37 protein-coding genes and 14 pseudogenes (1 of these 51 running past the window's edge) are annotated in these 57,671 nt (G+C 55.5%); 23 read left to right on the forward strand and 28 right to left on the reverse strand.

Going from position 1 to position 57,671, the window contains the following annotated elements; all coding sequences use genetic code 11:
* A partial coding sequence (locus F3H58_RS27405; RefSeq protein WP_210246927.1) for a hypothetical protein occupies positions 1 to 774 on the forward strand: 774 nt, incomplete at its 5' end.
* A 702-nt stretch (positions 775 to 1,476) separates the two neighbouring features.
* Here F3H58_RS27405 and F3H58_RS23415 read toward each other — a convergent pair.
* Positions 1,477 to 1,635 (reverse strand): annotated as a pseudogene (locus tag F3H58_RS23415) (transposase); the annotation flags it as partial.
* 644 nt (positions 1,636 to 2,279) lie between these two features.
* On the opposite strand from F3H58_RS23415, the pseudogene F3H58_RS23420 reads away from it, so the two are divergent.
* A pseudogene (locus F3H58_RS23420) lies at positions 2,280 to 2,861 on the forward strand (saccharopine dehydrogenase family protein); the annotation flags it as partial.
* A gap of 6 nt (positions 2,862 to 2,867) precedes the next feature.
* Here F3H58_RS23420 and F3H58_RS23425 read toward each other — a convergent pair.
* The 8 genes and pseudogenes from F3H58_RS23425 to F3H58_RS23460 all read right to left on the reverse strand — a co-directional run bounded on the left by F3H58_RS23425 (position 2,868) and on the right by F3H58_RS23460 (position 12,007).
* Positions 2,868 to 3,203: a hypothetical protein gene (locus F3H58_RS23425; protein ID WP_149743954.1), complete on the reverse strand. Its 336-nt coding sequence runs from the start codon at positions 3,201 to 3,203 to the stop codon at positions 2,868 to 2,870.
* Positions 3,204 to 3,721: 518 nt separating this feature from the next.
* Positions 3,722 to 4,482 (reverse strand): annotated as a pseudogene (locus F3H58_RS23430) (IS5 family transposase).
* Between the two features lie 62 nt (positions 4,483 to 4,544).
* On the reverse strand, positions 4,545 to 4,979 hold the full coding sequence (locus F3H58_RS23435; protein WP_286170018.1) for a hypothetical protein: 435 nt from the start codon (positions 4,977 to 4,979) through the stop codon (positions 4,545 to 4,547).
* A gap of 496 nt (positions 4,980 to 5,475) precedes the next feature.
* Positions 5,476 to 6,432 (reverse strand): LysR family transcriptional regulator, encoded by a 957-nt coding sequence (locus F3H58_RS23440; protein ID WP_149743955.1) that lies wholly within the window; start codon positions 6,430 to 6,432, stop codon positions 5,476 to 5,478.
* A 5-nt stretch (positions 6,433 to 6,437) separates the two neighbouring features.
* Entirely contained in the window at positions 6,438 to 7,457 is a 1,020-nt protein-coding gene (locus F3H58_RS23445; protein ID WP_149743956.1) for a LysR family transcriptional regulator, read from the reverse strand.
* A 1,602-nt stretch (positions 7,458 to 9,059) separates the two neighbouring features.
* Positions 9,060 to 9,293, reverse strand: a pseudogene (locus F3H58_RS27605) (IS3 family transposase); the annotation flags it as partial.
* Positions 9,294 to 9,833: 540 nt separating this feature from the next.
* On the reverse strand, positions 9,834 to 10,472 hold the full coding sequence (locus tag F3H58_RS23455) for an outer membrane protein (RefSeq protein ID WP_188129045.1): 639 nt from the start codon (positions 10,470 to 10,472) through the stop codon (positions 9,834 to 9,836).
* 318 nt (positions 10,473 to 10,790) lie between these two features.
* A pseudogene (locus F3H58_RS23460) lies at positions 10,791 to 12,007 on the reverse strand (IS3 family transposase).
* 144 nt (positions 12,008 to 12,151) lie between these two features.
* Here F3H58_RS23460 and F3H58_RS23465 point away from each other — a divergent pair.
* Positions 12,152 to 13,342 (forward strand): annotated as a pseudogene (locus F3H58_RS23465) (IS3 family transposase).
* A 383-nt stretch (positions 13,343 to 13,725) separates the two neighbouring features.
* On the opposite strand, the gene F3H58_RS23470 reads toward F3H58_RS23465, so the two are convergent.
* The 3 genes and pseudogenes from F3H58_RS23470 to F3H58_RS23480 form a co-directional block, all read right to left on the reverse strand.
* Positions 13,726 to 14,115 (reverse strand): transposase, encoded by a 390-nt coding sequence (locus F3H58_RS23470; RefSeq protein WP_149743958.1) that lies wholly within the window; start codon positions 14,113 to 14,115, stop codon positions 13,726 to 13,728.
* A gap of 301 nt (positions 14,116 to 14,416) precedes the next feature.
* Positions 14,417 to 15,017, reverse strand: a pseudogene (locus F3H58_RS27610) (transposase); the annotation flags it as partial.
* 925 nt (positions 15,018 to 15,942) lie between these two features.
* Positions 15,943 to 16,602 carry an HAD hydrolase family protein gene (locus F3H58_RS23480; protein ID WP_149743959.1) on the reverse strand — a complete coding sequence of 220 codons (660 nt, stop codon included), beginning with the start codon at positions 16,600 to 16,602 and terminating at the stop codon, positions 15,943 to 15,945.
* A gap of 1,162 nt (positions 16,603 to 17,764) precedes the next feature.
* On the opposite strand from F3H58_RS23480, the gene F3H58_RS23485 reads away from it, so the two are divergent.
* Positions 17,765 to 18,259 (forward strand): hypothetical protein, encoded by a 495-nt coding sequence (locus F3H58_RS23485; RefSeq protein WP_149743960.1) that lies wholly within the window; start codon positions 17,765 to 17,767, stop codon positions 18,257 to 18,259.
* Positions 18,260 to 18,780: 521 nt separating this feature from the next.
* Here F3H58_RS23485 and fba read toward each other — a convergent pair.
* From fba to F3H58_RS23530, 10 genes and pseudogenes are all read right to left on the reverse strand, one after another.
* Positions 18,781 to 19,806: pseudogene (fba, locus tag F3H58_RS23490) on the reverse strand (class II fructose-bisphosphate aldolase).
* A 143-nt stretch (positions 19,807 to 19,949) separates the two neighbouring features.
* The gene (locus F3H58_RS27750) at positions 19,950 to 20,240 is read right to left on the reverse strand and encodes a hypothetical protein (RefSeq protein ID WP_353619449.1); all 291 of its coding nucleotides are present in this window, start codon (positions 20,238 to 20,240) and stop codon (positions 19,950 to 19,952) included.
* 66 nt (positions 20,241 to 20,306) lie between these two features.
* A pseudogene (locus F3H58_RS27415) lies at positions 20,307 to 20,803 on the reverse strand (hypothetical protein); the annotation flags it as partial.
* Between the two features lie 21 nt (positions 20,804 to 20,824).
* Entirely contained in the window at positions 20,825 to 22,492 is a 1,668-nt protein-coding gene (locus F3H58_RS23500; protein WP_149743961.1) for a dihydroxyacetone kinase subunit DhaK, read from the reverse strand.
* Positions 22,493 to 22,503: 11 nt separating this feature from the next.
* On the reverse strand, positions 22,504 to 23,499 hold the full coding sequence (locus F3H58_RS23505; RefSeq protein ID WP_149743962.1) for an ABC transporter ATP-binding protein: 996 nt from the start codon (positions 23,497 to 23,499) through the stop codon (positions 22,504 to 22,506).
* Complete coding sequence (locus F3H58_RS23510; protein ID WP_149743963.1) at positions 23,492 to 24,589, reverse strand: ABC transporter ATP-binding protein; 1,098 nt, start codon at positions 24,587 to 24,589, stop codon at positions 23,492 to 23,494. Before F3H58_RS23510 ends, F3H58_RS23505 begins: the two co-directional genes overlap by 8 nt.
* Before the next feature lie 4 nt (positions 24,590 to 24,593).
* Positions 24,594 to 24,782 (reverse strand): hypothetical protein, encoded by a 189-nt coding sequence (locus tag F3H58_RS23515; RefSeq protein WP_149743964.1) that lies wholly within the window; start codon positions 24,780 to 24,782, stop codon positions 24,594 to 24,596.
* Complete coding sequence (locus F3H58_RS23520) at positions 24,779 to 25,720, reverse strand: carbohydrate ABC transporter permease (RefSeq protein WP_149743965.1); 942 nt, start codon at positions 25,718 to 25,720, stop codon at positions 24,779 to 24,781. The genes F3H58_RS23515 and F3H58_RS23520 overlap by 4 nt, the downstream gene beginning before the upstream one ends.
* Positions 25,717 to 26,664: a carbohydrate ABC transporter permease gene (locus F3H58_RS23525; RefSeq protein WP_149743966.1), complete on the reverse strand. Its 948-nt coding sequence runs from the start codon at positions 26,662 to 26,664 to the stop codon at positions 25,717 to 25,719. The genes F3H58_RS23520 and F3H58_RS23525 overlap by 4 nt, the downstream gene beginning before the upstream one ends.
* 102 nt (positions 26,665 to 26,766) lie before the next feature.
* Positions 26,767 to 28,101 (reverse strand): ABC transporter substrate-binding protein, encoded by a 1,335-nt coding sequence (locus F3H58_RS23530; protein ID WP_149743967.1) that lies wholly within the window; start codon positions 28,099 to 28,101, stop codon positions 26,767 to 26,769.
* 252 nt (positions 28,102 to 28,353) lie between these two features.
* On the opposite strand from F3H58_RS23530, the gene F3H58_RS23535 reads away from it, so the two are divergent.
* The 14 genes from F3H58_RS23535 to pdxR all read left to right on the forward strand — a co-directional run bounded on the left by F3H58_RS23535 (position 28,354) and on the right by pdxR (position 45,337).
* Positions 28,354 to 29,376 carry a LacI family DNA-binding transcriptional regulator gene (locus F3H58_RS23535; RefSeq protein ID WP_149743968.1) on the forward strand — a complete coding sequence of 341 codons (1,023 nt, stop codon included), beginning with the start codon at positions 28,354 to 28,356 and terminating at the stop codon, positions 29,374 to 29,376.
* 287 nt (positions 29,377 to 29,663) lie between these two features.
* Positions 29,664 to 29,843: a hypothetical protein gene (locus F3H58_RS23540; protein WP_149743969.1), complete on the forward strand. Its 180-nt coding sequence runs from the start codon at positions 29,664 to 29,666 to the stop codon at positions 29,841 to 29,843.
* A 530-nt stretch (positions 29,844 to 30,373) separates the two neighbouring features.
* Complete coding sequence (locus F3H58_RS23545; protein ID WP_149743970.1) at positions 30,374 to 31,864, forward strand: aldehyde dehydrogenase family protein; 1,491 nt, start codon at positions 30,374 to 30,376, stop codon at positions 31,862 to 31,864.
* Between the two features lie 222 nt (positions 31,865 to 32,086).
* Positions 32,087 to 32,422 (forward strand): cupin domain-containing protein, encoded by a 336-nt coding sequence (locus F3H58_RS23550; RefSeq protein WP_188129046.1) that lies wholly within the window; start codon positions 32,087 to 32,089, stop codon positions 32,420 to 32,422.
* Between the two features lie 86 nt (positions 32,423 to 32,508).
* Complete coding sequence (locus tag F3H58_RS23555) at positions 32,509 to 33,912, forward strand: FAD-dependent oxidoreductase (protein ID WP_149743972.1); 1,404 nt, start codon at positions 32,509 to 32,511, stop codon at positions 33,910 to 33,912.
* Positions 33,913 to 34,094: 182 nt separating this feature from the next.
* Complete coding sequence (locus F3H58_RS23560) at positions 34,095 to 35,723, forward strand: extracellular solute-binding protein (RefSeq protein WP_149743973.1); 1,629 nt, start codon at positions 34,095 to 34,097, stop codon at positions 35,721 to 35,723.
* A 72-nt stretch (positions 35,724 to 35,795) separates the two neighbouring features.
* On the forward strand, positions 35,796 to 36,650 hold the full coding sequence (locus tag F3H58_RS23565) for a carbohydrate ABC transporter permease (RefSeq protein ID WP_149743974.1): 855 nt from the start codon (positions 35,796 to 35,798) through the stop codon (positions 36,648 to 36,650).
* Positions 36,647 to 37,600, forward strand: coding sequence for a carbohydrate ABC transporter permease (locus F3H58_RS23570; RefSeq protein WP_210246930.1), 954 nt, complete (start codon positions 36,647 to 36,649; stop codon positions 37,598 to 37,600). The genes F3H58_RS23565 and F3H58_RS23570 overlap by 4 nt, the downstream gene beginning before the upstream one ends.
* Before the next feature lie 4 nt (positions 37,601 to 37,604).
* Positions 37,605 to 38,714 (forward strand): ABC transporter ATP-binding protein, encoded by a 1,110-nt coding sequence (locus tag F3H58_RS23575; protein WP_188129047.1) that lies wholly within the window; start codon positions 37,605 to 37,607, stop codon positions 38,712 to 38,714.
* The gene (locus tag F3H58_RS23580; protein WP_149743975.1) at positions 38,711 to 39,772 is read left to right on the forward strand and encodes an ABC transporter ATP-binding protein; all 1,062 of its coding nucleotides are present in this window, start codon (positions 38,711 to 38,713) and stop codon (positions 39,770 to 39,772) included. The genes F3H58_RS23575 and F3H58_RS23580 overlap by 4 nt, the downstream gene beginning before the upstream one ends.
* 117 nt (positions 39,773 to 39,889) lie before the next feature.
* Entirely contained in the window at positions 39,890 to 42,022 is a 2,133-nt protein-coding gene (locus F3H58_RS23585) for a molybdopterin-containing oxidoreductase family protein (protein ID WP_149743976.1), read from the forward strand.
* 11 nt (positions 42,023 to 42,033) lie between these two features.
* Positions 42,034 to 42,339: a ferredoxin family protein gene (locus F3H58_RS23590; RefSeq protein WP_149743977.1), complete on the forward strand. Its 306-nt coding sequence runs from the start codon at positions 42,034 to 42,036 to the stop codon at positions 42,337 to 42,339.
* A 45-nt stretch (positions 42,340 to 42,384) separates the two neighbouring features.
* Entirely contained in the window at positions 42,385 to 43,677 is a 1,293-nt protein-coding gene (locus F3H58_RS23595) for a molybdopterin molybdotransferase MoeA (RefSeq protein WP_188129048.1), read from the forward strand.
* A gap of 64 nt (positions 43,678 to 43,741) precedes the next feature.
* Complete coding sequence (pdxR, locus tag F3H58_RS23600; RefSeq protein ID WP_149743979.1) at positions 43,742 to 45,337, forward strand: MocR-like pyridoxine biosynthesis transcription factor PdxR; 1,596 nt, start codon at positions 43,742 to 43,744, stop codon at positions 45,335 to 45,337.
* Between the two features lie 957 nt (positions 45,338 to 46,294).
* Here the strand turns inward: pdxR and F3H58_RS23605 are convergent.
* Both F3H58_RS23605 and F3H58_RS23610 read right to left on the reverse strand, forming a co-directional pair.
* Positions 46,295 to 46,870 (reverse strand): hypothetical protein, encoded by a 576-nt coding sequence (locus tag F3H58_RS23605; RefSeq protein WP_149743980.1) that lies wholly within the window; start codon positions 46,868 to 46,870, stop codon positions 46,295 to 46,297.
* Positions 46,871 to 48,542: 1,672 nt separating this feature from the next.
* Positions 48,543 to 49,946 (reverse strand): toprim domain-containing protein, encoded by a 1,404-nt coding sequence (locus F3H58_RS23610; RefSeq protein WP_188129049.1) that lies wholly within the window; start codon positions 49,944 to 49,946, stop codon positions 48,543 to 48,545.
* Positions 49,947 to 50,886: 940 nt separating this feature from the next.
* On the opposite strand from F3H58_RS23610, the pseudogene F3H58_RS23615 reads away from it, so the two are divergent.
* Positions 50,887 to 51,150, forward strand: a pseudogene (locus F3H58_RS23615) (transposase); the annotation flags it as partial.
* Between the two features lie 238 nt (positions 51,151 to 51,388).
* On the opposite strand, the pseudogene F3H58_RS23620 reads toward F3H58_RS23615, so the two are convergent.
* Positions 51,389 to 52,438, reverse strand: a pseudogene (locus F3H58_RS23620) (IS110 family RNA-guided transposase).
* A gap of 72 nt (positions 52,439 to 52,510) precedes the next feature.
* Here F3H58_RS23620 and F3H58_RS23625 point away from each other — a divergent pair.
* Positions 52,511 to 53,377 (forward strand): annotated as a pseudogene (locus tag F3H58_RS23625) (IS3 family transposase); the annotation flags it as partial.
* Between the two features lie 362 nt (positions 53,378 to 53,739).
* Here F3H58_RS23625 and F3H58_RS23630 read toward each other — a convergent pair.
* Positions 53,740 to 53,988 carry a hypothetical protein gene (locus F3H58_RS23630; RefSeq protein WP_149743982.1) on the reverse strand — a complete coding sequence of 83 codons (249 nt, stop codon included), beginning with the start codon at positions 53,986 to 53,988 and terminating at the stop codon, positions 53,740 to 53,742.
* Positions 53,989 to 54,304: 316 nt separating this feature from the next.
* Here F3H58_RS23630 and F3H58_RS23635 point away from each other — a divergent pair, with 316 nt between their 5' ends.
* Positions 54,305 to 54,649, forward strand: a complete 345-nt coding sequence (locus F3H58_RS23635) for a hypothetical protein (RefSeq protein ID WP_149743983.1) — start codon at positions 54,305 to 54,307, stop codon at positions 54,647 to 54,649.
* A gap of 37 nt (positions 54,650 to 54,686) precedes the next feature.
* Here F3H58_RS23635 and F3H58_RS23640 read toward each other — a convergent pair.
* A pseudogene (locus tag F3H58_RS23640) lies at positions 54,687 to 55,555 on the reverse strand (lactate dehydrogenase); the annotation flags it as partial.
* 394 nt (positions 55,556 to 55,949) lie between these two features.
* Here F3H58_RS23640 and F3H58_RS23645 point away from each other — a divergent pair.
* A pseudogene (locus F3H58_RS23645) lies at positions 55,950 to 56,833 on the forward strand (ArdC family protein).
* 33 nt (positions 56,834 to 56,866) lie between these two features.
* Here the strand turns inward: F3H58_RS23645 and F3H58_RS27335 are convergent.
* The gene (locus F3H58_RS27335) at positions 56,867 to 57,040 is read right to left on the reverse strand and encodes a hypothetical protein (protein WP_188129050.1); all 174 of its coding nucleotides are present in this window, start codon (positions 57,038 to 57,040) and stop codon (positions 56,867 to 56,869) included.
* Between the two features lie 461 nt (positions 57,041 to 57,501).
* On the opposite strand from F3H58_RS27335, the gene F3H58_RS23650 reads away from it, so the two are divergent.
* On the forward strand, positions 57,502 to 57,671 hold the 5' portion of the coding sequence (locus F3H58_RS23650; RefSeq protein WP_149743984.1) for a DUF736 domain-containing protein. It continues 139 nt past the right edge of the window; the window shows 170 of its 309 coding nt (coding positions 1–170); its start codon is at positions 57,502 to 57,504; its stop codon lies off the right edge, out of view.

Genomic DNA, 57,671 nt, shown 5'->3' on the forward strand with positions numbered 1-57,671 from the left:
TTGCAAGGCACCAGCAGGCAAAACCAAGCTTTTAGTCCGGACCGCCCCGCCGTATTTTTGGACACGGCCGATGCGAACGTACTGCCGAACGTTTGGCCGGTCACTCCGCAAGAATACGTCCACTCTGTCGAAATGTTTGATCCGAGCCATGCTCCATTGAACTTGAGCGACGTCGGTTTGACGTCATCAAAGCAGTTTTACCCGTCGGCTAGCATCAACGATGCGTCCTTGCCGCCCCTAGACGATGTAGGGCACTCGCAACCAATTCAATCAGTTTATTCGCGAGACGCAAGAAGCATAAACGATCAGTTGGATGCCCACCCCTCGTTCAATTATTTGCACTACGGCGTTGATGGTAGCCATAACACGAATGCGCCAGAACAACTGCCCAGCGAAATCTCTCTTGCAAAACCGGGCACCAGTGGTAGCACGATGGGTGTGCCGAAGCATGATAAAGATACGCTCAAGCGTATCGTTGGCAACGGCAGAGTTAACCCCGACGATTCGCCAGCACCTAAGATGCAGAAAAGAGGAGCCAGCGTTATCGCACAGACCCCTCCTCCTATCGGTGCACAACCCAGACTAAGGCGTGTAATGGTTCAGCCGCAGCGAACAATCATTGCGAAGCCCTCACAGACGTTGGACCGAGTGGCCATACAGCCTGCCACAAACATTCAGGCGTCCGAAGAGACCGCCAGTCGAAACTTTTCCCAAGGATCCTTGAGCCGAACGTTTGATGAAGTTGCGCGGGCTAACGGTCGTTCTACCCGCTGATCTGAATGTTTGCGTCACCTGGAACTGTGCGGCCTTTTGTTTTTTGAGTTTGCATAAAGGATCTTCAATCCGTCACTCCGGCGTCAGTAGTTATTTGATCAGCGATAACAGCGCTTTTAGATGTAGCGTTGTTCAACCCCCACGGTAAGTTTAAGGTAAACCCACGGCTTAGGCTGTCTTGCGACGGCGGATATTGGCTACCAGCTACAGCGTGTTCGCTTTATCCGGGTCATACCTGTAAGATATGAGTAGTTGGCGCATTCTTGTAGCTGGACATGGTGACGACTTGGTCGACCGCTTTCCAAAGTGCATCGACGGTCAACTGGGGCCTTGCGCGCGAGACCGTTTTGCGACTACTTTTCCGATCGGATTGAAATCCGGGCTTGTTGGTTTCCAGAGAGCCGGCCGACTTCACAACGGGTCGGCATTTTGCGGCTTGGCTTTCAAAGGTGCAGGATCGTCTCCCGGCGAATGTCGCGCCGGTCGCCCTTGCAAATAAGACGGCTCGCATTTTTGGGCGCTGCTGATGTTCGACGAAACTTATGGGCATCCTGGGAAAGGCACGCAACAATGAGGGCCTACCCGGGATCGCAGTGGCTTGCGCGCAAACTGCAAACGATGGCCATTCCGGCCGCATTGTCCCTCCACGATTCGCCAAGCCCTATGGGAAGTCGAACAAGAATGACATCATCGATTTAATCGGCGCTTCACGTCGAGCGGAAGACCCGCATACTTCTTGCGCCAATTGAAAATGTCGCCTGGCTGATCCCTGCCCTCCGGGAAATCTGCTACCGGCACTCCTTCATCGCCCCGTTTCGAAATGAACGCCTTCTGTGTGCCCAAAAACTTCGATGCCTTCATGCTTCCGCTTCTTTTCCTAGCCAGGAAAACGCACCGGAAAACTCTAACTAAAAACGGTCCAGTTTAGGTTCAGATCATCTCACTTTATGGCCTTGCGGCGAATATTTGTTGCCTCTCAGTTGCAGATGTAATTATAAATGGGTTGCATATTTGTGGAGAGATAGTATTTTATTTTCATATTAATATAGATATATTTCTCATAATACTAAAAGTTATTAAATGTGTACAATTTTTGCGTTTTTGACCATTTAAATAGCTAAATAATTGCCTAATACCCGTGTGCTGGCGGAAAATGATGAGATGTCCCCTGTTGTCCCGTCACCCTGCCAGCCGCCAGCACACTGGTTTCAGTAGTCAAAACGGGGATTATAATGGAGGCGCGGCGTGAATTAGGTAAGAACGCCCCGAGGGCGCGGCTTTACGTTTTTCCGATGGCCGTCATGAGAATGGCCGTGCCGACTTAGGAAATGATGAAATCGAGCGGGTCATCGTTCATGCAGACAAGGTGATTCTTGACCGAGCAGCCAAATAAAAAGCTGCCCTGGTGATTCGCGCTACGAGCTCAATACAGCGCGGAACTAGTTCAGGCCACTTTGCGATAGCGCGATCCCACACAACCGCTTTTCGCACTCCACCGGCTTATGATCCCTGTGGTCGGCAATCGTAAGACCTACCTCTGCAGCCATGACGAAGCTCATTCGCTGTCCCAGCACTTCAAAGGTGCCAACGTAAGATTTTGGATGGGTTTTAGCGACCACTATATGAAAGTTTTTGGCGTGCTTAAAAGTCTCGGCATGCCGTCTGAGCTTCCGGTGGTAACCGCCGATGGGCAGGAAGTTGTGCCGCTCAAGGTCGCAAATGCCTGCTTACCTAACCCGGCGTCGCTCGCGCCCGACTATCGGGGTAACACGTGCATTGGCAGTTATGTCAAGGGGATCAGGAACAATCAAGAAAAGTCTGTCCTAATCTACAATGTCTCTGACCATCAAAAGGCTTATGTTGAAGTTGGATCCCAGGCAATTTCACATACGGCCGGCGTTCCTCCAGTTGCTGCAGCCTTGTTGATCGCGAACGACATCTGGGATGTCAAGAAGATGGTCAATGTTGAGGAGCTGCCGCCGCGTCCTTTCATTGATGTTCTTGAAGCACTTGGTTTACAAACCCTCGTCCAGACCGAATTTAGAGGAAATTTGTTCTCGACCAGCAATGTGCATGCGGCTGGATAACATAATTTAAAATTCGATATCCTTTTTAAATCTCATAAGAAAAGCAGGAGACGTATGGCCATGGGAATGCATGACGCCCGGAGTCTGTTTGTCACGCGGGGGCGAGAGAACCATGGACGATTTCTTGTAGGCCAGGATGGCCGCGGCTGCTGGGTCCTCAGAGATCGTTTGGAGCAAGTCGGAGGTATCTTCGTTTCGAGGTCTGCTGCGTATCAGTTCGCTCTCCGCCAGGCTGGGGACGAGCAAGCCCTGATAAGGTTTGCGGATAATGACGAAGTGATCGAGCCCTGGTAATTGAATTTCCGCTATCTGATCGTCGTCAGCGATGGAGGGCAGGGACATTGGGCGACAACCCGCTTAGGCGGGTTGTGGCTGCGGCGAAAAGGGGCATGCCAGCGTGGGTGAGGGCAGTACCGGGGATGTTCACGCGATACGCTGGTTGCACAGGCGGATCAAGGTCGTTTGACTGCAGCCACGCGAGGCCGGCGCAGGGGTTCAACATGTATACACTCAGGTAGATTTAAGTCCTGAGGCACAGAAAGATGTCGCGCTAATGAATTGCTCTGGGCACCCGATGCGAGGGTTGCCAATCGGCTGTCCTGCACGAGTACTGGAAAAACAGGGACCTTCACCGGTGCACCGAGGTTTCGAGCGGGACCGCATGATTTGCTCGTGATGGAACGATGAACTGTGTCGCTTAAGCCTATGTCGAGCAATTTCTTGTCCCCACGCTTACCTTCAGCGACATCCTCATCATGGCAATCTATCTGCCTTGCCATCGAAGCCGCCGGACGCCGGGTGGTGTTCTTCCGGCCCTATGGTCGCCTATTGAAAACGCGTTTTCCAAGTTGAAGGCAACACTAGGCCGTGGACTCATTATGGCGAGGAGTAAGACGAATACACGCCAGCTTGGTCACCGCGAGAAGTTCGTGCCTAGCTTGTCGTAGCGCGTCGCAATCCGTCGGTAACATTTCAGTTTGCTGAAGAAGCGCTCGATGAGGTTCCTCTTTTTGTACAGCCAGGGCTGAAGACGAGCGATATCTTCCGGTTGGATTTGGGCGGGATGTTTGTCCAAGACCGCTTTGTTTTCACCTTTGCGCGGAGCCAATCGGCGTCGTAGGCTTTGTCTGCCAGAAGCATGGCACCTACGGGAAGACTATCGAGTAATTCGTCCGCCGCGCTCAGATCATGGGCATTACCAGGTGTGATGGTGATGTTGATCGGCAGTCCGTTTCCATTAGTCACGGCACGGATTTTGGTGGTAAGTCCACCACGACTTCGGCCAAGGCAGCGATCCTGATGGTCAGCCCTGAGCGTTGCCGCAAAATGATGCACGCGAACCGAGGTGCCATCGATCATCGTGACGACGTCGTCAGACGGGCGCGTGATTGCCTCCATCAGCCTGTCCCAGATCCCAATGGTCCAACGCCTGAATCGATTATAGCACGTTGTGTACGAGCCATATCTTTCTGGCAAATCACGCCATGGGGCATCTGATCGTAGAACCCGAAGATGCCCTTGAGTACCGTCGGTCATCGACGCGAGGCACGCCTCGCGGCTTATTAGATAGGAGTGGCGAAATCATGCGCCATTCAAAGTTGGTCAGATCATATCGGCTCATCCCTGAATCAGGTGATACGACTACAGGAAAGGCACGAAACTGAAGTGGGAGCGCCGATCTAGTCAATCAACTTGGGAAAAAAGACCAATCCTCGGCCATGAATTCGAGCGTTTCATCGCGGAAATAGTATAGAAAATGCCGAGAACTGACGGTGTCTGTACCGATCTTTTCCCAAGGCACGTCTCGCGGTCGGGATCAGGACCGATTAACTCATAGAACTCGCCCCAACGAGGAGCAACGCCGCTGTAGCGGCCATGGCCGTCCGCCTTATACCAATCATGATCGTTGGCGCTGTCCCAGCGCCAGCGGCTGCAACCAGCAAATCTCAAAGTACCCAGTGTCTCTTCAAATTTCGAACTAGGCTTGGAAAACAGGGCCAAAGCTCTGCGAATACCCGTCGGCTTTTTTTCGTCCACGACCCTGCACGAGCGGAAGCGGACGTTGGCGGAGGAGGCATCAACTGAAACCTGCGGCTCTGGGGCATTTGGATCGGCCACCCGACCCTGGCCGAGTTGCTATTTGACAAACTTTAACATGCATTACGATTAGCAAACTTGCATAGCCTATACCACTCAATTTATGAGTTCACGGCCGAGTCCGAGGCCCGTATTCCAACGGGGACCGATGGACATTGTTGCCGAAACCTTAAAGTCTTGACGCCGGAGGAATATGCCAATTGCGCCCAACTTGAGTATGTCGCGATAATAATGGACATCCGTTCGCGACGAGGAGATAACAGGGCGGTTGCCATGCAGTAGATGTTCTTTAGGAATCCCAGTCGAATTCTGCTCCCTCTCCGCAAGCATTTGCGCAACCTCAACAGCTATTTTATTGTACGGCCAGATCACATTAAGCCACGTCTACAAGAATCTCAGGCAGAGCGTCCTTACCGCCTTGCAAGCTTCCTTCGGCCTTGAAGGTCGACGGAGTTTCATTTGTCTCATTCACAATGACAGCGTGTTTTCCGGGTCCGAAGCGGGTGGTGCCCGACCCTCACGAGCGGGATGCTTTGGCAGGCTCCACAATGCCGGACGCAATCATGCTGCGGACACCAGCATGTATGCTGTTCCGGTGCCATCTCTCGTGCCAGATCATCGAGATCTGATAGGTCGGCATAATCCCTTTGTTAGGAACAAAGGTTTCAAGGCCATAGCGCTCGGCGAGATATTGCGCGGATGCTGCAGGCAAGACCAGAACGGCATCGGTTTCCTGTACAAGCCTTGTTGCGGTGTGGATGTCTGGTACTGTCAGCGTCTCGCGACCCCGTGGCCGAAGCGCTTCCAGGCTGTCGTAAGCCTCACCAAAACCCGTGTTGTACGTGCTGCCGATGCGCAGCGAGAGGAAACGCCCGAGTTCGGAGTAGGCTGTCTTCCCATTCGCTGCCACATGCCCCTTACGTCCCATGCACACCGTCTGGACAGGCGGTAAGGCCCGACAGTAGAAGCCCGCGGGGGTATCGTCAGTATTCCCCAAGGCGAGATCCGCCCCGCCAGTCTCAAGTTGCGTTATGACATTTGCGAGACCTATCATCGGCATGAAGACGGTCGTTGGCGAAACTTCACGAAAATATCCATTGAGATTGCTGACCAAGAGCAGCGCGAGATGATCCGGCATAGCGACTGCGAACCTTTCAGGAGCTTGGATACGCCCCCCGAAGATATTGGAAATGTTGCCCAGAACAGCTTCAACTTTCGGCGCTAAAACCTGAGCCAATGGCGAGAGTTCGAATGTCCTATTGGTACGGATCAGCAGATCGTCGCCGAACATTTCGCGGAGACGTGTCAGCGCCCTGCTCGTTGCCGGTTGACTCAAGCGAAGTTCGTTTGCAGCATGTGTCAAGTTTCGAAAGCGCAACAGTGCATTCAAGGTAAGAAGCAGGTTTAGGTCAAACCCTCCTAGATCAAAATTCTGATCTGGATTCTCGAGTTCGAGGGCAAGACTTGCCGCCATTGTCGTTACTCTTCCGCTCTGAGCGGCTTAAATAACCTAATGTGGGCCTGGTCGTGCTCGACAACTGATCGAGCCACTGCGCTTATATCGCCGATCACGCGACGTCGGGACAAGGCAGCTCTTTCCGCTAACCAATACATGGATACCTCATGCTGTGAGATCGCGAAAGGCGGCAGGAGCGCCGTAAGATGCAATGTTCGCGTCAGCCAACCGGCAATCGAGCGCGGCACAGTAAGCGCAAGTTTGCTTTCAGAAACCATCAGGGCCGCTGACGTGATGTCCTGCACTTCGAAGAACTGGGTTCGGCGGCGCCCGTATCGCATCAGCGCGTCCGCAACCTGAGGATATGTCTCTGTTCCATTCTCAACTAAATGAATATGCGTTAGATCGAGGAACGCCTCTTCGCTAGGCCTAATTCCGCCTACGCTGTGACGTTCGAATGCGACAAGGGTCACAAACTCCTCCGTAAATACTGGTTCGTGTTCTAGATCGTCGCACGGTTCGTTCAGGGTACCTAGCATGTATTCGACAGCGTGCGCGCGCAGCTGTCCAAGGCCCTCTAACGGAGTCTTGTGGGTATTAACCTTCAAGGGACTGCTTTCACAGGCAGGCGATTTCAGAAGAAGTGGCAGCATTGCAGGTGTTAAACCTGCGTTGATGCTCAATCGTGTGGCCCGATTTGTCTGCCTAGAGGCTATCACTTCCCGTATGTGCGCCATTGCGACAGGAACGGTTTCCGCGAGCTGCTCACCCCGGCTAGTCAACTTGGAGCCGGTCGAGCTGCGAACAAGCAGATCATCGCCGAGAACTTCGCGCAGCCGAGCCAAGGCTCGGCTGACTGCCGGTTGAGCCTGGCCTAGCCTCCGCGCAGCATGGGTAACGTTCCGCGATAAAAGAAGCGCTTCCAAAACAATGAGAAGATTGAGGTCGACACCCCTTAAATTAGTTTCCGCTGAAGGTTCAACAGCATCCGCTGACGTTGAACTACTGACGCTTTCGAATTGCCTTGTATCTCCACCAAACATTCACCTTCTCACACTCTCAGTTGATGACTATGAAAAACGACCCAGCAGAACTTCATTTGATTTCGTCATTAATTCCGTAATGCTCAAATTATTTTTTCTCTTGGGTTCGACAAATGGGATTTCCTCACTGCCCGGCAAAAAAAGAGCGGCATCTCCGACTATATCAACGGGCTGGAACCCCCGAGCACAACAGAGCCTAGTCCTCTGAGAAATGACGTCACAGAGCGGGTCCTGCCGCATTATTCGAAGAGAACTCGGCAAGCGACATGCAATATGTTCAACAAATTATTTCCTTGGAGCACACTCCCGAATGCCTAAAATCGCAAATTTTTTGCCTAATCCTACAAATGTTGGGATCGTGAGATGATTGGTGGCATTCGTAGAGCCGTGGATCCGCGCAATGTACGCGCTCCGGCCAGGAGTCCTTATCGATGAGCAGCGTGGGTCGCTCTGATCGAGCTGCCCCGTTATTGCGAGACTGGATTGCCCTCCGTGGTTCCCCGGAAATCTGGTTGTTTTTTTAAGGAGATTACTGCCACGTACAGTTGCTAATTCGGTCAGGCGCCGCCTCAAGCTTCAGGCGGGGGTCCGCCGCCTGACTCGCCACTCGGCTCGACGCGATGGCATCTTGGACGAGGTGATCCGAAATGGCATCAGCATAGGTGAGGTATTTAATGACACGAAGCCAAGCCCGACTTTGGGGACTTGCACGGCCTGATGCCGACCCCCAGTAGTTGTCCTCGTACTTCCAGAAGATCACATTGCGCCTGTTCGTTGAACGACCCGAGAGCCAATCACCTAAGATCGGAACCTGAAGAGGGGCGCCACTGCGTTGCAGCCGGATATAAGTGCCCGCACGACCAAGCAGTTTCATGAAGAGCGGCGGATTGAGAACGCGCTGTAATAGCCTCTTCCACCGTACAGGAGGAAAGTAACCGCAGTCTGCTCATGACCGATAACTCCAAAAAATGCGGCATCGCTGAGAATAAGGAGGCGATATGATCTCGGATCCGGGGGTGGAATTTGCAGGCTAGGTTGATTTCTCGATTCCGTGGAATTGGATCGAGTAAGCAGGGTGGTTGATCACTTTGACCACGCATCCCTACTGAAAAGAACGTTGTCGAAGTGGCTGCGATGCACACAAGTTGAGGGCCGACGACAGTGATCGATCGGGCTGAGTCACACCCCTTTAGCTTGATGACAACCGTAACGCACTATCGCTGGAAAAAGCCCGCACCGCATTGCAGACTGGCCCTGCGGTCCGTGTCAACCGGACGTGATGGAGATGGTGGATGCAGCGGTTTTTCCGGTTTCACGCTGTGGCTTAACGAATTGGCACTCGAGCACCCGACCTGTCCGGCCGCGTCGTTTTCTAAATACAAGGGCATAGATCATTGACCCCGCCCTTCGGATAGCACCCAGTCGATGGCATTCTTCTCGTCGAATGAGACGCGGAATTGCGGCCGGCGCGCAATGTTAAGAGAACGCTATGGTCGGCCGTGTCCGTTCACATTAGGAATGATCTGAGACCCATCGGCTTCGGTTTCGAAAGCTGTCTCGGTTGAATTTGGCTTCATGCGGTCCGGTGTTCCATCGTTATTTTCATTGACGGCGAATAGCCCCGACTTTCGTAGACACCTTCGGGTTAGATTTCCGCAACCTTTCGAACTCGACGGGTGAGAGCATCCCGTTCCTGACGGGCTTGCGCCTCGGATTCTAGAACATCTCGACGTAATGGAACACGTCTTGGCGAGCTTCAGTGCGCGAAGGATAGAGCTTGCGGTGTGTCCGCTCTCGTTTCAGAAGATTGAAGAAGCCCTCACCCACCGCATTATCACGGCGGTCTTTGGGGCTGTCTATCGGCGCGGAAAATTGGCTCTGGTGCAGTTTTGGTGGTGGCGGATTTTATCCCGCACCGATGACGCGGGTCTAAAGTAGATCCAGCTTTCCGCGACCAACATCTGCGTTTCGCAAGTTTGAGCAAGGTGATCTGCCCTTCGCGAAACTCCGCATACACCAGAGCAACAAACGCCAAAGCGAGAAATATTTCCAATGGCAGGGTGAAGTACACTTTTAGTCTACTTTGTGGCAAGGAATTGTCCAGCGGCAGATCCGCCAGCCAGTGTTCTCGGCTCAGTCATCTTCAGCGGTGCCAGGGCAAATAGCGCTAAGAGCCGACTACCCTCTGGCCTGATCCAGTCCGGAAACCGCACCGGCCTGATCCAGTCCGGAAACCGCACCGGCCTGCTTCGAAACCCTCACCGGTGACAATAGTCGATGTAATGATTCATTTTGGTTACACTGCCAAGGATAAAGGCTTTTCCGAGAACCTGCTCGACAGCTTTGTTTCCCGCTTTAGAATGTAGTTAAGCGTCCTTAAAAACGCCTGGCGATGCCCACAGTAATGATGTCCTGGTCGAAATTTACATCAACACCAGACAATTCCGCTGTGTTGTAATTGGTGTACCTATATTCCGCACGTACGAACGTGGCCTCGCTAATTGACCAATCAATACCAAAGCCTGCAGTCCAGCCGAGGAGAAGCTCGCTATCATCCGGATTTTCTACAAATCCGTTTCCAAGTGCAAATCCTGCGGTAGTAAAAATAAATGCCCTCCCAAATTGTTCTCCGATCCTGGCTCTTATTGAACCAGACAGGTCCGTGCCGACTTCTGCTTCATTGAAACTGATGTCTCGCCAATTATAATATAGATCGCCCTCAATCCCAAGCCACGTATTATCAAGGACATTCCAGTTTTTGCCGGCGAATACGCCTGCGCGACGGCTTTTTGCCTCGGTGGAAGCCTCACAACCGCAATCACTCGTGAGTTCTGCGTTTAAAGTTCCCAATCCAAAACCGAACCCGACATATGGCTCTCCTAGGAACTGGGCCGGACGATTTTCAGTCTCGCTGTAAATTGGTACATCTATCTCAGGAGGGAGTAAATCTGCGGAAGTCCCCAAGTTGGGCTGAAAGGTAATTAGTAAAATCGCCAAAAAAACTGACTTTTGCAATTTGCACCTAATATAATGTTCGATTGATTTAAGCTAAATTGCCATAAGCCAGTGGCCAATCAACTTCATAATAGTTTTATTTGTAATAATCTCTATTTTTCAATGGAGCTATTAACATAGTGCGTTTGGCTCCTGTAAAACGCCGCGCGACCTATCGAGCCCGGATTCTGATAGTGAATTTTAGATTAATCTCCTCTTTGTCGGCAACGCGAACGCGACAGCCTCTTTAACCAATACGCTCGACAACATCCTCGTCGGAATCATCGAAACGATGTGGTTAGCGGCAAGATGGAGTTGCCCCTTAAAAACCGGACAGGATCAGGTTTCGGTTTCGCGGTTTAAGAACTCACGAGGCGAGCGATACCCCAATGCCTTGTGTGGGGGAAGGGCATTGTAGTGTTCGAACCATGAAGGCAGTTGCGCGATGACGGTTATGGCGTCCGGCAATGGGTTGACCGAGACATAATCGCGTTTGAAGGTTTTGACGAAGGCTTCGGCCATTCCGTTGGACTGGGCTTCGGTCGGGCGTTGAACACGGCCCCATCCCGATATCCATGAGCAGCGATCTGGTGTCTTTTGCAATGAAGCAGGAGCCGTTGTCCGTCAACCATTCGATTGGCTTGGAAGGGTGTTGACGAGACCGAAGCGGTTCTCAACAGCCGTGATGACAAGGTCCTGGACGTCCTCGCTCTTGATGCCCTCGGTGGTCGCGACATGGGCGATGGCCTCGCGATCACAGCAATCGAGAGCAAAGGCAACGCGCACCTTCTCCTTGTTGTCGCAGCCAATTTCGAAGCCATCTGAACACCATCGCAGGTTCGATTGCTCCACAGCCACGCGACCATCGTGACGGCGGGTATCGATTGCACCGGTGTGGCGCTGAAGGAGCATGCCGTGAACCTTCATCACGCGGTAGACGCGCTTGGCATTCGGCCATAGGCGGTTTCCGTTGCGGGCTTTACGGCGCAGGATCGCGTGAACCCGGCGATACCCGTAGGTCGGCATGTCGTCGATGATCGTCTTGATCTCATCCACCAGTTCCTGATCGGCGAGCGGCGGCCGCCCTCGGGTTTTGGAAGGACGTTGCTTCACACGTTCCGCGATGTTGGATCGGGCGACACCCAAGGTCTCGCACACAGCCGTCATCGCGAACCGTCCTTCGGCAACGAGAGCGAGCGCAACAGGTGTTTTTTTGACCCTGATGCTATCTCAAGCGCTTCTTTGAGGATTTCGCCTTCCATCGTCTTTTTGCCGAGGAGGCGCTGAAGCTCTTTCACCTGGTTCTGAAGTGCCCCCTATTCGGATGCCGGGACGACCTCTTCCTGCGATGCCGTCGCCGTAAGCGCACCTTGTGCCGCTAATTTGCGCCAGGCGAACAACTGGTTCGGCTGAATGCCATGCCGTCGCGCAACGATGCTGACCGTGACGTCAGGCTCGTAGGTCTCCTGGACTATCGCGAGCTTCTCCGCTGTCGACCAGCGACGGCGGCGCTCAGGGCTGGACAGCACTTCTATCTTAGGTATGTGACTGGTCATAATGGGCGCATTACCCCTAACACTTAACAGGTGGGAGATCGTGTCCGGGGATTTAGAGGGCCACTACAGTGTGAACTGCCCCCCATTTCGACCGGACAGTCGGCATAAGCAGAAAGGCTCAAGCACAGGCTTGGGTATAGGCTTATGTCTAACGAGTACCGACACGTTGAATTGCTGACGGGTGATGTTCGCCGCAGGCGGTGGACAACCGAGCAAAAGCTGACGATCATTGAGCAGAGTTTCGAACCAGGCGAGACGGTATCGTCCACCGCTCGCCGCCATGGCGTCGCGCCCAATCTGCTTTATCGGTGGCGCAGGCTCTTGAGCGAGGGAGGTGCTGCAGCTGTGGATTCTGACGAGCCGGTGGTCGGCAATTCGGAAGTGAAGAAGCTGGAAGATCGCGTCCGCGAGCTGGAGCGCATGCTCGGCCGCAAGACGATGGAGGTCGAAATCCTTCGGGAAGCCTTGTCCAAAGCAGACTCAAAAAAACGGATATCGCGGCCGATCTTGTTGCCGAAGGACGGTTCGCGATGAAGGCCGTCGCAGATACGCTGGGCGTATCCCGTTCCAACCTCATCGAGCGGCTGAAAGGCAGATCGAAGCCGCGCGGCTCCTATCACAAGGCCGAGGATGCAGAGCTTTTGCCCATCATTCGCAGGCTGGTAGATCAAAGGCCAACCTATGGCTATCGGCGGATCGCCGCGCTCCTCAATCGCGAAAGGCGAGCCGCCGATAAGCCTGTCGTCAACGCCAAACGGGTCCATCGCATCATGGGCAACCACGCCATGCTGCTGGAGAAGCACACAGCCGTTCGCAAGGGCCGCCTCCACGACGGCAAAGTCATGGTCATGCGCTCGAACCTGCGCTGGTGCTCGGACGGTCTGGGGTTCACCTGCTGGAACGGCGAGGTCGTCCGTCTCGCCTTCATCATCGACGCCTTCGACCGGGAGATCATCGCCTGGACGGCAGTCGCCAACGCGGGCATCTCCGGCTCTGACGTGCGCGACATGATGCTGGAGGCGGTCGAGAAGCGCTTCGCAGCAACGAGAGCACCGCACGCAATCGCATCTCTCCGACAATGGTTCTGCTTACACCGCGAGGGACACGAGGCTGTTTGCGCAAGCACTCAATCTGACGCCTTGCTTCACACCGGTTGCCAGTCCGCAGTCGAACGGCATGTCGGAAGCCTTCGTCAAAACCCTGAAGCGGGATTATATCCGCATCGCAGCACTACCGGACGCCCAAACAGCGCTCCGGCTCGTCGACGGATGGATCGAGGACTTGTATGAAGGCGGTTCTGTCAAGCAGTCATTGGCGTATCCTTTGAACTTGTGACTGGGCTGCATTATTGGCTTACTGGCGCACTCGGCGCATCGACTTGTATTCGGCGAGGGTTCGACCTCAACCACGATCCCATTCATGGGGGCCAAGCAGTACTGAAGAGCGGCGTCACGCTACAACACGGCGGACGTTATCCGGACCAACTTCAATCTCGACAGCCGCTCTTCTTTCCAGTCGCCCCGTCGGCGCTTGGAACTGTTATGGGGCGTCCGCTTTCAGCGACAGCCCCTGTGGGACAAGGCCGTCTTCAGCAAAATGCCAGATGGCGACCACGAGCTTTCGAGCGAGCGCGATGATGCCAATCTTGCGAGATCGGCCCGAACCCGCCCCGAAAGTGCTACGGTACCACTGGGATAAAGCGCTTGCCGGCTGATACGTCAGCCAACACCACGCGAGTTCAACGAGCAGCCGTCTGGCGAAGCGGTTACCGGCTTTGCTGATCCCTGATCATGCTTCACAGCACCACTCGCATACGGACACGGTGCCGAGCCTAGAAAGCTCGCCAAACACTTTCGATTGGCAAATTGGCGGTGGAACACCTCGGACACCAGCAATACTGCGCTCATTCTGCCAATACCCTCAAGCGTGGCGATGCGGTGAACCTTGTCGACGTTGGGAATGCCACGAGTACAGTCCTTCAAACCTTCTTCGAGATCGCGGTCGAGATCGCGAATATGGGCGTGGACCAGTTCGAGGCGTTTGAACTCCCTCGTTAGTTCTGCTGCAAGGAATTTGCCGAGTGGTTGGTCATCGGCTGTTCTGACCACTTGTAGCCACTTACGCCAGCCGCCTCGCGAGCTGATCCTGCGGCCCTACGGTCGCAACTCGCACCCTCGTATGGATGGCTCCTGCGAGTCAAGGATACGATAAGTTCAGGTCAACGGGTCGGTTGCAGCCATGTATACGGCGTCTGATATGCCGCATTACTGTTCCGCGCTCTGATGAATATCCGCTTGGAGAACAGGCCCCGCTCAACCGAGCGCGCGCGAAGAACTTCGGATTGATCGGAGTGCCCTGGTTCTTCGTCTCCGCTTGTTCGCCATCACCCCACATTACCCGACCATTCCGAGAGCCGTTAGCCTGTGGTTGGTATCGAGACCTGTCCCGCAGGACAGCAAAAATCATTCGTGCCATTCGCTACGCCATCGCGACAATCTTCGTCTTCTTGCGCATGAGTAATCCTGATAAGCAGTCCGATCCTTCCTCCCGCTTCAGCCGATGTCGGAGCATGATCCATGCCACGGCGCTAAGATACAGCAGCCGCGGATGTACCCATCTTCGATATCGCGCCAACTTTCTGCTTACCGCCGCAGAGGGAGGTTTGGGCATAAGGCCGAGCCATGCAGCATAGTCCCGCGCAGTCGAAATTGTCGACATCAGGAGTCGTTGCCGCGATAATTGTCGCTGCCAACATCCCCAACATTGGGGATCGACGCCAGACGTTGACTTGTCTCACTTTGCTGGTGGGCCTTCGATCTCGTCGGCCAGCCGCTCGATCCGCGTGTTCGTCTCGGAAAGTCAGTCGAAGAGTAAGATCGAGGGCATGCAAGTCGCTTGCGCCAACTAATCCACTTGTCCTTTCAGTCGATCGACATTCTGCGCCCTTCGCCGCTATGATTCCCAATTCTGTCATATGCGCTCGGATCGCGTTGCCGATCTTCGTGCGTTTCACTGAGCCGCTCTGCCGCTGTCCGATGTTTTTCGGGCTCGAAAGCGTATCCCGCGTTTTTCCGACAGTGATGGGCAACCATGGCATGTCACGGCAGGATATATATGAATGTAAACATCCTTACCCTAACGCTTTCGATAACGGTTTGGCGTGAAAAGATAGAAGCTCGCGTGACCGCGACGAATATCGGAAACGTATGCTTGCTAGCGACCCGAAAGAGAGGAGATGAAAATAAACTTTCTAGAGCTTGTCAGGCTGGAGTTGGCGATGAGAGCAGTTTTTACAACGAATAGCCCACTAAGAGACTGCCGACCGTGCAATTTAATCTTCCATGAGCCGCTGCCTTGAGCTCCCTCATCCGTCCTGAAACGGCAATATCAAATCGCTCTACATCCGCGATTTTTGGTAAGGTCGTGGTCATCAAAAGGTTGAGCTCCCTGTATCATCTCTCTTAAAAGTTACAAGTCCTCGATAATTGATCAGCGCGCGTTTTTTTTGTTGCGAGGCATGGGCAGCCGGAGGCGCGTCCCGAAACTGGTTCGCAACTGAACTGCTATACGACTGTGTTAATGCCTCAGCGGTTGTGGTTCCCCCTACCATAAAGGCCGTACGGGGAAAAGCAGAACGAGCAGCGCCGAGACAAAGCTTGCTGCAACTCATCCGTAACTATTCTGCTTGCTAGCATGCCGAGCATTATATGTCACTTGGTAGGGATATTGTATTGGGCCAGCCAAATTTTTTTTTATTTTTAGATGCGCACCAGGCGCGGAAACGGATCACAAAAAAACAATAAGCAATAAGCAGGGAAAATCAAAGCAGTTCCGCAGAAAAATCCCCACCCTGAACGCAATTCTTAATCGACAAAACTCAAACCAATCCACCACTTTCATTCGCCACCTCCAGAGCGATATCGATGCCTCGGTGTTCAGAAAAGGCTTGCAAACCAAGCAAGTAGGGCGATCATGTCGTCGGGTCCGGGGACGGTCGGGAACGGCGCAAGTGTGTTGGTGACCATGACGCCATGGGCGGCCTCCTTGAGCATAGGCCCATCGGTGTTAGGGCTGTCGCCAGCGGCAATGGCGGAGTAGCCAGGAAAGTTTTCCATAACGGCCTTCAGAGCGGTGGCTTTGCTTAGATTGCGCAGAGTGAGATCGACAAAGCCGGCTGTCTCCTCGACCACGAAATGGGGCTCGTGTCGCTCGCTCTGCTCCCTCATCAAAGCAACGACCTTGTCAAAGATTTCGGGGCGAGCGCCGCGGGGATATCCAACAGCGTAACCGGCTCGCTTCCTGTTGATGAATAGACCTCCGCCAAGATCGGAAATAAGTTCCTCCATCTCCATCACGAGGCCGGGAACCTCAGGAGGGGCCGGACGAGTGCGGTCAATGCCTTTGATGCGAATAGTGAAACCCTTTTCGGTAGCGAGGTTGGGGAAGCCGCCAGCGTTGATCTGACGGCAGTAATCCAATGACTGCGCCGTGATGAGCGTAACATTGGCAGAGATGCCCATGAGAAAGTTGACAACGGCAGGCGGAAGGTGCTCGCCGGCGGCTGTCAAAGTGCCGTCAATGTCGAGGCCCCACATGATCTAAAAAATGTTAGCTGTGGCGTGGAATGAGGTGGGCGATTTGCCTTCTTGTGCTTAGCTTCGATGGAGGAGGTGAGCTCCTCGCCGAGCCAGGCAACGACCTGGGAACGGGACGCGGGAATGATGGCAGCCATTTCGAAAAAGATGGTATTGTTTGTTGGTTTGGAAAGTACTGATTTGGAGAGAAGATGAAAGGTAGGGGAGCGGGAACAACGAGGCGGCGAGGGCTTATATAAATCTTTACTTCAAGCAAACTGCCGCCAATCCGCCGACAAGTACGACAATCGGAACAAATTTCGCCCGATGCTTACACCTGCTATGCCTATCTAAGTCCAAAGCGTCAGCAAAACGACGATCACCCGGTCAAGGACGTCAGAAACGCGCTCACCTGAAGATTGCGCTGATCGGCGTCTCGTCGGATACCGTCATTACGCGTGCGGCGCAGTCCTCGGGGATCTACAGCGAGTTGGACAGCTGAGGCCACGTCATCGTTTAAGCCTAACGCAGGAAATTGAAGCGATAGCTGCGTGTCGCAATCTGCGCTATGTATTTGCCCTAGCAAGGTGACAAGATGTGTTTACGGTGTTCGACGTTCGGAATGTTCAAAGCTCTAGCTTTCCGCACACCGATTTTCAGTTGACCTGCTATCCAGATGCTACCCGAAATTTATCGCACTTCAAGCCCTTCCTCCCCGCAACGAACAGCCCTTCCTTTGTTGCGTTGATCCCAGGCGGCTGAGCTACCATGGTAACGCAGCTGACAAGTTTCCAAGAGTAGGTGGCATGTCGATCTGTAAGCGCGCGGTGTTTCCAATTTAGTCTGATCGGTTCGCCCTCGGGCAGCTGCGTGCTCTCTGTAAGCTGTGCATGTTGATGACGTGTCAATCACTGTGAAGCTGCATTGCTGCCTGCACGGTATGCAACCATCATTTCTCGTATATGCGGGTGGCCTCTCAGCTGACCCAAATCAAATGCCAGGATGTAGCGGCTGACGCGTCTGCCTGATTGAAAAACCCTTGGCTGCTGCCTTGCTTATTCCGTGTTGTCCGAACCCCCGTTGGGCGGCCCAGACTTAAAAACATGGCTACCTGCTGTTTCCGCCACCCCATCGATTTCTTTACTTTCCCACCAAGCTCTCAGCACACTGAACTTTCATCGCAATGACTTCCCTTCCACAAGCGCCGGCCTCCAAGCGACGACGTGGCGATCTCGAAGATACCTCCACCGAAGACGAAGAATGCGAGCCTCCATGCCTCCGGCCAGGCCGCTGTGGCGTTGATGGGCAGGCTACTTGTTCGCAATGTGATCTCTTTGGTTTTGACCCGATCTCCGACAAAGAGGCAACCGATAGTTCCTCGTCCTCCTCTTCTTCTTTGCCTCCGAAACGCAAGAAGTTGAAAACGATCGGCCCGCAAGTCGGTGACAGCAGCGATGATCAGGTTGAAAGGATTCGTAATGCGGTTGAGGCTATCGGCAAGAAAAAAAACGGTTACACTGCGGTCCTTCAAAATCTGACCAGGGAGCAATGCAAGATTATGCGACGTTTCGGAGTGAGGATGAGTCCCTGGGGCGACATCGCATTCCAGTGCGATATTGGCTTAGTCGACCGGGTTTTGGACGCAGGCATTCCCGTAACGCTTGTGCCCATTAGATGATGATTGAGCGGAGGAAATTATCGATTAGGACTAGTGTATTTAATGCAGAATTTGCAATTATTTTATCTCTTATATCTTTCCCAGGATATATTGGGAAGTAGTGTTTGTAAATTCGTCCATTCGTCCATTCCTGATTTAGTTCAAACAAACGTTGATTTTTTGCAGCGGGTTTAATGAGGCTTAGTGAATAACTTACTGTTCGACAGGGCCTATGATCGTGCTTGGAAAGATGCCACCTCAATCACCGTGACAATAGCGATCGTCCAAGCGGAAACGCCACCGTTGTACGCGCCGATTGCCGTCGCACCGCAGTCCTGGTCACCAAGCAGCAATTGTAGCCCGGCCTTAGTCTTCGCAGCTGCGTGTAACAGCATTGCGGGCTGCCAAATCGTTGAGTTTGGACAGGGTCGTGGAGCTTACGCGCGACATGTTCTATTTTTGCAAAGGCTGTAGCGATTCCGTTGGTTTCCAATTGCAATGACCATTGGGCGAGTAAACGCCAGGACAGATATTCCCTCTTTTTAGGATTGGTACCGCTTTGCCATATCGGGAGGGAAACGGCCTTGATCGCGGATGCATGGCCTGCGGCGCCGAACTGTTGGTAGCGATCGCTGCAGACGGCCGCCATCGCTTCGATCCCCGGTGCCAAATACTTGCGCGGATCGAACTCGCCGGGATGTAGGGCAAACACACGCCGAATGGCTCCGGTGAAAGCCATCCTGAGATCTGTGTCGACATTCACCTCGCGGACGCCGTGACGAATGCCTTCCTGGATTTCCTCGACTGGGACACCCCAGGTCGGTTTGACCTCACCGCCATGGGCGTTGATGACTCCTGAAGTTCCTGCGGGACCGACGAGGAGCCGTGCATGCTAGATGGGTGTTTGGCAGGCGCGTGTGGATCTCCTTCAGGCGCTTGATCGAGAGAATGTCGCCGTCCGGCTTGCGGGAAAATTTGTAAGCGCCGTGGGATGTGCCGATGGCGATACCTTGGTCAGGCGCACGAACTCGGCCGCCTCCTCGGAATCTGTCAGCAGCATGTCGCGGCTCAACTCACCGTCGAAACTGTGACAATCCTCCACTTCGCCGCGGCCGGCTTCCAGCGAACCGAGATGGCCGAGTTTCTCCTTCGACGGACACGCCGATAAGGTGCGCCATCTCCACAACCTGGGCCGTCACCGCGACATTGTCTTCGAAGCTCAAAGGCGTCCGCCCATCAGCGGACAGAGACCCGTCCATCATCACCGAGAAGAAGCCGGCCAGAATGGCCGACAAACAGGTCGAGGGGGAATTGCCGTGGTCATGATGCATGCAGACCGGGATATGAGGATACTTTTCGACAGCCGCATGGATGAGATGAGAAAGCGTCTCGTCCCCTGCAAAAGCACGAGCACCTCGGCTGGCCTGCATGATGACCGGACTATCCGTGCGATCTGCCGCCTTCATGATGGCGAGCATCTGCTCCGTGTTATTAACGTTAAACGCGGGAATGGCGTAGCCATTTTCGGCGGCATGATCGAGCAACTGACGAAGGGTAACGATAGCCATTATGAAGAAATCTTCATTTGAGCCTGATAAAACCGTAAAAGGCGTCGGACCTCGTCGCTTGAGCCTAGCAGTACAGAGATGCGTTGATGGTGGCTTTGAGGCTGAACACAAAGGATATCTTCATAACCGGTCGCCGCGACACCTCAGGCGGCGTTGACTAGGAAAGCCATTGGATTGGCCTCATACATAAGGCGGAGTTTGCCTCCCACACTGCGGTTTGCTTTGTCCGCGGGATACAGGGAGATCCCGCCTTTTGTGAGAATGCGATGAACGTCAGCGACCATCGACGCGGTCCATCGCATGTTGAAGTTCCGCCCGCGCTTCCCCGAGGCACCTGCCAGGCACTCATCAACATAGCGACGGATCGGCTCATCCCAGAAGCGCTGGCGCGATACGTTGACCGCAAACTCCCCTGTCTCCGGGGGCATTTGCATGCGCGCATTGGTCAGCCTGAAAGAGCCATCGGAAGGATCGAGTGTGAAGCCGACTACGCCGGCGCCAAAGGTGATCACGAAAAGCGTCGACGGCCCGTATATGGCATATCCGGCGCAGAGATATTCTTGCCCTTGCAGGAGCACGTTGTGATCACCGTCGGCCTGGACCTGAGCCACAGCGAATATCGATCCGACCGACAGGTTCACTTCGAGGTTCGACGAACCGTCAAGGGGTCCCCATAAAGAATGAGATCCTCAGCGGAGGGCTCCTTCAGCCACAAGACATCTTCTACCTCCTCTGAAACATATGCCGCAAGCGACGCCGCTTCCGAACATGTTTCCCGAAACATCTGGTCGGCTAGGACGTCGAGCAGTTTTTGATCTTCGCCCTGGATGTTCGTCGTGCCGGCGCTGCCGATCTGGTTGTGAAACGCTGCTTCCTTTAGATGGCCAGCAACTGCGCCTGAAGAGGCCGCAATTCTTTCAATCAGCAATCCAAGAGCAGGGACGACTTTTTTCTGACGCAGATAGGCACCAAGCTCCATGTGAGGTGTAATGTTCATCGGCGCCAGTCAGCCTCTCTCTCACACCGCGGCCGATCGTCTACCGGTCGGCTGGTCTTCGAATTCTGGCCGCACAGCCAAGTATTCGAACAGCCGGGCAACGGCCTCTGCGCCGGGATCGACATGGCCTTCGAGTTGCTTGGCATTAACGTATGCGGCACGCCCTGCCTTTGCATGGAGAAGCGTCGCGGTGAGGTCGGCCCCTTTGCGGGCCGCTTCTGCCGCGGGTGCGAAGCCATTCTCGAGTGCATCCAGTGCCGGGGAGAGAGCATCGACCATCGTACGGTCGCCAAGCCGAGCGCCGCCGATCTCCTGCATTCGGTAGAGGCCGGCCTTTAGTGCTTCGCGAATGGTCAGCCCGCTCGATGCGCCGTCGCCGGCAGCGGCAAAAAAGATCGCGAGCAAAACACCGGACGAGCCCCCCATCGTCTGACTCAGTTCCTGGCCCATGGCGCGGAACAACTGCGTGTGATCGGAAAGCGGAAGACGATCTAGCGCACCGATGAGCGCGCGGGCAGCACCTGCCAGGGTTGAGCCGGTGTCGCCGTCGCCTGACTTTGCGTCCAAGACGTTCAGATCCTTTTCCGCTTCGATAAGAAGCGAGCAGCAATCATGGAGGAACTGACGGGTTGCTTTGTGCTGGGACGGAACTGGAGCGATCGGCGTCAAGCCATCAGGCAGAGCAATGAGGGAGATGGGTTTGACGGCTGCCAACCCTGGCCACGCCGGAAGGGCCACGGGCGCGGACAGGAGCTCGAGTTCCACCTTTTCGACGGGAAATACCGTGATCGAAAATCCCTGCATGTCGAGCGATGTCATCATTGGCGCCGGACCAATGATGTGTGATAGCTTTATGCCGATCTTTGATTGGATGAGCTCGTGAACCACCACTGACATTTCCAGAACCGACGTGCCGCCAAGATTGTTCACGAGGGCCACGTGAGGTTTATCGGACATCGAAGCAGCGAGACGCTCGACCATTGCGGCAACAGCACCCTTGGCACCGGAAAAACCGATCTGCTCGACACCGGCTTCGCCGTGAATGCCGAGACCAAGCTCGGCATGGCCCTCAGGGATCCGGTTCTCCTTCGGCGAGCCGGGGACGGTGCAGGTGTCGAGCGACATGCCGATCGAGCTGGTGTTTTCGATCACTCGGCGTGCGGCTTTCGTCACCGCTTCGAGGTCGGCGCCGCGTTCCGCCAGCGCACCTGCAATTTTGTGAACAAGCAGCGTTCCTGCGACGCCGCGCGCCTGCGGCAGTTTCGGCAGCGCTATGTCGTCGTCGACAATGACCATGCTGACATTCAAGCCGTAAGCACGGGCACGTTCGGCGGCGAGACCAAAATTGAGCCGGTCGCCGGTATAATTCTTCACGATGAGGAGGCAACCCGCCTCTCCTGTGACTGCCAGGATACCGGCGAGGATCGCATCGACGCTGGGCGACGCGAAAACATCACCGCAAACGGCTGCGGTCAGCATGCCTTTGCCGACGAAACCGGCATGGGCCGGCTCATGTCCCGATCCGCCGCCAGACACGAGCGCCACTTTGCTCTTGTCCCAATCGGTACGGACGATGACACGGATATGGGGGTAGCCGTCCAGACGGGCAAGTTCACCGCCAGACGCAGCAAGCACACCCTCCAGCGCTTCCGTGACTGCATTTTCCTTGCTATTGAGGAACTGTGACATTCTTGCCTCCCTTAAACTAAACGCATGCCGGCCGCGTCGAAATAAAGCGGTTTGTTCGGCTGGATCTTGATGGTTTCGCCGCCCTTGAGTTCGGTATGGGCGTCTGTGACAGTGATTAGATTGTGTGTCTTGAACATGAGATGCAGCCGCGTCTGATCGCCAAGATGTTCGACGCGGGTCACCATTGCTTCCTGACCATTTCCTTGGTCGATATGTTCCGGTCGCAGTCCAATGGACTTGGCCTTTGCCGGCGCGCCGGGAAAAAGTTCTGCGGGAACGACATTGATGCGGGGCTGCCCGAGCCGGGTCGCGGCGTAGACGCTGACCGGCTCTTCGTAAATCTCGCGGGGGGAGCCGAATTGGATGAGCCTGCCTTCGTGGAGAACGCCGACGTGGGTAGCCATTGTCATCGCTTCGACCTGATCGTGGGTGACATAGAGTAGGGTCGCGCCGGATTTGGTCTGGATGCTCTTGAGTTCAATGCGAAGATCGGATCGGAGCTTGGCATCGAGCGAGCTCAGGGGCTCATCCATCAGGTAAATCTGCGGGTTTCTGACCAACGCGCGTCCGATGGACACGCGCTGCATCTCGCCGCCCGAAAGGGCCGTCGCCCTATTATTGAGCTTGTGCGAGATCTGCAGGATTTCGGCGATCGCGTTGACCTTTTCGTTGATGATGTTTTGCGGCGTCTTCAAAAGCGGCGACTTCAACGGGAATTCCAGGTTCTGCCGCACCGACAGATGAGGGTAGAGCGAATATTGTTGGAAGACCATCGCGACATTGCGCTGTGCGGGGGTCAGGCCGCGCATGGATCGGCCACCGATAATAACATCACCGCTATCCGGCGTATCCAGTCCCGAAACCATTCGCAATGTCGTCGTCTTGCCAGCGCCTGTGGGACCGAGAAGAACTACAAACGATCCATCCGGGACCACCATCGAAACGTCATTGAGGGCGCGGTGTCCGGCAAAGGACTTGTTGATGTTTTTCAGGATGACTTCAGCCACGACGCAGCACTCCCTCATTTGCCTCGGAGACAAGGGCATTTCCGCTAACCGAATCAAAGATCGTCAGTCTTCTTGGATCGAATTTCAGGCCGATCAGTTCGTCCAGTTTTGCGGATTGATTGGATGGCGTGCGGGCTTTGATATCGCCGTTCGGCGTATTGATCGTAACGATCTGCGTCGTTCCAAGGTATTCCACTGCTACGACCCGTCCACGATAGATGGAATCGTCGTCGAACGTGACATGCTCGGGGCGCACGCCGACGGCCAACCTGCCCGTTCTGCCTTCGCGAACGACCGGCATCTTGACGCGAAGGCCTGAGAGGCTCACGTCATCGGCCCCAGCGGCGACCGCCCCCTCGAACTCCAGAAAATTCATCGGTGGTGAACCGATGAATTTTGCGACGAATTTTGTTGCAGGCCAGTCATAGATCTGTTGCGGCTTGCCGAATTGCTCAACGACCCCGTGGTTCATCACAACGATCTTGTCGCCCATCTGCATTGCTTCCAACTGATCGTGGGTCACGTACACGGTGGTCGCGCCCATTCGATCATGCAGAGCCCGCAATTCTTCAGCCATGTGCTCACGGAACTCAGCATCGAGTGCGCCAAGCGGTTCGTCCATGAAGAAGGCTTTCGGATTGCGCACGATGGCACGGCCAAGGGCGACGCGTTGCCGGTCGCCACCGGAGAGACCTCCGACGGGTTTGTCGAGTATGCTCTCGATCTGCAGGATCTTTGCCACCTCGGTGACGCGCTCGGTGACTTTGGCTCTGCGCATCCCTTGGCTGACCAAAGGATAGGAAATGTTCTTGCGGACGTTCATATGGGGATAAAGAGCGAACATCTGGAAGACGAAGGCGATGTCGCGTTCGCTTGCCTTCTTCATCCCGACCTCTTCGCCGCCGATGTAGATTTCGCCGCTGGTCGGAAGTTCGAGGCCGGCCATCATCCTTAGAGTTGTCGTCTTGCCGCAGCCGGAAGGGCCGAGAAGCATAAAGAACTCGCCGTCCTCCACTGTGAAGGTGGAAGATTTGACCGCGTTGAATGCCCCAAAATCCTTGCGCACATTCTGAATTCTGATCTGTGCCATGGGTTTACTCCGGGAAATGGCTGACGACGATGAACATAACTGCGCCCACAAGCGTCACGATGAACGAGTAGGAGTAGAGCGACAGCGAGAGGGGTTGCATCAACATGACCACGCCGAGCGCAATCAGGATGGATGCGACCATTTCCCATGCATCGCGCCGCAGACGAAACAGGCGATTGAGAAAGATCGTCATTTGCGTACCGCTCCGAAGGTAATGCCGCGCAACAGATGTTTACGAAGCAGGATGGTGAAGAGCATGACGGGGACGAGGAAGATCGTTGCGCCCGCTGCGACGGCTGGCCAGTCCTGGCCGCTGACGCCGATGATCGTCGGGATGAAGGGCGGCGCCGTCTGGGCGTTGCCCGATGTGAGCAGCACAGCAAAGGCGTATTCGTTCCAGGCGAAGATCAAGCAGAAGATCGCAGTCGACGCTATGCCGGTGACGGCTTGGGGCAATACGACTTTGTAGAAGGCCTGGAAGCGCGTGTAGCCGTCAATGAGGGCAGCTTCTTCATATTCGATCGGGATCTCGTCGATGAAACCCTTGAGCAGCCACACGGACAGGGACAGATTGACCGCAGTGTACAGCAGGATCATACCGGCATGCGTGTCGCTCAGCCCCATGGAGCGGAACATCAGGAAGATGGGGATGGCGACCGCGATCGGCGGCATCATTCGTGTCGAAAGAATGAAGAAGAGCAGGTCGTCCTTCAACGGCACCTTGAACCGCGAGAAGGCATAGGCAGCAGCCGTGCCAAGTGCGATACAAAGGACGGTCGAACTAAACGCGATGATGACGGAGTTCGTGAACCGCTCAGCAAAACGGGACGCACCCGTAATGACCACACCTTCCTTACGAACCAGTTTATCATACCAGGTCGTCGGTTCTCCCAGTGCCTTAAGCTGATCCTCCGGCACGCGTGTGCGGGTGGTGAAGAGATTGACATACCCTTCGACGGTCGGCTCGAAGATCATCTTTGGCGGATAGGAGATCGCGTCCTCAGGCGATTTGAATCCGGTCCCTATGATCCACAGCAATGGAAGAAGGGTGACTGCGGCATAGAGGACAACCAGAATACCGGCAAACCATTTCTGACGCCCTGAGGGCTCGGTTACAGAAAAACTGCTCATCTCTGTTTCACCTTGTTCAATGCTTTGACGTAGATCGACGCAAGGCCGAAAACGGTGACGAAAAGAATGACGGCATAGGCTGATGCGTAGCCGGTCCGCCATTGCTCGAAGGCGGCGCGCTTCAGGTTGATCGAGGTCAGCTCGGTGATCGAGCCCGGTCCGCCTCCTGTCAGTTGGACCACCAGGTCGAACATCTTAAAGTTCTCGATGCCGCGGAAGAGAACGGCCAGCATCAGGAACGGCAGCACCATTGGAATGGTGATGGTCCAGAACTGGCGCCACTTGCTCGCTCGGTCGCATTCGGCCGCCTCGTAGATACTGCTCGGAATGGAGCGCAGTCCCGCAAGACAAATCAGCATCACGAAGGGCGTCCACATCCAAGTGTCGACAATGACGATGGCCCATGGTGCCAGCGAAGTGCTGGCGATCATCGAGAAGCTTGAGGGATCGTTCCCTGTGAGGAAACCGACCACGTAATTGAATAGGCCGATTTGCGGCTGATACAGAAAGGTCCAGAAGTTGCCGACAACCGCGGGGCTCAGCATCATCGGCAGCACGATGATCGTCGTCCAGAGATTGTTGCCGCGGAATTTCTTATTGATCAGGTATGCAAGCGAGAAGCCGATCAGCACCTGCAGGACGATTGTCCAGATCAGGAAGTGCGCGGTCCCCTGCATGCTTTGCCAGATATCGTTATCCGTCAGAATGCTGATGTAGTTGCGCAAACCGACGAACTCGACGGACGCATTAGGTCGGTTGACCCTGATATTCGTGAAACTTAGCCTAATCGTCCAGATCAGCGGGAAGATATTGATGGCGAGTAGCAACACGATCGAGGGCGCTACGAAAAGCCAGGCTATAGCGCGATCAGAAAGGCCTCTGACGCGAGCCGCGATTGCGGGCGGAGTCGCGCTGGCGACCCGGTCGATCGGTGAGTGGAGCATGTCCGTCTCCTTGGCGTAGATATGGAAGGTAAGCAGGGCCGGCGCGGTCCGCGTTGCCGGCCCTGCGTGACGCTCACTGCTGGGAGGGGGCGTGTGTAAGCGTCAGTATTTGCCTTCGTCCTCGAAGACAGCCTTCCAATCCTTGGCCAGGCCATCCAAGGCGTCCTTAGCGGTACCCTGGTTTGCAATCACATAGTCGTGCAAGCGCTTCTGCGACGCCTGGAGAAGAGAGGCGTAAGACGGCTCGGCCCAGAAATCCTTCACGATCGCCATGGATTCCAGGAACGGCTGCGCATAGGGCTGGCTGGAGGCGAAGCTCGGATCTTCCACGACCGCACGCAGAGCAGAGTAGCCGCCGAGCTTCCACCATTTCTGCTGGATTTCCGGCTGGCCAAACCACTTGATGTAATCAAGCGCTTCTTTCTGCTTTTCGGAGGCCGCGACGACCGAGATGCCCTGGCCGCCGAGCTGAGCGAACCGGACGCCCTTCGGGCCGGCCGGATTAGGGAAGTAGCCTGACTTGTGGCCACCGAGGTTCGGGTCGGCATTGATGCCAGGCCAGGTGAAGGTGAAGTTCATCTGCAACGCGACCTGACCAGACTTATAAGCATCCACGTCCTGGGTCATGTATGCGTCGGAATGGCCGGGAGGAGTGCAGCAATCGTAGAGCTTCTTATATTCTTCGAGGCCGGCGACCGCATCGGGCGAATTAACGAAGCCTTCGAGATCGTAGGGCTTGTTAGGATTCTGGTATTCGAATCCATAGCTGTAGAGCGCGTTCATGGCACCCATGGTTATGCCTTCCGAGCCGCGCTCCGTGTAGATCGCCGCGCCGTAGACCTTCTTGCCGTCGATTTCACGGCCCTGGAAGAACGTGCCGATGTCGACCAATTCGTCCCAGTTTTTGGGGATCGCGAGATCACGACCGTATTTTTTCTTGAACTCGGCCTGGAGCTCGGGGCGGGAGAACCAGTCCTTCCGGTAAGTCCATCCGACGACGTCGCCGAAGGCCGGCATCGCCCAGTAATTGGGCGTATTCTTCGGCCACTCCGCGTATCCGACAACCGTCGCGGGGATGAAGTCGTCCATCTTGATTCCTTCTTTTTCGAAGAAATCGTTGAGCTTGACGTATTGGCCGTTCTCGGCGGCGCCGCCGATCCACTGACTGTCACCGATCAAAAGGTCGCAGAGTTTTCCCCCAGAGTTAAGCTCGTTGAGCATACGGTCTGCAAAATTCGGCCATGGCACGAATTCGAAGTGCATCTTGTTGCCGCTCTTCGCCTCGAAATCCTTGCTGAGCTCAACCAGAGCATTAGCCGGATCCCATGCCGCCCAGCACAAAGTAAGATCAGCTGCCTGTGCATGAGAGGCCGTTGCAATAGAGACAGCAGCGTACGCCCCGGCAGCAAGTGCCGAGTTCATCAAAAGGGACTTCATCTGGGATCCTCCGGTTGACCTCTCGACCTCCATCGAGAGGTGTAAGTATGTGTTACGCCACGGGCGCATCGTTCGGAGAGCGTCGGTGGCCGCGTTGGTCGACAGTCTTTTCAGGTTTCTGGCGGGCGCAAATCCTTAATAACTGAGGTGCGCACCTCAGCGCAAGGGATTTTTGAGGTCCGCACATCAATTCTTGCATTTTCTTCCTGATGTGGGAGAAATATGAGTCCTCAAATCGGTTTAGGAGCTTGAATGCGGCCGACAGCAAAAGATCTTGCGGAAGCGGCCGGCGTCAGCCTCGCGACAGTTGATCGCGTATTGAACGACCGTCCCAACGTGAGCAAAAAGGCCGCACGGCAGGTCAACGAAGCCATTGATCGGATCGGCTTCGTTCGAAACCCGGCGGCTGTCAGCCTGGCACGCAACAAGAACTATCAGTTTCGTTTCGTACTGCCGAAATCAGGCGATCTTTATCTCCGCGAACTTATAAAGAGAGTGGAGGAAGTGAAATCTGCCCTCAAGGGCGATCTCACCGAGATCGATTATGTCCAGATCGCGACTGACGATGCGCACGGCGTAGCAAAATATTTGGCCGGCATAGAGGAAGAGGAGGTTGATGGGGTCGCGCTTATGGCACCCGAGTCGCCCCAGGTTCGTGATGCGGTCGCTCGGCTCCTTGAGCGAAACATCAAGGTTGTGCAGTTCCTTTCGGGCCAAGAGAAACTTCCGACCGCCGATTTTGTCGGGGTGGATAACTTTGCCGCAGGAGCGACGGCAGGAAAACTCATTGGTAGGCTGATCTGCCGGACTCCGGGAAAGGTGATGGTTGTGGCCGAAAGGATGCAGTCACTAGACAGCATCCAGCGGCGCCACGGGTTCGACAGCGTCATAAACCAACATTTTCCGCACCTTAGAGCCCTTCCTTCCATCGAAACTCACGCCGATGAGCGTCGCGCAAACCAGATCATCGCGAGGGTTCTCAAGAACAACCATGACATCATCGCCATCTACGTCTTGAGTTCGGAGGCCCGGGTGCCGCTTTCGGCGACCGCCGCCCATATCGATCTCACCAGCCTCACAGTGGTGGCGCATGAACGTACGCCCTTTAGCGAGGAAGCGCTGCGCGATGACCGCATTGATGCCGTGATCGCACAAGACCCCGGCCACGCCGTTCGCAGTGCAATACGCATCATGCGCGCGCGCGCGGATGCCAAGGAGCTGCTGGCGGCGCAAGAGAAGATTAGAATAGAGGTCCTTTTCAAAGAGAACCTTTGACAGGTTCACCGTCTCGGGTCAGTTTTTAGATTTTGAGGTGCGCACGTCATTTAGATTGATGTGCACGCCGATTCGGCCGGGTTGGTCTGGGGTGGAAGCTCGGATACACGAATGCTGCTACGGCAATCTCGGGAGAGAACGGACGTGTTTCTTGCACAGAAACTGGCTTTGGCGACAGCAATATTTTCGGTTACGTCTATCGGCATCGCGAGCTTGGCCAGCTCTCAGATATATTTCCTCATCGGCGCTCAGAAATAAATGAGTTGCGAATATTGAAGCGGTGGCTGATGGTCGTCGAAATCCAGCTAGAGAACTATCTCGCAAATGTGGAGCTTAATGTATCATCTCTTGCCCAGGGCGCATTGGTGAAAAACGCGCTGGCAGGTCATAGCGAGCGACGCGATGCAAAGGCAGTCGATCAGCAAGATCCTCAGCAGGTATATCTCGAAGACTACGCGCCCGATTAGCAATTGAGAGGGCGGCGGGCCGTGTACATCGGCTTGCCGGTTTTTGCAAATAGATCGATGATGGGTGTGCTGGCTACAATGACGCCCGGCGCCAACATCGCGACAATCATGGACAGCAAGACCGGGCTTGGCCAGACGGGCCGGTCTATTTCGCTTAACTCCAGAGGTACTGTCATCAGTCCGATGGCGGAGCCATTCGGTAGCTTTGGCACGACACTGTTGCCGCTCGATCTGCTGGAGAAGGGGAAGGTCGAGCAAACATCTCCACCGTACTTGACGACGCCAGCCCCTGGGGACGACTTGTCAGTAGTAAGCCCACATTAAGCTCGTTGCATATTTCCGCCCCCGCTCGTTGGCACCATCATGTCTGCATTTCTTGGCGCTTTTCACGACCAACCCTTGGTGTTTCTCTATCCTAGGAGGCTGTTGCAGGCTGATCGGGCTTAACTGAGAGACGGTCTGCTCGACCTGCACGACTTTATCGAGACAAAATTCTGTCCCGAGCAGTAACTGCCAAATTGGAGGAAAACATGAACACGGTAGACAATAGAACATTCGCATTCGCAGAGTTCGTGTCCAGCCCATTCAACTTGCACATCGACGGAGCGCAAGTGCGGGCGAACGGGGGGAATACTTTCGAGTCTTTGGATCCAGGGACTGGCGCAGTTATCGCAACCCTCGCCGCTGGCGACGCTGCGGATGTTGATGCTGCGGTTAGTGCTGCAAGGAAAGCATTCATCACTTCGAACTGGGCGACAATGCCCGCTGCGGACCGAGCCGTGATCCTGCACCGGCTGGCCGATTTGATCGATCAGAACTCTGCCTTACTCGCGGAAATCGAATCCAAGGATGTGGGTAAGCCTCGCGCGCAGGCGGCGGCATTCGACATTCCACATGCCGCACAGACCTTTCGGTATTACGCTGACCTCAGCAACAATACGCGCTCCCGCGAACCGTTCGCAGTCAAAGGCAATGAAGCATGGTCCGTGCGTCAACCCTACGGCGTCTGCGCCTTCATTTTTCCATGGAACTTTCCTTTCCTTCTCCTCGGTTGGAACGTGTCGCCAGCATTGGCCGCGGGCAACACCATCGTCATTAAGCCGGCGGCCGAGACATCACTCTCAGCACTATATTTTGCGCGCCTCGCGGAGCAGGCTGGCGTCCCCAAAGGCGTGGTGAACGTCGTGACCGGATCAGGAACCGTGGTAGGAACGGCACTGGCGGGCCACTCCGGAATCAACCGTCTCTCGTTCACGGGCTCTCCGGAGGTTGGAAGAGTGGTCGCTGAGGCGTGTGCACGCAACTTGGTACCCGCCAAACTCGAACTCGGTGGTAAGGGAGCAGCCGTTCTATTTGATGATGTCTCGGTGGATAACGCCGCAGAGGCACTCGCCGGAGCTGTAACCCTCAATGCGGGACAGGTCTGCTGCACCGCAACACGATGGCTTGTACATGAGACGATTGCCGATGCATTCATCGCTAAGGCTGCCAAGTCTATGAGCGGGATGAAGATTGGCTACGGCGGGGACGACACCACTCAACTTGGACCCCTTGTCAGCGACAAGCAGCGGCGGCGTGTACTCGGTTACGTGGAGCGATCGAAAAGCGAGGGCGCCGAAGCCTATCTTCCCGGCGGTGCGGCTGAGGTTTCCGATCGGGAGGGGGGCTTCTACGTCAAGCCAGCGCTGCTCGGTGGCGCCCCTGACAATGTTTGTGCGCGCGAAGAGGTTTTTGGGCCGGTCGCGTACGTGATGACGTTCCGCGATGAAGACGAAGCCATAAAGTTGGTAAACAGCAGTCCATACGGGTTGGCAAATAGTGTATGGACGGCGGACACCCGGAGAGCGAAGAGGGTAGCCGAGCAGCTGGTCGCGGGAAATTCCTGGATCAACGCCCACAACCTGTTCCCGCACGGCGTTACCTATGGCGGCGTAAATCTCAGCGGATGTGGCGGAGGTATTCTCGGTCCCGACACGCTCGACGACTATTACCGCAAGCTATCTGTCGTTCGGCCCATCTGAGGTTGATTGGCGCTGGAGACTGCGGATGATCCGCGAACCACAGCCTCTAGTTCTCATCTTGGCACCATATGAATCTTCGATTTTGGTTCTTTTCAGAGCCAAGCTTAGGTGCACACTTGGTATCAAGAATTCGGATGCCGCAACGCGGCGATCAAACAACTTCGTGTTTCTGATCACGAAATGCGAAAAATTAATACGGTCAAAGAAGGAAGAAGGACAGCCATGGGTATTCAAAAATTCGAATCCGTTACTGCCGCCGATCTGCCCAGGGTAGACATGCCCGGCGTGGATGCACTGCTAAAAGATTTTGCGACAGTGAATTCCTCGGGATCGCCGATCACTTTCGGCGTCTTCCGCCTGAACCGCGGTGAGGCGCTTCCCTACACATACGAGTTCGACGAATTCAAGCTGGTTGTCGAAGGGGAGTTCACAGTCAGCGATGGCAACGGCGACATCAAAACTTTCAAAGCCGGCGACGTCATGCAGTTCACCAAAGGCACGGAGACAACGTTCACGACGTCGTCTACAGGCCTAGCGTACTTCGTCGCACAGCGCTAGCGGGCACGGGCCGGACCTCGATAAACGATATCGAGGTCCGGCCTTGGCTATGGCTCGGTCTAAACCAAAAACAATTCGGGGTGAAAATGACAAGAAGATTCAACGTTGCTATCGTCGGAAGCGGCCCCTCAGGTTTTTACGTGGCCGAGGCCCTTCTGCAAGCGGATATGGAAATCCAAGTTGATATGATCGAGCGTCTTCCGGTTCCATTCGGACTCGTTCGGTATGGCGTCGCTCCGGACCATCAAAAGCTCAAATCGGTAACCGCGCAGTTCGAAGATATTGCCAGCCATGAAAACTTCTCGTTTTTTGGAAACCTTCAGCTGGGGCGTGATATCGACATATCTGAACTTACACGGGTCTATGACGCCGTCGTAATCGCGACCGGGGCGCTTTCCGACAGGCCGCTGGGTATTGATGGCGAAGATCTTAAGGGTAGCGTTTCGGCTACCGAATTCGTCGCCTGGTACAACGGGCACCCAGATTATCGCAACAGAGAGTTTGATCTCTCGCATCCAAACGCAGTCATTGTCGGAAATGGCAATGTTGCGTTGGACGTGTGTCGCATCTTGTCCAAGAGCATCGACGAACTGAAGACCAGCGACATCTGTGCACACGCACTGGATGCACTTTCCGAAAGCCGCATCGAGAACATCTATCTTGTCGGCCGCCGTGGTCCCGCCCAGGCTAAATTCACGACGAAGGAGCTGCGCGAGTTTGGAACGCTGGTGGATGCCGAGGCGGTCACGGAGCCGTCGGAGCTAGAGCTGAACGAGCCGTCGCTTACCGAATTGCAGGGACCGGATGGAGCCGGAGCCGCCAGAAATCTCGGAATCTTTCGCTCGTTCGCTTCGGTAAATCATCCGCGTCAAACGAAGCGGCGCATCCATTTTCGATTTTTTCTCTCACCATCGCGCATACTTGGTCAAGAGGGTGTTGAAAGCATCGAGTTCGAAAAGATGCGCCTCAAGGGCCCAGCATTTGAACAAACCGTTGAAGCGACCGGCGAAGATTTCCTTGTCCCGGCTGGGCTCATTGTTCGCAGCGTCGGCTACCGAGGTGTGGAGATCCCCGGTGTCCCGTATGACAGCAGACGTGGAACGATCCCACACAGCGACGGGCGTGTCCAGGGCATGGACGGGGCGACGGTAAAAGGCATCTACACGGCAGGCTGGATCAAACGCGGTCCAAGCGGCGTCATTGGCACAAACAGGGCCTGTGCCGTCGATACGGCTTCAGCGATCCTGTCAGACCTCGTAACACTTGGTGAAGGTGATCGACAAAACTCGATCACGAAGCGCGACCAATTCCTTAAATCGTTGCAGACGCCATCGTTCCAGCTCGTGAACTTAGAAGGCTGGCACAAAATTGACGCGCTTGAAAGAACGAACGGCGCGATGATTGGAAAGCCTCGCGAAAAGATGACCTCTATCCAGGAGATGTTGGACGTGTCGAATAGACAACAATTTCCGGTCGCTGCTGCCGGATAATTCCACGGCGTAAGAAACAACACAAGTCAGGGAAGAAATAGAAGGAGATTTCAGGGGTTGGCGCACCGTCGCCAACACCAGGGAGGCGTTTGCGCGTCGATAAGCCGAATAACGGCGACGAGCGCACGGGCAACAATCTAGATGACTGCTAGCCGCATTCAATAGAAAAGGGGAACTAAAACATGTCCACATTCAACATATCCATGCAACCTACACGGCGGGATTTTCTCAAGACATCGGCCGCAGCAGTTGCAGCTACCGGTGTCGGCGGGTTCGGTGCGTTCGGACCAACCTCTGCCCTCGCCAGCGGCTTGGCCGCTGGTATGACCGGAGGGCCGATGGGGTTCGACGGCGCGGAGCGCTTCCAGTACAACAAAGAAATGTCCGAAGGGCGCGCGATCGAAGGGATCAAGGCTCTTCAAGTTGCCGGGACCGCACCGAAGAAGCTGCGCGTCATGCTACCAGATGGATGTATTGACCAGATCAGCAATCCCTTCCGCGCCGGCGCCGATACACCGATGGATGTATGGAAGCGCGAAACCGGTATCGAGGTCGAACTTGTCGGCGCGCCTGTCGGCGATATCTTCAAGAAGGTTATGCAGGACGTCACCACTGGCGGCGGCACCTTTGACATCTATAGCGGCCCATGGAATTCGGCAGGCGACCTTGTTGCCGCCAACGGCGCTCTGGATTGTTCGAATTTCGTTGTGAAATACCAGCCCGACTGGGGCGATGCCGAACGTGGCGTGCCAACAGAAGAATTGGTCAAGCTGCTCTACACGAACAATGACAAATACTACACCATCGCGCTCGATGGCGATTTCCAGACTTGGTATTACCTGAAAGGTATATACGACAAGCGGGACGTGCAGGAAGCCTTCATGAAGGAAGCCGGGCGGCAACTGGCTCCGCCCAATACTTGGGAGGAACAAGATCAAATCGCCAAGTTTTTCACTGGTAAAGACTTCGGCAACGGACCAATGTACGGCACGGGCAGCGCGCTGGGCCGTTTCTGGGGCCTACCGACATTCTACATGCGGCTGGCTTCAATGGACAACCCGAACTACTACTTCTTCACCGAAGACGGACAGCCTAACCTCAATACCGACCTCGCCATTCAGGCGACCGAAGAACATGTGCGATCGCTCGAATGGGCGCACCCCGACGCACTCAGCTTCACATTCATTGAATGCTGGAACGCGATCTGGAATCTCCAATCGCCGAGCATGGTGACCTATACCGCGCTCCCGAAGTTTGGGGACGGCTTCAAGGACGACGGCAAAACACCGAAATCCAAGGCGACCGGCCTTCTCGCCTCTCATTTACCACTGGGCCGCAGGTTTGGCGACGTGGTAAACCGTCGGTCAATCTTGCATTACGGCGTCAGTGCTTGGGTCTCGTCAACTTCGAAGAATGCGGAGGCGGCCTATCTATTTCTGCAGTGGCTGAGCTCGACCCGGACATTTACGCTGATCATGTGCAGCCCCACGGGATTCTTCGATCCCATGCAACAGGCCAACTTCAACGAGCCAATCGTGGCCGCGAACTATGGCCCCTACGCAATGGAGACGATCCCCGCGACAGTTCAGCGTTCGGTTCCCGGCGTGAACTTCGCCGGCCAGACCGCTCTTGATAACGCGCTTGATGACGAGCTTCAGGCTGCGCTGACCAAACAGAAGACACCGCGTGAGGCCATGGAGGCGGCACAGCGAAAGTGGGAGCAAATCGTCCGTAAGCAGAGCCGCAAGGGCATGGTCGAATCCATACAGGCTTGGCGCCGCACCTGGCCGACCATCGTCGACAAGGTCTGAGCAACAAAACAGTTACCGGACCACGTCACGTGGTCCGGCAATCCCGTGGCGGCGCTCATGGAGTCGATACCGATGAAAGCCAATCCAAGAGCACTAGTGCTCAAATATGTATTTCTTTTGATAGCAGTAGCGATTGTGATCTACCCACTGCTGTGGATGATCACTATGGCATTCAAGCCATATGCCGAATGGACCACAGGCAGCGGGCTCAGCTGGATACCCCGAAATCCGACCTTGGGTAACTTCGAGTACATCTTTCTCGGCCGCACCGACTCTATGGTGGTCAGTCTCGATCGCACTATGGTCGGCCCCCTTGTCGCTAGCTTGGTAACCTCGACTTTGGGCACGCTGCTCGCCGTCACTGCGGGCACGCTAGCCTCTTATGCCGTAGTGCGCTTCAATACTCTGCCTGCGCTGGCGCTGCAGGTGTTGCAATTGCGCCTATTCCCCCCGCTAGCGGTGATGATTCCGGTAATGGTGATGTGGTCCTTCATCAGTGCGATTGATACTTGGTGGGGCCTCTCGCTGATCTACGGGATTGTTACGCTACCCTTTGCTTTTTGGCTGATGAAGACCTTTTTCGAAGAGGTGCCGATCGAAATCGAGGAGGCGGCGCGCGTCGCCGGGAGTTCGCACTGGCGCGTTTTCTACAAGATTACGCTCCCTATCGTGAAGCCGGGCCTCGCGACCTGTGTGCTTTTCGTTTTCATCCTGAACTGGTCTGACTACCTGCTTGCGCTGCTGCTGACCCAGAAGGATTGGGTGACGCTCCCCGTCTTCATGTCCAACCTAAATACCGCGATGGGCGAGATGTATGGCGTCAAAGCGGCGCTTGGCATCATCGCGGCCATTCCACCGGTGATCCTCGGCCTCTTGATCCAGAAGCACCTCGTACGCGGCCTGACTTTCGGAGCTCTCAAGCAATGACAGATGTGATTTCAGACATGGTTACGCTAGATTCGACCGCATCGGAAAACCCAAGAGGCGGCTACTGGTACAGGGCGGCCCGTGATGGCCAGAAGCTCGGACGCTGGTTCGTGGCGCCCACGGTGCTGCTACTGCTATTCATCGTCATCTTTCCGCTGCTTATGCAGTTCTATCTCAGCTTCACTTGGTGGACGCCGCTGGATGGGACGCGTTGGTACAATGCATATGAAAGCCTCAACTTCGCGGATAATTACTGGCGTCTTTTGACCGACCGGGATCTTTGGGCCGCATTATTGAGTACAGGAACCGTGATCGCAGTCGCCGTGCCCTTGCAGTTCGGACTCGGGCTTGCACTGGCTTACCTATTCATCGACGACTTTCCGGGGCGGAAGATTTTCTACTCTATTGTTTTGACGCCGATGATGATCGTCCCGGCAGTTGTGGGGCTGGTTTTCTTCCTGCTCTTCCAGGGCTCTGGTCCAATCAACGCCACACTTGGGTTGCCAGCGAACTTCTCCTGGCTGACGAGCGTCGATCGTGCGATGCTCTCGGTGATCATTGCCGATACATGGCAGTGGACGCCACTAATGTTCCTGATATTGCTTGCCGGTATGCTCGGCGTACCGTCGGATCAGCTATTGGCAGCCCGGCTGCTTGGTGGGTCGAATTGGCAGAATTTCTGCCGCATCATCCTGCCCCGGATGAAGCCTGTAATCATCATCGCCCTGGTTCTACGCACCGTCGAGTGTTTCAAAATATTCGACCTGGTCTTTATCATGACCAAGGGCGGCCCTGGAGTCGCAACCGAAACCATATCGCTCTTCCTCTACAAGAAGACCTTTGCCGACCTCGACTGGGCTTATGTCGCCGCAGTCGGATTAACAATCCTGTTCGCGCTCAGCCTACTCGCAGCGAGCGGGCTCGCATTCATGGCCAAGAAGAAGGGCTGACCCGATGTCTTCGATCCAAATTCAGGATGTCACCAAGAGCTTCGGTGATTTCAAAGCCGTTAGCAACATTTGCCTCGACATTGGGGAAGGCGAATTCGTCGCGCTGCTTGGCCCGTCAGGCTGCGGCAAGACCACGACTATGAACATGATTGCCGGCCTGGAGGATCCAAGCGAGGGCTCGATCCTCTTCAACGGGCAGGATCTTTCTCGCACACGGATTCAGGACCGGAACATCGGTTTCGTCTTCCAGAATTATGCAATCTTCACGCATCTCACCGTGTTCAAGAACCTCGCCTACGGCCTTTCTGTCCGTCACCTTCCCAAACAGGAAATTGAGCGCCGCGTAAAGGCCATGGCAGACCGGATGGGACTTTCCCATCGGCTCGACCAGAAGGCGTCGACCCTTTCCGTTAACGAGATGCAGAAGCTTGCAATCGGCCGCTCGGCAGTTGTCGAGCCGCGCATCTTCCTGCTTGATGAACCGCTCTCAAACCTCGATGCCGCGTTCAGGGCTTACATGCGGGCAGAGCTTAAGGTGCTACAGCGCGAATTCGGTCAGACGATGATCTACGTCACACATGACCAGATCGAGGCCATGAGCTTGGCCGACAAAATCGCAATCATCGATAGGGGCAGGGTGATGCAGTATGGCGCCCCGCTTGAAGTCTACAATAATCCGACCAATCGTTTCGTCGCCAATTTCGTTGGAAGCCCTCGCATGAATCTTCTTGACGGCGAGGTAGTAAACACCGGCGGAAGTACCAAGCTGGCCATCGAGACTGGACTTGAGATCCCTTTGTCGGGTCGTGTTGGCGTAGATATTGCATCGCATAAATCTACTAGAAGACTTTCCCTCGGCATCCGGCCGCAGGACATTTACCTCGGTGAAATGCGCCACACCGACGACATTCCGCTCTCAGGAACCGTAGAGGAAGTAGAACGGATCGGGCCGAAGCGGCTAGCGTATATCAAGGCGAATGGCACGCGATTCCTAGCAATAGACGAGCGCGATCACATGACCCCGGGCAGCGAAGCGAAATTTTTTCTCTCGGCCGAGAAGTGCATGGCATTCGACGGCGCGACCGGTGAACGAGTAGGTGGACGGGTTCAATGAACGCAATAGAAATCAACGGCGCATCAAAGCACTATCCGAATTTTACGCTAGGTCCGATCGACTTGGCTATCGGCCAGGGCGAATTTTTCGGGATTTTCGGGCCACCGTCGTCCGGCAAAACCTCGTTGCTCAAGCTCATTCTTGGTCTGGTCAACTTCGATAGCGGGAGGGTTACCCTCGGCGGAACGGACTCCGCGAGACTGGAAGTTTCCCAGCGAGGCATCTCCATGGTCTTCCAGAACCTGGCGCTGTTCCCCAATATGAGCGGTCGCGAGAACATCATTTATCCGCTCATTGAGCGAAAGACGTCAAAATCCGAGATCGACGCACGACTAGATGCTGTGGCTGAGGTGCTGCATATCAGTCATATCTTGCACAAGAACCCCGCGCAAATGTCCGGCGGCGAACGCCAACGAATTGCGCTCGGACGCGCCCTCGCTGTGAAGGGTCGCGCAATATTGCTGGACGAGCCAGTCTCTGCGCTAGACGCGCGCCTACGGGAAGAAATGCGCATCGAGCTTAAGCGGCTGCAACGTATGGAAAAACAAACCTTTGTCTACGTCTCTAACGACGAGGAAGAGGTGATGGCTGTCTCTGACCGAGTTGCGATCATGGACAAAGGACAGATCATCCAGATTGGGCCGCCAGACGAGATCTACAACAGGCCAAACTCGATCTCAGTCGCGAAGCTGGTCGGATCACCTCCAATGAACCTCTTCCCGGGACATCTGTCAGATGACGGTGCGCGTTTCGAATCTCCAAGCTTTACGATGTCCCTCGACTTTCCGCGTACAACTCATGCCGGCGCAGCGGTAACCCTCGGCGTAAGGCCGGAAGATATCCACCAGACGTTGGACACTGGCATGGCATGCCCTGGTATCTCAGTCAGCTCAACGGAACCGCTTGGGAGCCATACGATCGTGAATGCAACGATCGGAGGGCAATTCGTAAAAATTCGCACTTCCGGAAGAATTGTCGTGGCAAGCGATCTGAGCGCCCATGTGACCTTTGATCAGCGGCGTCTGCATCTCTTCGATACCGATGGAGGACGAATTTGACACTCCCGCCCATGAGACGAGCCACTTAGGGGTAGCTGCCAAGCAGAACAGAGGCACAATCTGAATTTTTAGAACTGATGCGTTGCACGAGCTCAACAACAAAAAGGAAGGTGGAACATGGACGGTGAAACAATGACAATCAAGGGAGCTTGTCCCCAGGACTGCCCCGACACCTGCGCGTTTATCTATACAGTGAAGGATGGCCGGCTGATCGATGTTAAGGGTGACCCCAAGCATCCGGTCACCCGTGGGCGCCTGTGCATCAAACTGAACGATTTCACGGCTCACCATTATAATCCCGACCGAATTCTTTACCCGATGCGACGCGTGGGACCTAAGGGGGCAGGTGAGTTCGAAAGGATAACCTGGCAAGAAGCACTTGATGAGATCAAAAGGCGGTGGACTGCGATCATCGACGAATACGGCTCGCAGGCGATCATGCCCTGCAGCTACCTCGGCCAGCAGGGCGTTTTGAACGGGATCAGTGTTGGCGACGCCTTTTTCAACCGGCTCGGCTCAACGGTTGCTGAAAAAACGTTCTGCGGCGTCGGTCGAGATGTCGGAACCCACCTCTCCATCGGCGCTAGCGAAGGCGTTGACCTCGAAAGTACGGTTCATTCAAAGTATATTGTTCTTTGGGCAATGAACACGTTGAGCACAGGATCTCACCATTGGCCATTTATCGACGAGGCTAAGAGAAACGGTGCCAAGCTGGTCGTGATCGATCCGCTGCGCAGCAAGACGGCCGCGCAGGCCGATTGGCACATCCGTATTCGGCCAGGCACCGATGCCGCGCTTGCCCTGGGAATGATGAATGTCATCATTACGGAAGATCTTTTGGATCATGACTATGTCGAGAAATATACGCTAGGCTACGAGGAGTTGGCGGCGCGGGCTGCCGAATACTCGCCCGAGCGGGTATCGGCCATCACTGGCCTTCCCGTCGAGGACATCCTTACATTTGCGCGTGAGTATGCGACATCCGGAGCGAGCTTCATCCGCCTCGGAACCGCTGTCGAACGCCATCGCAATGGCGGAGATGCCGCTCGCGCCATCAGTTGCCTGCCCGCGCTGACTGGTGCATGGCGCCACGTCGGGGGTGGATATCTCGGGATTTCGCTGAATGCGTTCCCAATGAAATGGGACGCAATGTGCCGTCCGGATTGGATCCGGGAAAGTGTGCGCGTCTTCAACCTCAACAGCCTCGGCACGGCTCTACTCGAGGCCCAAGACCCGCCGATTAAGTCTTTGATGGTCTACAACAGCAATCCCGCTGTGCAGGCCGCAGAGCAGGAGCGGATCAAGAAGGGTCTGGCCCGGGACGATCTTTTCGTCGTGGTAAGCGAGTTGTTCTTGACCGATACGGCCCGATTCGCCGACATTCTGCTTCCCGCCACCATGCAAGCAGAACAGACAGACTTGATGTTCTCATGGGGGCACTTCTATTTCTCATACAACAACAAAGCGATCGAAGCGCCCGGCGAGGCGGTCCCCAACACCCAGCTATTCAGGCTACTTGCGGAGACCATGGGCTTCAATGAGCCGGAATGGGCCCGAACCGACGAGGAAATGATACGGGACTTCATCGACTGGAACTCCCCGTTCATGGAGGGTATTACACTCGAGAAGCTAAAAGAAACCGGGTACATGCGAGTCCGAATCGGCGATAAGGACTTGCGCGCGCCGCATGCGCGAGGAAATTTCCCGACACCGTCCGGCAAGTGTGAATTCGTGTCAAGCACGGCTGTTCACGGTAACTTCGTGCCCCCGCCGTTTCGCGCTGGCTACAATGGCTTTCAGGACGGCGGCTACATCGACCCGGTTCCAAACTACATGCCGCCCTTCGAGTCTCCCGAAAGCTCGCCCGAACTGGCGACCCGCTTCCCGCTCAATATCGTAAGCCCTGCTGCGCATGGCTTTTTGAATTCCCAATACGCCAACGAGCCGAAGCAAATGCGCCGTCAAGGCGATACCGTCGTAATCATGCATCCGGCTGATGCTGAGGCGCGCGGGATCACAGAGGGAGATGCGGTCAGAGTGTTCAATGACAGAGGTGAGTTCGTCGGATCGGCCCTAGTCTCCAACGACACAATGCCGGGCGTCGTGGCAAGCTATCTTGGTCATTGGGCATCGAATTCAAGGTCGAACAGCGCTGTCAATTCGATAAGTTCAGACCGCCAGGCGAACCTCGGTAGAGCACCGACCTTTTCCGACAATCTCGTCGAAGTGACAAAAGTCCAGGCAGTCTAGGAGATCATTACATGCCTTACGTTGTTACCGAAAACTGTTCTGGGTGCCGCTTCACGGATTGCGTGGAGGTTTGCCCGGTATCCTGCTTTCACGGAGACGGTGATCGAGTCTACATCGATCCCGGCGCTTGCATCGACTGTGGGGCTTGCCTGCCACTTTGCCCTGTTAAGGCGATATACGAAGACTATGACCTGTCCGGCGAGCAGGAAAAGTGGATAGAGTTGAACGCCGAAATGGCGTCAACGCTGCCCACCATTCGCAAAAAGCTACCCTTGCTAGAGGGCGCAGAAGCACGGAGGGCATCTTTAGGCTTCTGAGGCTCCGTTCACCAGGACGCATCGATGAGGAAGATGAGAACGCGAATGGAACTCGATTCTAAAGCTTCACTGGATTGTGATGACCCGCAGACTTTCAAGTCGGCGAAGCCTCGACCACTGATGGATCTTGGCGAGGCAATCGCCATTGCGAAGGCAAGCACCCGACCCATCTCTCACGTCGAAATCGTCCCCCTTTCCAAATCCTACGGCCGTAGGCTTGCACGGTCCGTACAGGCAGGATTGGACCTGCCGCCATTCGATCAATCGGCAATGGACGGCTATGCGCTGGCGGGTCCGGCAAGCAGCGGTCGCTACAAGCTCGTGCGAAACGATGTCGGGTTGGCAGGTGATGATCCATCCGACCTGCGACGTGGCCAGGCTGCGAGAATATCAACAGGTGCTCGCATACCAAAGGGCGCTGACCGGGTCGTCCTACAGGAACACGCGACCCTCCTCGACGGCCGCTTGATCGTCCCTCATGAGGTTACGCGGCCCGGAGCCAACATTCGATCATTCGGAGAAGACGTACGCCTGGGCGACACGATTTTGCCCAGGGGCCATAAAGTTAACGCCCGTAGCATTGCGATGCTCGCTGCGCAGGGTCTTGAGAGGATTGAGGTGTTGAAGCTGCCCAAAGTGGCGGTTGTCTCGTGCGGCAGCGAGCTTAGACAGCCCGGCGAGGCTCTCGGCGGCTCGGAGCTCTTCGACAGCAACCGCCAGATGCTAATGGCCCTTGCGACTGAAGCTGGTGCACATGTCATCGATGCGGGATGTTGCACCGATAACCTCCAGTCATTATCCGCGCTTCTGAGCGAGCTCTCGAAGAACAATGATCTGGTTGTAGTCAGCGGGGGCACTTCGGTCGGTGAGGCCGACCTTACATCCGCTGCACTTGATGACGCCGGAGCTGAAGTCAGACAGCTTAAGATCGCGATGAAGCCCGGGAAGCCCGCTCTCATCGGTAAGCTCGCAAACGCAACCATCGTGGGTCTTCCGGGCAATCCGGTAGCGGCCTTTGTCTCTTGGCAGGTGCTCGTGCGGACAATGTTGGCAATGCTGCACGGGTTACAACACGACCCCCTCTCTGGGTGGGAGGCCCTTGTCGCCAGTGAATTAAATCGGCGGCCTGGTCGGACAGAATTCGTCCCAGCGTCTATCGTGGTTCAAGGAGACGAGAAGATTCTTAAATTCATTGGCCCGGCCGGATCAGGACGCTTGTCTCCTTTGTGCCAAGCCGATGGTTTCGCGCTAGTTGAATCTCACCGTGGAACCGTTCGCGTGGGAGAAAAGGTCATATTCCTTCCATTTCGAGACGGCGACGTTCTTCAAACTTGGTGAAACAGTATCTACACTCCTCGGCTGACAATGTTGAATGAGGTGACTAACGGATGTCATATGGTTCATGACGCCATCTGTCGTGGCTGATTTAGATGAGGAAGCGAAGGAAGGCCCAACCATGGAATTAACGTTGACGCTCGACGCAAACTCGAAAAAGTCGCTTCAGACCCAAGTGTTCGATCAAGTGCGATCGCTAATTCTCGATGGAAGGCTTCAGGCGGGTATGGCACTTCCCCCGACGCGCGTGCTTGCCGAGAAGATGCGTCTTTCCCGCAACACCGTGATGATCGCCTACGAACGCCTTGCCGCTGAGGGCTATGTCGAGACACGCGGTACCGCAGGTGTATTCGTGACGTCTATTCCTCCTGACGACCTCCTTGTCATACGTGGATCGACGAGTGGCATTCAGAGTTCGGAAACGACAGTCCACCTCTCCGATGAGCCGCTCCTGTGTTTTGCTGGCTCTCCCGGTGGCGGCGGCGACAGACCTCATCTCGATTTCTGGCCAGGCCGCTCGGCGGCGAGTGCATTCCCTCTCCAAATCTGGCGTCGGATCGTGTCAAGATTGCTGGCGAACGAGCCACAATACTTCACGGATTACTGTGATCCGGCTGGCCTGCCAAAGCTGCGGGCGGCCATCGCCGATCACTTGGCGCGCAGCCGCGGCATGCATGTGACAATGGACCAGATAATCGTCACAGCTGGAGGCCAGGATGCACTGAACCTGATCGTCAGTCTGCTGCGGACTTATACCCGCCAGCTTTGCATCGAGAACCCATGTTACCTTGGTGCATCGATGCTATTCAGGGCCGAGACAATCCCGATCGAGGCTGTGCCGGTGGACGGTGAAGGCATTCGCACGGAACGGCTTCCAACAACTCGAGGGAACCTGCTTTACGTCACGCCCTCCCATCAGTTTCCGACCGGAGTAATGATGTCGCTCTCTAGGCGATTAGCTTTGCTGCGTTGGGCAGAGGATACCGAGAGTTACATCATAGAGGACGATTATGACAGCGACTTCCGCTACGATGGACCGCCGCTGACCTCGCTCGCGGGTCTGGACGGTGGCCGAAGAGTCTTCTACGCGGGAACCTTCTCAAAGTCGGTAGGGGCAGGGGTCCGGATGGGGTTTGCGGTCGTGCCGCGGGCATTCTGGGACGAAGCACGTATGATGAAGGCCCAGATGAGCAATGGGCAATCATGGCTGGAGCAATCCGCGCTTGCCGAGTTCATTGCTGACGGACATTTCGATCGGCATCTGCGCAAGCTACGAATAATCTACAAGTCACGACGAGATTGCTTGGTTGAAGCGCTTCAAAAAACCTTCGGCGCGCCGATCATCTCGGGACACGATGGTGGTTTGCATTTCGTTTGGAAACTTCCGCAGGGTATGCCGAGAGCTCGAAATCTGCAGGTCAAAGCCCGTGCTTATGGGATCGGAGTTTATGCACTTTCTAGCGGGAGTGCGTTCGATTTCGACGACTCCGCGCCGGATAATATGCTTATGTTTGGATATTCCTCACTGACCGAAGCCGAAATTGGCCGAGCAATCGCGCAGCTTGGCGAGCTGTTTGCAGGCGACGAAATATTAAATCGACGAAGGCGCGACTTTCCAGGGGCGGGGGCCGGTAATGTCCAACAAACACGGGCGCGTATTTAGGCCGTACACGATATCTGCACTTGGAGGTGCACTGAACGGCGCTCATTGGCGAGCTTAGATTTGCCTGGTACCATCGTCAACGCGCCGATTGGAACTTTTTAGAGATTATCGCCGTCGGTAAGCTTATATTGAACAGCTGCCTTAGTGCAGCGCCCAAAATGGGCAAGCGGCTCTGCGTGCTACCTGAATCCGGCGCGCGGCTATCGTTTAGAGCAGACTCCATCCAAATGCGACCACACTAGAGAATTGGCTCAACAAGCTCAGTGGAATTAATCGCAATACAAGGCAAAGCTCTTGCTTTTGGAAAGGGTATCGGTTCGGCGAGGGTAAAATCTTGGCTGCTTGGCTATCAAAGATTAATACGATCTGCGCTTCCGAAAACTTCGAGGCATTTATCGAATTCTCCTCTTCTTCCCATCAGGGATCATAAGTGGAAAATTCCAGTTCTAAATGGCCTAATTTAATGGGGGCATGTCAGCAGGGCCTATATGCTGCCTGGATCTGTGGAGATCGTCATAGGCAGTGTAGCCCACATTCTTGGTTCGGAACTCGATCATGCGCACCATGGCAGTGAGATTGTCAGCGACGTTCTAGTTGGCGACCCTGTGGGGTGAAGGTCGAGTCAGCGACCTTTGGTGCCGCCAACGGCCAGGCCATTCATCTTGTCGTCAAGCATCACAACAGGGATTAGGGCACGCCCATGATTAGCTGCCGCAACTCGCCTTGTCTGTGGTATCCTTTTTGATCACGGGTATTTCGTTGCGTCCAACTCGGCCATTGCGCAGCAGTGCGTTTGCTCGGACGATGAGCCTTCGCATGATGACCGTGATGGCGACCTATGGCGGATTTGCGCTGGTGATATTTGGCGCGTCCATCCGAGTTGAGGCGGCATGCCACGACGGTGGACATCTAGAGTGCATGACGGACCAGTTTCAGGACATCGTTGAACGTCTTTTATTAGCGGGCGTCCGGTTCTCGGCTTCGTACATCGAGAACCGGACGCGCCTCGTAGATCTTTTTTCTTTCATTTACGATGCCAGAGGGAATTTTGTCGGTGCCAAGCTCCACATTGCGGTTCGAATTCTCTCGGCTGGCCAGCGAAGGGCGCCTTTCCTCAATGCTTTGAACCGTGTCACGAACCAGATTTTCTTTTGGCAATTCCGATTTTCGAATTCCAACAGCTGGTTGCGTCGCGGCAACCGCCCGCCTAACGGGCAGTGCCACATCCGCCGAGGCTAGGCGAGGCCTCCGAGAGAGACGGGTGGCGTCGTGATGATCGTCCAAAGAGCGGCTCGCGTTTTCTCCGCCTGGTGTCACATTAGATGGCATCCAATCCATTGGTTCATACTCTTCAGCGACTGACATGGTTTCTCCTTCTCGTTCGCGACAACAATTAAATCCATGAGTCACCGGATTCACAACCGGGAAGCTGGTTTCATAAGTAATATGACTGAAGCATCTTAAGAGGAAAGTCCTATTAAGGCCGAAGCGTCGGCGCCGCGCACCACAGCCGATATGTTCGTGATCATCCATCAGACCTGCGGGGCCGACGCAACATTGTGCTTCGTCGCGAGTCGCTACGGTTCTCGGCCAAAACAACTCTTTAGCTTGACGCGAATGACGTCTCAGAGGGCGCCTAAAGAGGCGGTTGTCCGGCCTTTCAAATACCGTGCACTGCAGGTCGAGTTAAAGAACTGAAACGCCCGTCGGACAAGAAGATGATAGCGAGCGGAATCCTGAAGGAAGCGCTCTTTCTGGTGCCCAAAAAAATCTGTTGGCTCGCTCTCTCTTCTTCCATATCAGAGAATGCCCGCCACGACCTGATCGCGTGCTCGCAGACGACATTCAGGCCGCTGTCCTAGAACGCCCACTTACGGCTATCCGCGTGCCCATGCCATCTGGCGTCGAAATGCCGGGAAATTCAGGGGGCCCGCAATAGGGATCGGACCAAAATATCGAGAATCGTAAGAGCATCGAAATCAGAGCGGAGAAACACGCAACCGTCGGGGACTACGCCCCAGCATAGGGCGCCAGTGATCAACCTTTCGTCCGATGAATCGGGGAGCACTCCATGAAGGCACTGCCACACGGGCCAAAGTGATACGACCGAGGACAACCGTCCGATCGATCTCGACATGCTGCCCGGCTATCGCGGCGACCGTCTTGATCAATGGCGAATATTCGTTGCATCGATGCCCTTATGTGTGGGTATTGTTCTAGGTGACCGACTCATTAGGTCACAACAGATACGAATTGATACAAACTGGGCGGCGGCGAGGACGTTATGATCGCGCTTGTCGTATCGAGTTGTGGCTGAACGTAGTGGTTTGAAGTGTTGAAAAAATCGACTGCTTTGTACTTCCTGTAGAGCCTTAGCTGAGACGGAGAATACTCACCTTTGTCGGCATGGGGCGGATGCTACCCCATCGCCAACGGCCTTGAGGTCCTGCCGCAACTGGTCACTGTCACAAGCGCGATCGGCCAGAAGATGTTCCTAGCCCGAACGGTCTCCAACATAACGGCTGCCGAGCGTCCGTCATGAGCCTGGCCTACTGTCAGTTTCAATCGGATTGGACGGCGGTCTGCCTCGCCCAAAGTAAGGACTTTGGTATCAGCCCGCCACGCGAGCGATCCATGCGATTGGATCGCTCGTCTTTTTTGACCGTTGCGGCGTGTTAATGCAAGCGGATCGATGAGCTGTCGATCATCTGGATATCGCCATCGTAAGCTTCGGTTATTGCGTTGAGAATACGCGACCAACGACCCGCACGATGCCATCGATCGAAGCGGTTTACGCAGGTCGTATAATGGCGGTATGGAGCTGATTATCTGCCCAGGGCGCAAATCACCGGATCGAATTGCGTAGCCCGCAGGAGATATCGCGCTACCCAAGCGTCGCTGGAAATCGTGCTCACAACAGGTGTGTCGACAACATCGGTTGATATTTTGACAGAGACGGAATGTTACAAGGTCTAAGGGATACGAAGCTTGGGGAGGCGACGGGCCGGGTGAACATCCTGGCGCTTTCGATCGCGTTATAGACCCGGCTCCACGCTTGTACGGCGCAGCATGCTGGTGGAAGCGGATGCAACACCAATCCACCATGATGATCTCCCCGGCGTAGTGCCTTATATGAGCCTCAAGCGGGCGATTCTGCACAGCAACACTGCCATCACAAAGGTAGCACCCAACACTTTGCGAAGCTTTATATTTCAAGGCCGCCTGACCCGCGCTGCCTTTTTACCTCAAAACGAGCTCGCTCTCGGGCGTCGGGCGCATCACGTTTGCTTATCGTTCTTGGCGCTTCTGGAGCACTTTGTCCAGCCGTCCCATTCGTAAGTTGACTGCTACTGGTTGTCATCTGCGCAGCAGAGTTTTGACGCTCCAGTTCCTCGCCGTATGCGATCATCTCGGTCAGGCTTAAACGTTTACTGATGGCTCTTTCAAAAGCCTGTACGCCGCCTTCACGAAGAATTTCGTCGGGGTCTTTCCCACCCGGTAGCAATGCGAAACTCATGCTCTTGCCTTTCTCACCGGATCCAGTTTCGTTGAGATAAGCGAGAGTGTGTTTTGCAACGTCGACGCTGGCCTTCCGCCCGGCCTTGTCTCCATCGAGGCAAACGAGCACATGATCGTTGAGACTAAAGAGCTTGTCTAGTTGGGTCCGACTGATGGCGATTCCTATAGGTGAGACGGTCTGCTTTATCCCTGCCTTGTGTAACGACATGACATCGGTGTAGCCCTCGACAACAATCAGTTCTCGTGTTTTACGAATGGCCTCCTTAGCAAGATGGTGCCCCCATAATAGTTCGGACTTCTTGAAGATATCTGTATTTTTTGAATTCCAGTATTTTGGTTTTCCCTTCGGCGGATCTCCTATCGATCGGCCTGTTAAACCTACGACATCTCCCTTATCGTTGCACCAAGGAAATATAATTCTACCTCTTAAATAACTATACGCGGCGAACATTCTGTGGCTGCTTATTGCATCTCTTTTAGTAACGTCCTCTTTGTCCAGATATTTTACGAAAGATTCTGCAGGAAAATACCCTACTTTGAACGCCGGGTCAGGCTTCCAGAGGCCGCGTTGAGAAAGATATTCTCGAGCTTTCTTATTAAGCGGTTCCTTTCCCGAAGCCTCAACAACTCGATCGTTGAGAAGACTATCCTGGAACAATTGGGACGCTAGCTCGACGTTTTGCTGCATATAGTGGTGTTCGGCCAGCCGAATAAGGATGTCTTCCTCTGACATCTCCGGCGACGCTGGTCGCGTGCGAGCTTCTCGGTCGCTAATTGCGACGCTGGGCGCGGCAGTCCGCGGACGCCAAAGTCGGTTTACCGGCTCAGCCCTAAATGCGCCGTTGCGGTTAACCGCAACGTAGTCATTCACGGCAGCTTGCCAACTTTTCTTTCGCATGATCTTTTGAGCGAAATCTTCACCGCCTCCGTGCACTTGACACCCCCAACATTTGTAAGCACCAAAATGTCCCAGATTGTCGTTTATCTCGAATGACGGGTTCTGGTCGTCGTGATCCGCAGTGGGACAATTAGTTTTCCACTTACCTTTGCCGCCTGGAATCAGCTCTCGGCCGGTATAGAACCGTACCATGTCCGAAAGGCGTAGAGTAGCTGGCTCCCTATGTTCGCTGTTTGAAGCACTAGTACGGTCAGTGTTGCTCTCGCCTTCTGTCAGCAAAGGCGAATTCCGATTTTGCTGCGGGACTGGAGCCCCCAAGATTCTGCGAATAGGCATGTGAGTGTGATCCCTGTGGTCTTATACGGGGCCTCGTCTTCCAACTATTAATAATGTTGCAGCATTTGCCGGCAACATCTTATGGACTATAATTGCATCTGTAACGATCTGGTGGTTAGAATCGGACATACCGCGCAAATGGACGTCTAAAGCGTCGTCGAACGTATTTTAAAATTTGTCTCAACCTCAATGAGATGCCGCGGAAAGGTCATTCCGAACGCGGGACCGGAAGGGAGGTCGCTATTATCCCAATTCACTTGTCGGAGCGTCAAAGCTCCCCATAGCTTCCAGGAGAGCTGTAATTGCAGGGCCGAATTGGCCTCCGGCCCTAACCAGTATCCAAAGTCACTTGCTGGACAAGATTGACCTGGACCCTGCTGTCGCTACTGAAGAGTCAGTAGAAATAGCCCAGGTTTCCGCTAGAGCAGATGAGCCAAACCGAACTCACCCTCGCGCTTTTGAGGTGCGCACCCAATCTCGCAGCTTCTTGGCCCTAAAAGATTCTGCGAGGCTAGGCCGCCGTGCAATGGCGATTCTCAACGCAAGATCGCCTCCGCCTGCCCCCAAGCGGGCTTGAAATCTTACGGAGACGGCACCAAACATGATCGCCGCGAGGATGAGGTAGCATCTTACGCGGCATGGCTGTCTTTGTAGATCGCGGCATTGTGTCGGTTTGATAGTGATTGCTACGGTATCCCTTGATGTGGATTTCCTCAAGTGCGCACGGGTCAACTGACCTGCCACGGGTAATTTCCTCCAGTTTGGATTAGAGTCCGGCCTTTTGAAGGACGGACGCATGAAGAAGCAGAGATTTACGGAAGAGCAGATTATTGCGGTACTGAAGGAGCAGGAGGCTGGCGCGAAGGTGGCGGACCCCTGCCGCAAGCATGGGATTTCGGATGCGACATTTTACAATTGGAAAGCCAAATACGGCGGCATGGAGGTTTCTGAGGCGAAGCGTCTGAAGGCGCTCGAAGAGGAGAACGCCAAGCTGAAAAAGCTGCTCGCCGAGCAGATGCTGGATGCCGCCGCACTCCGCGAGCTTCTTGCAAAAAATGTATGGTCCGCCTCGCCCGTGCAAGGGTACGCGACATCGTAAATAACGATTCCAGTTGCATAAATGTATCCGGCCTCTCGCGAGTGGGCTGCGGTTGCAGCCAGGCCATGATGAGATCCGCACATGCCGTTCCCAATAAATGGTTCGGGCACGAGGCCCGCTTTTTTGCACAGGACTTACGGCATGTTGATCCACTGTTTCGTCATCACTATTCCCGAGCCTTGCAATCGAGCTTGGATCCTCAGGTGAAGGTAGGGTCTCTGCGTTCGTAGAGTGCTCCAGGCCTGGTCAGGACGACCCAGACGATCCGGGCCATTTTAGCGGCAAGTGCGACGACAGCTTTGTTGGGGTGCATCCGAGTCTGAAGGCCATCCAGCCAGCTCCCCAATCGATCTCGTGTTCGGTCGAGGTGCCGAAAGTAGGATCGTGCGCTATGTACGAGAAGCTTGCGAACATAGCGGTTTCCCCGCTTGCTGATGCCGAGAAGCTTCTGCTTTCCTCCGGTCGAGTATTCCCGTGGCACTAGGCCAAGCCACGCTGCCAGATCGCGAGCTTTCTGGAATTGTCGGCCGTTTCCAACGGCAGCCAGAAGCGCAGTTGCGCCCAACGCCCCAATCCCAGGGATCGTCATGAGCCGTCGTGCGACATCCTCGCGACTGGCGATCGCCTCGATCTCGCGTGTGATGTCGCCAATGCGCTGTTCCAATTGGCGCGGCAAAAAGGTCTGCAAGCAGCTTACGCATTGCCGACGAGAGATCGTTGGAGTGATCTTCGAGAGCTTGCGGCAAGTCGAGCTTGAAGAGGCCTGCGCCTTGCCGCAGGGCGATCCCGTATTCGAGGCAGAAAGCTCGCATCTGATTGATCAGACGCGTTCTCGTTCCGATCATCTGATCTCGGACCCTGTGTAAAGCCTGGAGATCGGCTTGTTCCTCGCTCTTGAGTGCCGCAAACCGCATTGTGTTGGTCGCGTGGCAGCCTCAGCAATCACTTCCGCATCGATGATGTCGCTCTTGTTCGACTTTACGTAGGGCTTCACGAACTGCGCGGGGATCAGACGCACCTTATGTCCGAACGCCTGTATCTTCCTGGCGATCCACTGAGATCCTGCACACGATTCCATCCCTACGATCGCCGGCGCTGCGCGTTCGAAGAACTGTAGCAGTGTGTCGCGTCAGAAACGAACCTTCTGGACTGGGACACCATCGCTTCCGAGATCGACAACGTGAAGGATGTTCTTGCCAATATCAATTCCGTAGACAGCCGCTGGGCGCGGCATATTGCGCTGTGACATTGCAACCTCCTTCGGTTTGGCCGCCTCATGATGCGGCAGGAGGACGAGGCGGACCATCCCATTAATGGTAGGCCCGCCGCCCAGCGTGAAGCCGTCGCGCATCTGAAGGCCGTCATGGGCCTCTCGGAGCGGCGGGCCTGCCAGATCATCTCCGCTGACCGGAAGATGGTGCGCTATCGGTCGCGCCGACCGTCAGAGGCCGAACTGCGGAAAAAGCTTCGCGACCTCGCCAACGAGCGACGGCGTTTCGCCTACCGGCGACTGTTCGTCCTGCTCAAGCGAGACGGAGAGCCGTCCGGCGTCAATCGCATCTACCGGCTGTATCGCGAGGAAGGGCTGTCGGTCCGCAAGCGGAAAGCCAGACGGCGTGCCGTCGGCACGCGTGCGCCGATACTGGTCGAAGCGAAGGCCAATGCCCGCTGGTCGCTGGATTTCGTCCACGACCAGTTTGCCTGCGAAAAGAGGTTTCGCGTGCTCAACATCGTCGATGACGTGACGCGCGAATGCCTGGCGGCAATCCCCGACACCTCGATCTCCGGGCGTCGGGTCGCCCGCGAACTGACGGCGCTTATCGAACGGCGCGGCAAGCCCGGCATGATCGTCTCCGACCATGGCACGGAGTTCACGTCGAACGCGATCCTCGCCTGGTCAAAGGAGCACAAGGTCGAATGGCACTACATCGCGCCGGGAAAGCCGATGCAGAACGGCTACGTCGAATCCTTCAAAGGCCGCATGCGCGCCGAACTGCTGAACGAGAGCCTGTTCTTCGGTCTCGGCCAAGCCCGCAGCGCCATTTCCGAATGGGCGGAGGATTACAACAACTTCCGGCCGCACTCATCGCTCGGATATCAGACCCCGGCCAACTATGCCGGGACCATCGCCGCAACCGCGCCAAATGGCGTATCGAAAACCGCCGGTGCTCTAATCGCCGCTGGATGAAAGTTCAGTGGCAGGTCACAACCATCATGATCTGCATGCGATGTTCCTTTCGGGAGGTTCCAGACCGGCGCCTTTGCCAGCCCTTCCTGTCTTCATCTTTTCTCGAAAACAATTTCCGGACCGCCGACCGGCCGGGACGACGCAGGCGGCGGTAGAGCGATAGCGTGGCAGGAGGACCGATCTGGACTGGTTTGTCTCTCCTGCTTTTCTCTTTCTCCTCACTTCTCAATTCGAGCCGACGCTCGAAGGCAATAAATGCTGTCGGTAGCCATGCTTCCAGCTTCATGGACGGGACTAGGTTCGGCGCCCCAGAAGAGCAAGGCCATCGGCGAGCATGCGCCTCAAGATCAGTTTCCTGCTTTCTAGTGCGGCAAAAGAAACTTCGAGGATAGCAACAGCAGCAGGCGATGGTTCATCGATCTGGGCCGACGAGCTTGGTACAGGCTCCTCAACGCGTGCGGCGACAACGACGTGCGTATCGTTCTTTCATTCGACTTGACCGAAACGGTGACCTGTCCGCCGTAGCGGAGGTGGTCAACGCCTGTTTGAGCGGCCTCCTGCTCATCTTGAGCTTCGACCAGCGATGTCTGCGTCACCAGAAAAAACAGCATATGTCCCCGCGATGTAAATTAGTGCAGATCTCCTCCGCGAGGTTGTTTCGGTCAAGGTGAAACTGTTCGTTTGCGGTCGCCCCGAAACAAAAAAGGCGCTCCGACCCGGCAGGAGAGCGCCTTCTTCTGTATCCCGGGACAATATCAAACGCCGCGGCGATTGCTGCGTGCAGGACATCGTCTCATCGGGGGCAGTCAGAAAGGCAATTTCAAGTCGGGATACACAACATCAGCAGTTAGATCTTTCGCCCATCAGGAATGACAGGCGAAACTTCGTGACCACAGATAGCGAGAGCCGGGAGCCGTCGCGCCACGAGTGATTGATCTGGCAGCAGCGCGCCGTGCTCCGATCGACGCTGATCCCGCGTTCCTCTCCGCGGTGGAGGAATGTATCCGCGGAGACATCGGCATGAAGGCTATGCGACACCGCTATCTTGAAATAATTGCTCTTCAGGCTGCCGACCGGCGGGGCCTGCACAAAACAGGCCTCGGCAAAAAATCCCTAGGTTCCTTGGACGAAGCGAACGAAGAATATAAAAATGGGCCTGCGGAAACCGCGGCCCATGAAGTGTGGAGATGTAAAACCTCCAGAGGGGAACAGCTGTTGCGACGGAACTCGGAGGTGACTATCATGTGCATCAGCCGCAGGCATTATGCCTGATTTTTGACCAACTAGAAAACGTTTATGGGCAACGCAGCTATGCAGCAGCGACGATGGTGTCGTGGTCCAGATCTGTCGCCAGTTCAGCCTCGATTGATCGCAGCCTCAGCCGCTTTTCCGGAGAGGTCGCCTGCGAACGCCAAAGCGCCTCCGTCTCGGGAACGGTAGGAAACCAATCGCCGCTGGGCATCTTCAAGCCGCCGGCGGTACTGGTGCTGTTCCCCATTGAAGCCACAGAGAGTCAAACCGTGAGACGGCGCCAAGCGGCGTTACCGTGATCGCCAGATCGATCTCGTAATCGGCGCCAATGCGTTGGAGCAGCCGCTCGTGACTCCATGGCCTTTGCCAAAGCTCTCGCCCGCATAGACGGGATCGAAGCGCCGATCTTTGCCAGATGCAGCTCGCCCCCTTGCTGCAGTTGTAGAAGCTCGAGGATATCCTTCATCAAAGCGCGGCCCGCCTCCTTGCGCTCGGTATATTCTCGTGGGAGCACAGCCATCGTAAAGGCATCTCCGCTTGTCGGCCTAAGCCGCCCAATGATGTCCTGGCCGATCTCACCTATGCGCCGGGTTGAGACCTCGATCTCACGCTCGGCATCGCGCATCTGCCGGCGGACGGCGCATTGTCATCCTCGTGGGCGGCACGCAATCGCTCGAGCCGGGCGATGTCGGCTTCGAGGCCAGCCGTCTGCATCAGCCACTCGTCCTCCGACGCAATGGCTTTCGCCATGGCTGGTTGGCAGTGCCCTCACTAACGTCTTCCAGTCGCCGATAGAGGTATCACCGCAGAGGGCGGCGGCGATGAACCGCACCTTTCGCTCGTTGTTCTGCCACATCGAGGCGTCGAGCGAGCCTTAGGTGGCATATAAGCGAAGATATCGACCTCCTCATGTTGACAACCCCGCTGAGCACCAAGAAGGGCAAATCGATGACGCTCCGGATCAGAACGAACTGCAGGACCGACCGGTCGAAAACCCGGGCGCATCGTTTGACCGCAGGCGGCCGAGGCCCAGATGGCCGCTCTCGAGTGACACACTCGGCGGGGTCGCACTCCGCCTTTTCTTTCTGATCCGAGGCCGGCGCCTGCAGCGCCGGCTCTTCTTATGTCGAAAAGGCAAACTGGCGACGCGCGATCGCGGCCCGTCCCGCTCGGCGGGTTCTGCAGGAGCCCGGTGCCCATGCAACGGCTTTGCCGTCCTCCACGCTGTTGCGGCCTTCGGTGTCTGGTCACACCATTGGCCCCTGACTTCGGACCTCCGTGACGTGCCGCGATAGGCGCGGCCTTAAAAAGAAAAGAAGTCATGCCAAAGAAATCAGAATTGGACCGTGCGGATATCTACACGCGGACCACCGATCGGATCGTCGAGGATCTCGAACAGGGCGTGCGTCCCTGTATGAAGCCATGGAGCGCTGCCAACACCGATGGTCGCATTACCCGGCCGGTGCGCTACAACGGTGTTCCTTACTCGGGGCATGAACGTGCTCCTTCTATGGTCGGAGCAGATGACTCGCGGCTTCTCCTCCTCGATGTGGATGACGTTCAAGCAGTCCCTTGAACTGGGCGGGGCCGTGCGCAAGGGCGAGACTGGTTCAACCGTCGTCTTCGCCAGCCGCTTCACCGAGTCGGAAGCCGACGGAAACGGTAACGAGATCGATCCGGAGATCCATTCCTGAATGCCTATTCGGTGTTCAATGTCGAGCAGATCGACGGTCTGCCCGACAGCTATTATGCGCCGCCCGGCAAGGTTCTTGATCCCGTCGAGCGGATCGGGAGCGCCGATCGTTTTTTCCGCAACACGGGCGCAGTCATCCGGCATGGCGGCAACCAAGCCTACTATTCCCCGGCCATGGACTACATTCAGATGCCGCCCTTCGAGGCGTTTCGCGATGCTGCCGGATACGCTGCCGTCCTCAGTCATGAAGCAATCCACTGGACGGCGGCAGAACATCGCGTAGGACGTGACCTCTCTCGTTACGCCAAGGACCGAACGGAGCGGGCGCGCGAAGACCTTATTGCGGAACTCGGCAGTTGCTTCCTCTGCTCTGACCTCGGAATCGTGCCGGAGCTTGAGCCGCGGTCCGATCACGCATCCTATGGCTATCGGTGCTGGCCAACGATAAGCGGGCGATATTCCAAACAGCAGCTCGCGCACAGCGTGCGGTGAGTTTTCTTCATTCCTTGTAGCCTGAGACGGATGTGCAGGCTGCGGCCTGACGCTCAAGCGCGGTTGTCACCACTGGTGGCGACCGCGTGGTCCATATCACGCTGATCGCTAAGACCTTGCGCAATATCTGCATCCAGCTTTCCCCAGATCGACGGCTTTGCGGTATCGGGCTTGGGCTTGCGGGATGGTTTGCGTTCGACGATGAACGACTTGGTCTGCTGACGCACTGGTCCTCCTGGTTGCGATTCGCGAGCGCAACGATATCTCGCAGGGCGCAATCGGCAAGTGGGCTGACGTGGGCAGGAACGCTTGTCCTCTGATGAAGCAGACAATAAGAACGGTCCCGGCGTGTGCGGCGCAGGATGCGGTTCGTACCCAAGGCAAATGCAGCGGAATGCCGTTGCCCTATCCCTTCCCCGTCAGAGTTTCCGGAAACCCATCTGCGGGCTCGATGAGGCATGTCTGACCGGAGACCGGCTGCGCCTCGATCGTTTTCCCGCAACGGCCACGGCCACTTTTCTTACCCCTGCCGGCTCCGCCGCCATTCCTCTCCAGCTAATAAAAGTGGAAGTTGCCGCCCTCCACTGTGTTCCGGCCTTATCAGGTGCGGTCCGATCGTACCCGGTCTTTGCGACAGCCATCGAGGCCGCGATGGGCGCGGCCCGAACACGAGAAAAGGAAAGCGACAATGGCAACTATCGGCACCTTCACCTCCACCGAAAACGGCTTCACTGGCTCCATTCGCACTCTCGCCCTCAACGTCAAGGCCCGCATCGCCCGGGTCGACAATCCCTCCGACAAGGGCCCGCGGTTCCGCGTCTACGCCGGCAGCGTCGAACTGGGCGCCGCCTGGCAGAA

This window comes from Rhizobium sp. NFACC06-2 (assembly GCF_900101425.1).
Classification (GTDB): domain Bacteria; phylum Pseudomonadota; class Alphaproteobacteria; order Rhizobiales; family Rhizobiaceae; genus Agrobacterium; species Agrobacterium leguminum.

Excerpts from the sequence above, each read along its gene's own strand:
- F3H58_RS23425 (WP_149743954.1), bottom strand. The coding sequence starts at position 3,203 with ATGTCCCTGCCCTCCATCGCTGACGACGATCAGATAGCGGAAATTCAA.
- F3H58_RS23440 (WP_149743955.1), bottom strand. The coding sequence starts at position 6,432 with ATGGCGGCAAGTCTTGCCCTCGAACTCGAGAATCCAGATCAGAATTTT.
- F3H58_RS23445 (WP_149743956.1), bottom strand. The coding sequence starts at position 7,457 with ATGTTTGGTGGAGATACAAGGCAATTCGAAAGCGTCAGTAGTTCAACG.
- F3H58_RS23480 (WP_149743959.1), bottom strand. The coding sequence starts at position 16,602 with ATGTGGGGCCTCGACATTGACGGCACTTTGACAGCCGCCGGCGAGCAC.
- F3H58_RS23485 (WP_149743960.1), top strand. The coding sequence starts at position 17,765 with ATGACTTCCCTTCCACAAGCGCCGGCCTCCAAGCGACGACGTGGCGAT.
- F3H58_RS27750 (WP_353619449.1), bottom strand. The coding sequence starts at position 20,240 with ATGCAAATGCCCCCGGAGACAGGGGAGTTTGCGGTCAACGTATCGCGC.
- F3H58_RS23500 (WP_149743961.1), bottom strand. The coding sequence starts at position 22,492 with ATGTCACAGTTCCTCAATAGCAAGGAAAATGCAGTCACGGAAGCGCTG.
- F3H58_RS23510 (WP_149743963.1), bottom strand. The coding sequence starts at position 24,589 with ATGGCACAGATCAGAATTCAGAATGTGCGCAAGGATTTTGGGGCATTC.
- F3H58_RS23515 (WP_149743964.1), bottom strand. The coding sequence starts at position 24,782 with ATGACGATCTTTCTCAATCGCCTGTTTCGTCTGCGGCGCGATGCATGG.
- F3H58_RS23520 (WP_149743965.1), bottom strand. The coding sequence starts at position 25,720 with ATGAGCAGTTTTTCTGTAACCGAGCCCTCAGGGCGTCAGAAATGGTTT.
- F3H58_RS23525 (WP_149743966.1), bottom strand. The coding sequence starts at position 26,664 with ATGCTCCACTCACCGATCGACCGGGTCGCCAGCGCGACTCCGCCCGCA.
- F3H58_RS23530 (WP_149743967.1), bottom strand. The coding sequence starts at position 28,101 with ATGAAGTCCCTTTTGATGAACTCGGCACTTGCTGCCGGGGCGTACGCT.
- F3H58_RS23535 (WP_149743968.1), top strand. The coding sequence starts at position 28,354 with ATGCGGCCGACAGCAAAAGATCTTGCGGAAGCGGCCGGCGTCAGCCTC.
- F3H58_RS23540 (WP_149743969.1), top strand. The coding sequence starts at position 29,664 with ATGGTCGTCGAAATCCAGCTAGAGAACTATCTCGCAAATGTGGAGCTT.
- F3H58_RS23545 (WP_149743970.1), top strand. The coding sequence starts at position 30,374 with ATGAACACGGTAGACAATAGAACATTCGCATTCGCAGAGTTCGTGTCC.
- F3H58_RS23550 (WP_188129046.1), top strand. The coding sequence starts at position 32,087 with ATGGGTATTCAAAAATTCGAATCCGTTACTGCCGCCGATCTGCCCAGG.
- F3H58_RS23555 (WP_149743972.1), top strand. The coding sequence starts at position 32,509 with ATGACAAGAAGATTCAACGTTGCTATCGTCGGAAGCGGCCCCTCAGGT.
- F3H58_RS23560 (WP_149743973.1), top strand. The coding sequence starts at position 34,095 with ATGTCCACATTCAACATATCCATGCAACCTACACGGCGGGATTTTCTC.
- F3H58_RS23565 (WP_149743974.1), top strand. The coding sequence starts at position 35,796 with ATGAAAGCCAATCCAAGAGCACTAGTGCTCAAATATGTATTTCTTTTG.
- F3H58_RS23570 (WP_210246930.1), top strand. The coding sequence starts at position 36,647 with ATGACAGATGTGATTTCAGACATGGTTACGCTAGATTCGACCGCATCG.
- F3H58_RS23575 (WP_188129047.1), top strand. The coding sequence starts at position 37,605 with ATGTCTTCGATCCAAATTCAGGATGTCACCAAGAGCTTCGGTGATTTC.
- F3H58_RS23580 (WP_149743975.1), top strand. The coding sequence starts at position 38,711 with ATGAACGCAATAGAAATCAACGGCGCATCAAAGCACTATCCGAATTTT.
- F3H58_RS23585 (WP_149743976.1), top strand. The coding sequence starts at position 39,890 with ATGGACGGTGAAACAATGACAATCAAGGGAGCTTGTCCCCAGGACTGC.
- F3H58_RS23590 (WP_149743977.1), top strand. The coding sequence starts at position 42,034 with ATGCCTTACGTTGTTACCGAAAACTGTTCTGGGTGCCGCTTCACGGAT.
- F3H58_RS23595 (WP_188129048.1), top strand. The coding sequence starts at position 42,385 with ATGGAACTCGATTCTAAAGCTTCACTGGATTGTGATGACCCGCAGACT.
- pdxR (WP_149743979.1), top strand. The coding sequence starts at position 43,742 with ATGACGCCATCTGTCGTGGCTGATTTAGATGAGGAAGCGAAGGAAGGC.
- F3H58_RS23605 (WP_149743980.1), bottom strand. The coding sequence starts at position 46,870 with ATGGATGATCACGAACATATCGGCTGTGGTGCGCGGCGCCGACGCTTC.
- F3H58_RS23610 (WP_188129049.1), bottom strand. The coding sequence starts at position 49,946 with ATGGTACGGTTCTATACCGGCCGAGAGCTGATTCCAGGCGGCAAAGGT.
- F3H58_RS23630 (WP_149743982.1), bottom strand. The coding sequence starts at position 53,988 with ATGCTGTTTTTTCTGGTGACGCAGACATCGCTGGTCGAAGCTCAAGAT.